The sequence below is a fragment of the Pseudomonas sp. P4_D7 genome (genome assembly GCF_056401755.1).
The window spans coordinates 1-48,982 of the sequence record NZ_JBFUIR010000046.1 but is presented as its reverse complement, the minus strand read 5'-3'; the positions used below and the strand labels follow the sequence as shown (position 1 = coordinate 48,982).

At 61.1% G+C, this 48,982-nt stretch carries 41 protein-coding genes and 1 pseudogene; 20 read left to right on the top strand and 22 right to left on the bottom strand.

Features of this window, described 5'->3' with window-relative positions; translation table 11 throughout:
* Nucleotides 1–200 precede the first annotated feature (200 nt).
* Both AC1DVF_RS23600 and gcbA read right to left on the bottom strand, forming a co-directional pair.
* Complete coding sequence (locus AC1DVF_RS23600; protein ID WP_407047287.1) at nucleotides 201–1,244, bottom strand: methyl-accepting chemotaxis protein; 1,044 nt, start codon at nucleotides 1,242–1,244, stop codon at nucleotides 201–203.
* Nucleotides 1,245–2,198: 954 nt separating this feature from the next.
* Nucleotides 2,199–3,869, bottom strand: coding sequence for a diguanylate cyclase GcbA (gene gcbA / locus AC1DVF_RS23595; RefSeq protein WP_093430251.1), 1,671 nt, complete (start codon nucleotides 3,867–3,869; stop codon nucleotides 2,199–2,201).
* Between the two features lie 425 nt (nucleotides 3,870–4,294).
* Between gcbA and AC1DVF_RS23590 the strand changes: the two genes are divergently transcribed.
* The 7 genes from AC1DVF_RS23590 to AC1DVF_RS23560 all read left to right on the top strand — a co-directional run bounded on the left by AC1DVF_RS23590 (nucleotide 4,295) and on the right by AC1DVF_RS23560 (nucleotide 11,961).
* Nucleotides 4,295–5,362 (top strand): DUF2333 family protein, encoded by a 1,068-nt coding sequence (locus AC1DVF_RS23590; RefSeq protein ID WP_016984927.1) that lies wholly within the window; start codon nucleotides 4,295–4,297, stop codon nucleotides 5,360–5,362.
* A gap of 3 nt (nucleotides 5,363–5,365) precedes the next feature.
* Nucleotides 5,366–5,923, top strand: coding sequence for an NUDIX hydrolase (locus tag AC1DVF_RS23585; RefSeq protein ID WP_093430252.1), 558 nt, complete (start codon nucleotides 5,366–5,368; stop codon nucleotides 5,921–5,923).
* A gap of 284 nt (nucleotides 5,924–6,207) precedes the next feature.
* A complete protein-coding gene (locus AC1DVF_RS23580; protein ID WP_007914613.1) occupies nucleotides 6,208–6,579 on the top strand; it encodes a translation initiation factor Sui1 in 372 nt (123 codons plus the stop codon).
* Between the two features lie 219 nt (nucleotides 6,580–6,798).
* Nucleotides 6,799–8,712 carry an arginine decarboxylase gene (speA, locus tag AC1DVF_RS23575; RefSeq protein WP_093430253.1) on the top strand — a complete coding sequence of 638 codons (1,914 nt, stop codon included), beginning with the start codon at nucleotides 6,799–6,801 and terminating at the stop codon, nucleotides 8,710–8,712.
* Nucleotides 8,713–8,945: 233 nt separating this feature from the next.
* Entirely contained in the window at nucleotides 8,946–10,289 is a 1,344-nt protein-coding gene (locus AC1DVF_RS23570; protein WP_477783222.1) for a type VI secretion system Vgr family protein, read from the top strand.
* On the top strand, nucleotides 10,286–11,080 hold the full coding sequence (locus AC1DVF_RS23565; protein ID WP_093430255.1) for a DUF4123 domain-containing protein: 795 nt from the start codon (nucleotides 10,286–10,288) through the stop codon (nucleotides 11,078–11,080). Before AC1DVF_RS23570 ends, AC1DVF_RS23565 begins: the two co-directional genes overlap by 4 nt.
* 17 nt (nucleotides 11,081–11,097) lie before the next feature.
* Entirely contained in the window at nucleotides 11,098–11,961 is an 864-nt protein-coding gene (locus AC1DVF_RS23560) for an alpha/beta hydrolase (protein ID WP_460089734.1), read from the top strand.
* On the opposite strand, the gene AC1DVF_RS23555 is transcribed toward AC1DVF_RS23560, so the two are convergent.
* Together AC1DVF_RS23555 and AC1DVF_RS23550 are read right to left on the bottom strand one after the other, a co-directional pair.
* Complete coding sequence (locus AC1DVF_RS23555) at nucleotides 11,955–13,304, bottom strand: MATE family efflux transporter (protein ID WP_477783221.1); 1,350 nt, start codon at nucleotides 13,302–13,304, stop codon at nucleotides 11,955–11,957. The two genes, AC1DVF_RS23560 and AC1DVF_RS23555, sit on opposite strands and share 7 nt — an antisense overlap.
* Nucleotides 13,305–13,576: 272 nt before the next feature.
* The gene (locus tag AC1DVF_RS23550) at nucleotides 13,577–13,870 is read right to left on the bottom strand and encodes a hypothetical protein (RefSeq protein WP_007914623.1); all 294 of its coding nucleotides are present in this window, start codon (nucleotides 13,868–13,870) and stop codon (nucleotides 13,577–13,579) included.
* A 245-nt stretch (nucleotides 13,871–14,115) separates the two neighbouring features.
* Here AC1DVF_RS23550 and AC1DVF_RS23545 point away from each other — a divergent pair, with 245 nt between their 5' ends.
* From AC1DVF_RS23545 to AC1DVF_RS23525, 5 genes are all read left to right on the top strand, one after another.
* On the top strand, nucleotides 14,116–14,418 hold the full coding sequence (locus AC1DVF_RS23545) for a MazG-like family protein (RefSeq protein ID WP_460130706.1): 303 nt from the start codon (nucleotides 14,116–14,118) through the stop codon (nucleotides 14,416–14,418).
* On the top strand, nucleotides 14,418–15,167 hold the full coding sequence (locus AC1DVF_RS23540; RefSeq protein ID WP_427120584.1) for a methyltransferase: 750 nt from the start codon (nucleotides 14,418–14,420) through the stop codon (nucleotides 15,165–15,167). The genes AC1DVF_RS23545 and AC1DVF_RS23540 overlap by 1 nt, the downstream gene beginning before the upstream one ends.
* A gap of 12 nt (nucleotides 15,168–15,179) precedes the next feature.
* Nucleotides 15,180–15,794 (top strand): DUF4136 domain-containing protein, encoded by a 615-nt coding sequence (locus tag AC1DVF_RS23535; RefSeq protein ID WP_095047366.1) that lies wholly within the window; start codon nucleotides 15,180–15,182, stop codon nucleotides 15,792–15,794.
* 54 nt (nucleotides 15,795–15,848) lie between these two features.
* Complete coding sequence (locus tag AC1DVF_RS23530) at nucleotides 15,849–16,406, top strand: DUF4136 domain-containing protein (protein WP_477783220.1); 558 nt, start codon at nucleotides 15,849–15,851, stop codon at nucleotides 16,404–16,406.
* 222 nt (nucleotides 16,407–16,628) lie between these two features.
* A complete protein-coding gene (locus AC1DVF_RS23525; RefSeq protein WP_116255835.1) occupies nucleotides 16,629–18,617 on the top strand; it encodes a pilus assembly protein TadG-related protein in 1,989 nt (662 codons plus the stop codon).
* On the opposite strand, the gene AC1DVF_RS23520 is transcribed toward AC1DVF_RS23525, so the two are convergent.
* Nucleotides 18,614–21,367, bottom strand: coding sequence for a PAS domain-containing sensor histidine kinase (locus AC1DVF_RS23520; RefSeq protein WP_477783219.1), 2,754 nt, complete (start codon nucleotides 21,365–21,367; stop codon nucleotides 18,614–18,616). The genes AC1DVF_RS23525 and AC1DVF_RS23520 overlap by 4 nt on opposite strands.
* Entirely contained in the window at nucleotides 21,364–21,807 is a 444-nt protein-coding gene (locus AC1DVF_RS23515) for a TadE/TadG family type IV pilus assembly protein (RefSeq protein ID WP_093430263.1), read from the bottom strand. The genes AC1DVF_RS23520 and AC1DVF_RS23515 overlap by 4 nt, the downstream gene beginning before the upstream one ends.
* A gap of 75 nt (nucleotides 21,808–21,882) precedes the next feature.
* Here AC1DVF_RS23515 and AC1DVF_RS23510 point away from each other — a divergent pair, with 75 nt between their 5' ends.
* From AC1DVF_RS23510 to AC1DVF_RS23500, 3 genes are all read left to right on the top strand, one after another.
* Nucleotides 21,883–22,353 (top strand): prepilin peptidase, encoded by a 471-nt coding sequence (locus AC1DVF_RS23510; protein ID WP_460089747.1) that lies wholly within the window; start codon nucleotides 21,883–21,885, stop codon nucleotides 22,351–22,353.
* Nucleotides 22,354–22,479: 126 nt separating this feature from the next.
* Nucleotides 22,480–23,268 carry a response regulator transcription factor gene (locus AC1DVF_RS23505; RefSeq protein ID WP_320335875.1) on the top strand — a complete coding sequence of 263 codons (789 nt, stop codon included), beginning with the start codon at nucleotides 22,480–22,482 and terminating at the stop codon, nucleotides 23,266–23,268.
* A gap of 817 nt (nucleotides 23,269–24,085) precedes the next feature.
* Nucleotides 24,086–24,448: a DUF6124 family protein gene (locus tag AC1DVF_RS23500; protein WP_477783218.1), complete on the top strand. Its 363-nt coding sequence runs from the start codon at nucleotides 24,086–24,088 to the stop codon at nucleotides 24,446–24,448.
* A gap of 118 nt (nucleotides 24,449–24,566) precedes the next feature.
* Here the strand turns inward: AC1DVF_RS23500 and AC1DVF_RS23495 are convergent, their stop codons facing one another.
* Genes AC1DVF_RS23495 through cpaB form a run of 8 tightly spaced genes read right to left on the bottom strand, consistent with a single transcriptional unit; the run spans nucleotide 24,567 to nucleotide 32,015 of the window.
* Nucleotides 24,567–24,839 (bottom strand): DUF3613 domain-containing protein, encoded by a 273-nt coding sequence (locus AC1DVF_RS23495; protein ID WP_093430268.1) that lies wholly within the window; start codon nucleotides 24,837–24,839, stop codon nucleotides 24,567–24,569.
* Nucleotides 24,840–24,849: 10 nt separating this feature from the next.
* Nucleotides 24,850–25,572, bottom strand: a complete 723-nt coding sequence (locus AC1DVF_RS23490) for a tetratricopeptide repeat protein (RefSeq protein WP_320335873.1) — start codon at nucleotides 25,570–25,572, stop codon at nucleotides 24,850–24,852.
* 22 nt (nucleotides 25,573–25,594) lie between these two features.
* Entirely contained in the window at nucleotides 25,595–26,479 is an 885-nt protein-coding gene (locus AC1DVF_RS23485) for a type II secretion system F family protein (RefSeq protein WP_116256701.1), read from the bottom strand.
* Nucleotide 26,480: 1 nt separating this feature from the next.
* Nucleotides 26,481–27,365, bottom strand: a complete 885-nt coding sequence (locus AC1DVF_RS23480; protein WP_477783217.1) for a type II secretion system F family protein — start codon at nucleotides 27,363–27,365, stop codon at nucleotides 26,481–26,483.
* An 18-nt stretch (nucleotides 27,366–27,383) separates the two neighbouring features.
* Nucleotides 27,384–28,652 (bottom strand): CpaF family protein, encoded by a 1,269-nt coding sequence (locus AC1DVF_RS23475; RefSeq protein WP_477783216.1) that lies wholly within the window; start codon nucleotides 28,650–28,652, stop codon nucleotides 27,384–27,386.
* A complete protein-coding gene (locus AC1DVF_RS23470) occupies nucleotides 28,649–29,839 on the bottom strand; it encodes a CpaE/TadZ family protein (RefSeq protein WP_477783215.1) in 1,191 nt (396 codons plus the stop codon). The genes AC1DVF_RS23475 and AC1DVF_RS23470 overlap by 4 nt, the downstream gene beginning before the upstream one ends.
* Nucleotides 29,836–31,053 carry a type II and III secretion system protein family protein gene (locus AC1DVF_RS23465; protein ID WP_477783214.1) on the bottom strand — a complete coding sequence of 406 codons (1,218 nt, stop codon included), beginning with the start codon at nucleotides 31,051–31,053 and terminating at the stop codon, nucleotides 29,836–29,838. Before AC1DVF_RS23465 ends, AC1DVF_RS23470 begins: the two co-directional genes overlap by 4 nt.
* Nucleotides 31,054–31,073: 20 nt before the next feature.
* The gene (gene cpaB, locus AC1DVF_RS23460) at nucleotides 31,074–32,015 is read right to left on the bottom strand and encodes a Flp pilus assembly protein CpaB (protein ID WP_099757905.1); all 942 of its coding nucleotides are present in this window, start codon (nucleotides 32,013–32,015) and stop codon (nucleotides 31,074–31,076) included.
* A gap of 338 nt (nucleotides 32,016–32,353) precedes the next feature.
* Here cpaB and AC1DVF_RS23455 point away from each other — a divergent pair, with 338 nt between their 5' ends.
* Both AC1DVF_RS23455 and AC1DVF_RS23450 read left to right on the top strand, forming a co-directional pair.
* Nucleotides 32,354–32,560 carry a Flp family type IVb pilin gene (locus AC1DVF_RS23455; RefSeq protein ID WP_095047415.1) on the top strand — a complete coding sequence of 69 codons (207 nt, stop codon included), beginning with the start codon at nucleotides 32,354–32,356 and terminating at the stop codon, nucleotides 32,558–32,560.
* Nucleotides 32,561–32,631: 71 nt separating this feature from the next.
* On the top strand, nucleotides 32,632–33,039 hold the full coding sequence (locus AC1DVF_RS23450; RefSeq protein ID WP_257356945.1) for a response regulator: 408 nt from the start codon (nucleotides 32,632–32,634) through the stop codon (nucleotides 33,037–33,039).
* Between the two features lie 686 nt (nucleotides 33,040–33,725).
* On the opposite strand, the gene AC1DVF_RS23445 is transcribed toward AC1DVF_RS23450, so the two are convergent.
* The 4 genes from AC1DVF_RS23445 to AC1DVF_RS23430 form a co-directional block, all read right to left on the bottom strand.
* Nucleotides 33,726–35,396, bottom strand: coding sequence for a ShlB/FhaC/HecB family hemolysin secretion/activation protein (locus AC1DVF_RS23445; protein WP_093430278.1), 1,671 nt, complete (start codon nucleotides 35,394–35,396; stop codon nucleotides 33,726–33,728).
* Between the two features lie 133 nt (nucleotides 35,397–35,529).
* Nucleotides 35,530–37,068, bottom strand: a complete 1,539-nt coding sequence (locus AC1DVF_RS23440; protein WP_477783213.1) for a collagen-like triple helix repeat-containing protein — start codon at nucleotides 37,066–37,068, stop codon at nucleotides 35,530–35,532.
* A 299-nt stretch (nucleotides 37,069–37,367) separates the two neighbouring features.
* Nucleotides 37,368–38,222 (bottom strand): MaoC family dehydratase, encoded by an 855-nt coding sequence (locus AC1DVF_RS23435; protein WP_093430280.1) that lies wholly within the window; start codon nucleotides 38,220–38,222, stop codon nucleotides 37,368–37,370.
* Between the two features lie 2 nt (nucleotides 38,223–38,224).
* Nucleotides 38,225–39,577 carry a 3-oxoacyl-ACP reductase gene (locus AC1DVF_RS23430; protein ID WP_099757910.1) on the bottom strand — a complete coding sequence of 451 codons (1,353 nt, stop codon included), beginning with the start codon at nucleotides 39,575–39,577 and terminating at the stop codon, nucleotides 38,225–38,227.
* 182 nt (nucleotides 39,578–39,759) lie between these two features.
* Between AC1DVF_RS23430 and AC1DVF_RS23425 the strand changes: the two genes are divergently transcribed.
* Nucleotides 39,760–41,037, top strand: coding sequence for an acetyl-CoA C-acetyltransferase (locus tag AC1DVF_RS23425; protein WP_099757911.1), 1,278 nt, complete (start codon nucleotides 39,760–39,762; stop codon nucleotides 41,035–41,037).
* Between the two features lie 227 nt (nucleotides 41,038–41,264).
* Here the strand turns inward: AC1DVF_RS23425 and AC1DVF_RS23420 are convergent, their stop codons facing one another.
* Nucleotides 41,265–41,993 carry a methyl-accepting chemotaxis protein gene (locus tag AC1DVF_RS23420; RefSeq protein WP_394505892.1) on the bottom strand — a complete coding sequence of 243 codons (729 nt, stop codon included), beginning with the start codon at nucleotides 41,991–41,993 and terminating at the stop codon, nucleotides 41,265–41,267.
* 129 nt (nucleotides 41,994–42,122) lie between these two features.
* Nucleotides 42,123–43,130, bottom strand: a pseudogene (locus AC1DVF_RS23415) (cache domain-containing protein); the annotation flags it as partial.
* A gap of 528 nt (nucleotides 43,131–43,658) precedes the next feature.
* Here AC1DVF_RS23415 and AC1DVF_RS23410 point away from each other — a divergent pair.
* A complete protein-coding gene (locus AC1DVF_RS23410) occupies nucleotides 43,659–44,555 on the top strand; it encodes a PA4780 family RIO1-like protein kinase (RefSeq protein ID WP_007914672.1) in 897 nt (298 codons plus the stop codon).
* A 323-nt stretch (nucleotides 44,556–44,878) separates the two neighbouring features.
* Entirely contained in the window at nucleotides 44,879–46,087 is a 1,209-nt protein-coding gene (locus AC1DVF_RS23405) for an MFS transporter (RefSeq protein WP_320335866.1), read from the top strand.
* Here AC1DVF_RS23405 and cueR read toward each other — a convergent pair.
* Together cueR and AC1DVF_RS23395 are read right to left on the bottom strand one after the other, a co-directional pair.
* Nucleotides 46,041–46,454 carry a Cu(I)-responsive transcriptional regulator gene (gene cueR / locus AC1DVF_RS23400; RefSeq protein ID WP_093430285.1) on the bottom strand — a complete coding sequence of 138 codons (414 nt, stop codon included), beginning with the start codon at nucleotides 46,452–46,454 and terminating at the stop codon, nucleotides 46,041–46,043. The two genes, AC1DVF_RS23405 and cueR, sit on opposite strands and share 47 nt — an antisense overlap.
* Nucleotides 46,451–48,844, bottom strand: coding sequence for a heavy metal translocating P-type ATPase (locus AC1DVF_RS23395; protein ID WP_477783212.1), 2,394 nt, complete (start codon nucleotides 48,842–48,844; stop codon nucleotides 46,451–46,453). Before AC1DVF_RS23395 ends, cueR begins: the two co-directional genes overlap by 4 nt.
* Nucleotides 48,845–48,982 lie beyond the last annotated feature (138 nt).

The window sequence follows — 48,982 nt, the reverse complement described above, 5'->3', positions numbered from 1 at the left end:
CTTGAAGGGCTCACCCAGAGGCGCAGGCTTGTTCCTATCGTCGGTCTAGCCAGATGCATTCTTTATCGGCGCTTGGGTGAAAGGAGGAGGGGCGAAATCTCCCACGGTCTGTACTGCGTCAACAGTCAGAATCGAGCCTTGTCCCTCCTCCTCCCTTCAAGTCCTACCATACAAGCGAGCCTGCTCGCGAAGGCGGTTCATCAGACGCGAAATGCCTGAACGGCCGTATGCAGTTGCCCGCCCAATACCAGCAGATTCTCACCCTGCTCACGCCCGCGGCCGATACGCACCAGATTATCCCCACCCAACTGATGAATCCGCTCACTGTGATCGCGAATCTCGCTGACCGCGCCGCTCTGCTGCGCCGTGACGTCGGCAATGCGGATCGCCGTGTCGGAAATGGTCTGGATCGCGCCGACGATTTTATCCAGCGCACCATCCGCCGCTTGCGCCTGATTGGCCGTGGCTTCGGCGTGCTCGACCTGCGCGCGCATGCCTTCAACCGATTGACGAGCAGCGGTTTGCAGGCCGGCGATCAGGGTTTGAATCTCGGCAGTTGCGCCGGCTGTACGTTGTGCCAGCGAGCGCACTTCTTCAGCCACCACGGCAAATCCTCGACCCATTTCCCCGGCACGCGCCGCTTCGATCGCCGCGTTAAGCGCCAGCAGATTGGTTTGATCGGCAATCGAGCGAATCACCGTCAATACGCCACCAATGGTCGCTGACTCCTCGGCCAGATGCTCGATCATTTGCGCGTTGCCCTGAACCTCACCGACCAGCGCGTGCAGGCCGGTGAGGCTTTGGCCAATCACGGTCTGGCCGTGCTCGACCGCCAATCCGGCGTGACGACTGGCATCCGCTGCCTGCTGTGCATCGCCAGCGACCTGCTGAATCGTCGCCTCCAACTCGCCGAGTGAATCGCGGATCAGCGCGGTGTCACCGGCCTGATGTTCGGCGCCGTTGTGCAAGTCGTTGCTTAGTTCGGCGAGTGTGCGACTGCTGCCTGCGACTTGTTCGGCATTGCCGCGAATTGTCCCGACCAAATCCACCAGGTAGGCACGCAAGCGATTGAGCGAGGCCTCGATGTCGTGCAGTTCACGGTTGGTTTTGCCCAAATGAATGTCGCGGCTGAAATCGCCTTCGGCCCAGTTCGACAGCGCCGGAGCGAGATTGGTCAGCGTGCGGGCCAGCCGCCGCTGCAAGGTGTCGATGAGCAACGCAATCAGCAGAATCAAGCCGATCATCACGCCTTGCATCAGCCGCACTTCGCCTTGAATTTGCCCGTGCTGCGCGCGCACGACCGGCTCAAGTCCGGCGATGGCCTGCTGCACGGCGGCGATTTTCTGGTGGGTGGCGGTGCTGAGGTCGGTGCGTTTCTGGATCTGATCCCGTGTGCGTGCCAGCTCCGCCGGATAGCGTCCGAGCAAGCTGTTGAGCTCACGTTTGAGCCCGACACCGGCGTCTTCGGCAACGGCTTTTTCGCTGCTCTCGATGCCCATCAGCGCGGCGAAATCGTCGCTGCCCGATTCATTGTTGGCGACGACGCCGAGCAAGGGCAGGGCATCAATCACTTGAGCTTGCGAGCGGATATTGGTGACTTCGCGCTCAACATCGGCGGCCAGTTCACTGCGCCCGCTGCTGACCAGTTTGTCCCGCGCCAGTGACAGCTTGCCCAAGTGCTGCGAAGCGACGAGCAACGGCGTCAGATAAGCCGCATTGCCGTTGGCGTAAGTGCTGAGCTGATCGAGGCTGGCGCTCAGTTCGCGCTCTGCCTGCAACAGCAAGGCCTGCGGGTCGCCCGCCAGTTTGCCGGCAGCGAGCAGGTCGGTCTTGCTGAATTCATCAAGGCCCGACAGGCTCGGGCGCAGGGTGTCGGCCAGCGCTGGCGGCAATTCGCCGAGTTCTTTCTGCAAATTGTCGATGGCCTGACTGGCACTGCTCAGGCGCAAGGCRTCGCCGCTGGCGAGGTAATCCTCGACGTTGCGTGCCACCTCGTTCTGAAATTGCTGCGACAGCCCCAGATAACGCTCCATCAACAGATACGGGCGCTCAAGGGCTTTTTGCGACCACCACAGCGTCGCGCCGAGTGCGAGACACACGGCGACCAACAGCAGGGTATTGAGATTGGTGAGCAACTTCAGGCGCATGACGGCTACCAACGGCAGAAATGGTAAGCGCCTGAATTTATTGCGGTTCTGTTACAGGGTTATGACCGAATCAGTGGAATCCGATGAAAAAGTGGCACTTTGCTTTGAGTCGCGCGCGGTCTGCACGCGATTGCGTCCGGCGCCCTTGGCGCGGTACAGCGCCTCATCGGCCTGACTGGCCATCATCAGGCTGTCGCAGTCATCGTGCATTTCCACCACGCCGGCGCTGAAGGTGCACCACAAATCCTGCGGCTGCGCCGGGTAGTGGATTTCAGCGAAGCGCTGGCGGATCTCGTCGAGCACTTTGTGCGCGGCCTCTATATCGGTGTCGGGCATGACGATGGCGAATTCTTCGCCGCCGTATCGGCCAATGAAATCGGTTTTGCGCAAACGCTGCTTGAGAAACAGCGCGAGGCTCTTGATCACCCGGTCGCCCATCGGGTGGCCGTGGCTGTCGTTGACCCGTTTGAAATGGTCGATGTCGAGCATGGCAAAGCTCAATGGCTTGTTCTCGCGGCGCGCGCGGAACGAGCAGTCTTCGAGCAATTGCAGAATGTGCGTGTGGTTATACAGACCGGTGAGGCTGTCGCGGACCATCCGTGCTTTGAGATTGCGCGCGCGGGCGGCGCGGTTGCGCACGGTGGTGATCAGGTGGCGCGGCTTGATCGGTTTGGTCAGGAAGTCATCGCCGCCCTCGCTCATGGCGTCGAGCTGCTTGTCCAGATCGTCCTCGGCCGACAGGTAAATGATCGGCACGCTGACATAGCGATCGTTGTGGCGAATCACTTTGGCCAGTTCGGTGCCAGTGCAGGCTGGCATGTACATGTCGAGGATGATCAGGTCGGGCTGGAAATCGGCCAGTTCCGCCATCGCCTGAATCGGTTCGATCAAGGTCCGCGTGACGATGCCGGCGCTGTTGAGCAGGCGCTCGGTGTGCAAGGCCTGTGCACGCGAGTCGTCGATGATCAGCACTTTATAAGGTTCGTACTGGGCGACGCAGGTGAGGACTTCTATCTTTTCCAGCAGGCTCGACGCTTCGAGGGTGCCGGTGAGGAACTCCTGGCCGCCGGCGCGCACGGCGGCGAGACGGGTTGGCGTGTCGGTTTCGTGCAGGCTGAAGAACAGCAGCGGCAGCGGTTCTTCCAAACCGACCTGGGCCTCCGCGGCGAGTTTCAGGCCGATGCCGGCACCGCTGAAATCGACGTCCATGACGATCGCCGCGGGCAGGCGCTCGACCATCGAGGAGCGAAACGCCGACACACTGTCCAGCGCCTGCGCGCTCAGACCGAAGAATTCCAGTTGTTTGGCCAGGCGTTCGGCGCGGTCGTGATCTTGCAGCATCACATAGATCGGTTTGCGCAGCGGTGGCAGGAAAGTCTGGTCGAGTTGATCGCCATGGCGCAGGCCGGTGCGTGACAAGCGCTGCATCAAGCGATTGAGGTCGGTGATCAAGCCACTGCTCAGGCGACCGCGATTGGCGTCCACCGCTTCCAGCGATTGGCTGATATGGCGCGCAAGCTGCGTGTGTTCGGGCTGTTCGAAGCGCTCGGCAAAACGCAGCAGGCGCAGGTTGGCCTCGCTCAGTTCGGCGAGATCGACATTGGACCACTCAGTGCGTTGCAGGCGCTGCCATATCTCAAGAATCTGACGTGCCTGATGAATTACCCGCTGGGCAAAGTGGTGCTTGAGACGCTCACGGCTGGGGTCTTCTGGCTCGGTCATATCCTGACTACTAGTTAGGCTGCATGCTGAGATCGACTGGTGGCTCTATGCTAGCACCTCTTTTCCCTTACACGAGTGTCGTACGTCAATAATCTGCAGTGCGTCACCATTCAGTTTCTGACCGGGCGGTTTTGTTTTTGACCTGAGTGTCTGACAAGTCCCCGTAGGCCGGGCACTCACTGACTAAGCTGGGTGATCAGGATGACGGCGCAGTCGTGCTTTTATCCGTGCAGTGAATGACCTTTGCGATGGTTTTCAATCCGATGGGCTGAAGCATGGGCATCGGGGATTCCCTTAGTCATCGTCGAAGCGTCATTCGCCCATACGAATTGCGGCTTATCTTTACGCGCGGGTGCCCGGCCCCGGCACGTTGTTGTATGGTTGTGGTCGAACCGTTGAACCCAAGTGATTGAAAGGATATCGCCATGCTGGACTGGAAAAACCGCGCGGGCAGCGCGCCTGAACGTGCCGCCGAACCCAAGTCGGCCACCCGCAGCTATGTTGGCGGATTACTGTTCAGCCGTGCATTGGCCACGCTGATCGGCATCTACCTGCTGGTGACCATTGGCCTTGGCTGGTACTGGAGCCAGGAGCCGGCGCTGTTTCCGGTCGCACAAAACGCGCAAGTGGCGGCCGAGAAAGAAGGCAAGCAGATGGTGATCGGCTACACCACCGTCGAAACCCTGAAGACCGTTGCCGGCACCTTGCTCAACAAGCCGGGCGGCTACATTTCCAACGACCGCTTCCCGCCGGGCCTGTGGATGGACAACACACCAAGCTGGGAATACGGCGTGCTGGTGCAGGTGCGTGACCTGACCCGTGCCCTGCGTAAAGACTTTGCCCGTTCGCAGTCGCAGTCGGCGGAGGATGCCGATCTGGCCAAGGCCGAGCCGCGTTTCAACTTCGACAACAAAAGCTGGATCCTGCCGTCGAGTGAGTCGGAATATCAGGAGGGCATCAACTCGCTGAGTCGTTATCAGGCGCGCCTGTCCGATCCAACCCAGAAAAACGCGCTGTTCTATGCTCGCGCCGACAACCTGAACAACTGGCTGGGCGATGTCGGCACCCGTCTCGGTTCGCTGTCGCAACGCCTGTCGGCCAGCGTTGGCCGGGTCAAACTCAATACTGCGCTGAAAACCGAAGTGCCGGCGATCGGCGAAGTGCCGCAGGTTGACGAAGAAGTCGTCGAGACCCCGTGGATGCAGATCGACAACGTGTTCTACGAAGCGCGCGGTCAGGCCTGGGCGCTGTCGCACCTGCTGCGCGCCATTGAAGTCGATTTCGCCGATGTGCTGGCGAAGAAGAACGCCACGGTCAGCGTGCGTCAGATCATCCGTGAACTGGAAGCCTCGCAGGAGCCGGTCTGGAGTCCTATGATTCTTAACGGCAGCGGCTTCGGCGTGCTGGCCAACCACTCGCTGGTCATGGCCAACTATATTTCCCGGGCCAACGCGGCGGTGATCGATTTGCGTCAACTGCTCAATCAGGGCTGATTCATGAGCCAGAACGCCAAAGAGGCGGCCCATCGCGCCGCCTCGGATGCCGAACAGATCGCCTGGGTCGACGAGCAGGACAACCTGCTCGGCGCGCTCGTGCGCGCCGATTTGCGCGAGCGCGGGTTGATTGGCCGTGGCACCTACATCATGTTGTTCAATTCTGCCGGTGAGCTGTGCGTGCACCGGCGCACCTTGAGCAAGGCGATTTATCCCGGCTACTGGGACGTCGCGGCGGGCGGCATGGTCCAGGCAGACGAGACCTACGCCGAGTCGGCGGCCCGTGAACTGGAAGAAGAATTGGGCGTCAGCGGCGTCGAGCTGACGGCTCATGACCATTTCTATTTTGAGGACACCGGCAATCGCCTGTGGTGTTCGGCGTTTTCTGCCGTGTGGGACGGCCCATTGAAACTGCAACCGGAAGAGGTGCTGGAAGCGCGCTTTATTCCGGTCGAACAGGTGCTGCAGGAAATCCAGCAGAAGCCTTATTGCCCGGACTCTCTGGCCGCATTGAAGCGCTATCTGAAGGCGCAGCAAAGCGACGTCGCAAAGAACACATAAATTGGCGCCGATTGGCACTTAGCAATCGGGATTTTTGCCGTTACACTGCGCGACCTTTTCAAGCTGCACCGCGAGTGCTTTTTGTAGAAGCTGCCGCAGGCTGCGATCTTTTGATTTTTTGTTTTGGCGTCGAAATCAAAAGATCGCAGCCTCGTTTCACTCGACAGCTCCTGCATTTGGCGCTTTATCGGTGCAGTAGCGCTGCCCCTGCCTGAGTGGGGCTTCGCGGTCGATGACCTTGCCCAAGGTCGCGATCAGTCTTTGTCCTCCCGAGAGGATTGCCGGTGGCCAAAAAAGCCGCATCCTTCGCCGCCCTGGGCGGCCTGGTATTTTCCACCGACGCAGGTCGTCATTGCCCGGAATGCAGTAAGCCGGTGGACGCCTGTATCTGCAAACAAACCGTGATCCCGGCTGGCGACGGCATTGCCCGCGTGCGACGCGAGAGCAAGGGCCGTGGCGGCAAAACGGTGACTACCATCACCGGCGTGCCACTGGCCGAAGACGCGCTCAAGGAGCTGGCGACAACGTTGAAGAAACGTTGCGGCACCGGCGGCGCGTTGAAAGACGGAATCATCGAAATCCAGGGCGATCATGTCGAGCTACTCTTGGCTGAGCTGATCAAGCACGGTTTCAAAGCGAAGAAGTCCGGCGGCTAGCAGCCTCTGTGAAAACCACCTGCGGCTTGATCCGGCGCTGAAACACTTCAGATCCGGCGTCGTCTCCATGGTTTTCACAGAGCCTGTTCATGACCGGTTTCTAAACTCCACGCAGTCAGTGCGGTCTACCGCCGCGCTGACAAACCGTCATTTTCATTCTTTAGAATGCGCCGGCCTGAGATCAGGCGACGCACTATGACTTCTTTATAGGGGACTTCGATGTCCGTACGACGCACACGCAAAGACGATGGCAGCCAATGGACAGTTGCGGACAGCCGCAGTGTTTACGGGATTCGCCATTGGGGGGCCGGGTATTTCGCGATCAATGACGCCGGTCGCGTCGAAGTTCGTCCGAACGGTCCGAGCAGCTCGCCTATCGACCTGTTCGAACAAGTCGACCAACTGCGCAAAAGCGGTTTGTCCTTGCCGTTGCTGGTTCGCTTCCCCGACATTCTGCAAGACCGTGTTCGCCAACTGACCGGTGCCTTCGATTCGAACATCGAGCGCCTGGAGTACCAGAGCAAATACACCGCGCTGTACCCGATCAAGGTCAACCAGCAAGAAGCGGTGATCGAGAACATCATCGCCACCCAGGACGTCTCCATCGGTCTGGAAGCCGGCTCCAAGCCTGAGCTGCTGGCCGTGCTGGCGCTGGCGCCGAAGGGCGGCACCATCGTCTGCAACGGTTACAAGGACCGCGAGTTCATCCGTCTGGCGCTGATGGGCCAGAAGCTTGGCCACAACGTCTTCATCGTCATCGAGAAAGAATCCGAAGTCGGTCTGGTGATCGAAGAAGCCGCCTCGCTCAAGGTCAAGCCACAGGTCGGCCTGCGCGTGCGTCTGTCGTCGCTGGCGTCGTCGAAGTGGGCGGACACCGGTGGCGAGAAATCCAAATTCGGTCTGTCGGCAGCACAACTGCTGTCGGTGGTCGAGCGTTTCCGCGCGGCAGGCCTGGATCAGGGCATTCGCCTGCTGCACTTCCACATGGGCTCGCAGATCGCCAACCTCGCTGATTACCAGCACGGCTTCAAGGAAGCGATCCGTTACTACGGCGAGCTGCGCAATCTCGGTCTGCCGGTCGATCACATCGACGTCGGCGGCGGTCTGGGCGTCGACTACGACGGCACGCACTCGCGCAACGCCAGCTCGATCAACTACGACATGGACGATTACGCCGGTGTCGTGGTTGGCATGCTCAAGGAATTCTGCGACGCGCAGAGCCTGCCGCATCCGCACATTTTCTCCGAAAGCGGCCGCTCGCTGACCGCGCACCACGCCATGCTGGTGGTGCAGGTAACCGACGTCGAGAAGCATAACGACGAAATCCCGCTGATCGAAAACAAGGAAAACCTGCCGGAAACCGTGCAGTGGCTGGTTGACCTGCTCGGCCCGACCGACATCGAAATGGTCACAGAAACCTACTGGCGCGCCACCCACTACATGAGCGATGTAGCCGCGCAGTACGCCGACGGCAAACTGACCCTGGCGGAAAAAGCCCTGGCCGAGCAGTGCTACTTCGCCGTGTGCCGTCGCCTGCACAACTCGCTGAAAGCACGTCAGCGTTCGCACCGCCAAGTGCTCGACGAACTCAACGACAAGCTGGCCGACAAGTACATCTGCAACTTCTCGGTATTCCAGAGCCTGCCGGACACCTGGGCAATCGATCAGGTCCTGCCGATCATTCCGCTGCACCGTCTCGATGAAGAGCCGCTGCGTCGCGCGGTGCTGCAAGACCTGACCTGCGACTCCGACGGCAAGATCAATCAGTACGTCGACGAGCAGAGCATCGAAACCAGCCTGCCGGTACACGGTTTGAATGAAGGCGAAGACTACCTGCTGGGCGTGTTCCTGGTTGGCGCCTATCAGGAAATCCTCGGCGACATGCACAACCTGTTCGGTGACACCGACTCGGTGAACATCTACCAGAACGCCGATGGCAGCGTGTACCACGCCGGTATCGAGACCCACGACACCATCGAAGACATGCTGCGTTACGTGCACTTGTCGCCGGAAGAACTGATGACTCACTACCGCGACAAGTGCGCCAGTGCCCGCATCAGTGCCAGCGAGCGCACGCAATTTCTCGATGCCTTGCGTCTGGGCCTGACCCGCTCCTCCTACCTGTCTTCCTGAGGCCAGGTGGCGATCTTGCCGGGTTGTCTGAATTTTTCCTGAGCGTGGCGGAAAATTCGGATGATCCGGTGGGATATCTCCCAAAATCTTCGCGAAATCCATGGCATTCCCGGCCAGCAAAGTCATCCGGTCTGCTTTTCGCGTAGGTCATTTCCTAAGTTGTACTTCAGCTCTCTACTCGGCCATGGCTCTCGGCGAGAATCCCCGACCGCCCCTCCTGTAGAGATCCGCCCATGTTCGAACCAGTCAACGAGTCGTCCTTTCGTCTCGATGTAGCGGGCCTGTCCGACCCTTTCGAAGTCCTGGCCTTTACCGGTAGCGAAGCCCTCAGCGAATCCTTTGCGTTCGAGATCGATGTGTTGATCGACGATCCGCACCTGGATCTCGCCGGCCTGCTATACCGTTCGGCGTTCCTCTGTTTCGGGCTGTCGGGGGAGGGCGTGCACGGGCAATTGCAGAGCCTTGTCCAGCATGAACACGCAGAGGGTTCGAGATTGAGCCGGATCCGTCTGGGGCCGAAACTCGGTTGCCTCGCGCTGCGCTTCAGCCAGCGCATCTTCAGTGGCCGTTCGGTGCCGCAGATCATCGAACAAGTGCTCAGGGAGCACGGGATTGTTGGTGCCCAGCGCCGCTTCGATCTGTCCGGCGGCTACCCGGCCCGGACGTTCTGCACGCAGTACCGCGAGTCCGATTTGCAACTGCTCCAGCGCTTGTGTGCGCAGGCGCGGATTCACTACTACTTTGAACACGATCGCGACCGGCATTGCCTGGTGTTCGCCGATGATCCGGCGCAGTTACCCGTGGCCGGTACCGCGCAGTATCCGCGCGGGGACGACGGGCAAGATAGGTCACCCGCGTTGCGGCAATGGCAATTGCAAAGTGCAATCGGGAGCAGTTTATCGGGTGTGCAACGGGCTGAAGGCCAGAGTGAACTGCCAGCGTTGCGCAGCGGTCACTGGCTGCGGTTGGCCGGTCATCCCTTCGCTGAATGCAATCGGCCGTGGTTGCTCACACGCATTGAACATCGCGCCGATCCATCCCGTGAACCTCCCTACGTCAACCGCCTGTTCGGCACGGTGCAAGTGCCGTACACATCGGCTACAGCGTCATCGCGCCTGCGCATGCACAGCCTGCAACGGGCCTGGGTGGTGGCGGTCGATGAGCCGCAGCCTGACCGGATGCGTCCGGTGGCGGTGCAATTCGACTGGCTCTACCAGGGCGAAGGGGCCGCTCCGAGTCATTGTTGGCTACCGCTTGCGCCGTCCCTGACGCAGGTGTCCATGGCGGCGCTGAGCGAGGGTGTCGAGGTGGTGGTGAGTTTCTTTGAGGGGGATCCGGATCAGCCGATGATCAGCGGCGTGCTGCAGCCGCCATCCGCCGTTGCCGACACCGATGATGACCTGCCGTTGCCTCTGCCCAACAGCCTGGTGAGTGACGGCTTGCAGCAACTGCTGACTTGCGGTGAACCGTTGCTGCTGTTGTGCCTGATCCCCGGCGGCGGCAGTTTCAACCATTGCGCTCAATCGGTGTGCAGTTGCCGACTGGTCACCGCGCTTGAACAGAGCGGCGCAACATGAATGGCGCGGCGCTTGAGCCCATGGCGCAGTGGCTGTTGCTCGATGGCCCGGATGCACCGCAGGCCTTGCTGACCCTGCACCGGGCTTTTGCCGGTGTGCAGTGTTTCAGCCTGTTCGAAGGCACTGAGTTCGAACCGGTCAGCGAGCACGGCCCGGTGTTGATCGAGCTGCGTGACTGCCCGGCATTGGCCGCGTTGTGTCACAGCGACCCGAACACCTGGCGCGGGCTGTTGCTGAGCAGTGAGGTTGCGGCGCAACAACTGCTGAGTCACTTGCAGCGCATGCTCACGGTGTCGTTTGGATTGAACCACCGGGCTTTGCTCAGCTATTACAACCGGCAGACCGCGAGCTATTTTTTCGATGCCTGCGATGCCGCTGAGCTGAGCCGCTGGCTCGGGCCGATTCGTCAGCTGCGCTGGTTCGGTGGCACTTGGGCCGACCGGGCCATTGGCAGTCTGGGCTGGCAGCAGTTGCGCAACCCGGGGCTAGCCGTCGAGCCGCTGAGCATCGAAGAAAGCCTGACCCGGCGCCAGCGCGAACGCCTGCAAACCTGCTTGCTGGAGCAGCATATCTGGCGCTGGTGCCAATCGCTGGGAACCGATTACGCGACGATGGCCTCCCATGTGCATCAAGGCCTGACGCTGGGATTCAGCGACCGCACCGTGCTCGATGGCTGGTTATGGCTACGCTTGCTGCATCCGCGAGCCGTGCTGGTGCCACCGCCGGTGGGGCTGACCCAACAGCAGCGGCTTGACCATGTGCGGCGCCAGTGGCGCAGCGATCAGTCCTGAGGCGAGGTTCGGCGCGTATGGCAGGTTTATTCCGGCAAGGGTTGGGGATCGTGTTGCTGCTGGTGCTGGGCGGTTGTTCGCCGGTGCAGGTGCTCAATGCGTTGACTCCGGACAGCACGTACGCCAAAACCGTGGGCATCGCCTATGGCGACGATCCGCGGCAGAAGCTCGACGTGTATGTGCCGCATCAGCCGATGCCCGGCGCGCCGGTGGTGGTGTTTTTCTATGGCGGCAGCTGGAACAGCGGTTCGCGCGTCGACTACCGCTTTGTCGGCGAAGCGCTGGCGTCCCGAGGGATTGTTGCCGTGGTGGCGGATTACCGTTTGTATCCACAGGTGCGCTATCCGCTGTTCCTGCAAGACGGGGCGCGTGCGGTGGCATGGACCAAAGCGCATATCCACGAGTTTTCCGGCAACCCGCAGCGCTTGTATCTGATGGGCCACAGCTCTGGCGGGTACAACGCGGCGATGCTCGCGCTGGACAGCGAATGGCTCGCGGCGGTGGGCATGTCGCCCAGGGATGTACGAGGCTGGATCGGTCTGGCCGGGCCGTATGATTTTCTGCCGATCAAGAATCCCGAGGTGCGCCCGGTGTTCTTCTGGCCGGATTCACCGCCGCAGTCGCAGCCGATCAACCATGTCAGTCGCGGCGCACCGCCTGCGCTGTTGATTGCGGCAAGCCGGGATGATCTGGTCAACCCGACGCGCAACACCGGTGGCCTTGCGAGCAAGCTGCGCGAGGCCGGTGTGCCGGCGCAGGATTTGTATTACTCGCGGCCCAGCCACATAACCTTGGTGGCGACCCTGTCGCGGCCGTTGCGGCGTCTGGCGCCGGTGCTTGATCAGGTGGTCGGGTTTATCGCCCACACGCCGAGTCAGTGAACGCCGCCACTGAACCAGCCATCGTTGCGCTTGAGCCACCAGGCTTGCGCACCGAGGGTCAGGCTGCGCAACACCATAAACAGCAGAAAAGATATCCACAGCCCGTGATTGCCCAGACTTTGCAGCGCCCAGGCGAACGGCAATAACAGCACCACGGTGATCAGCATGCCGTTGCGCATTTCCCGCGCGCGGGTGGCGCCGATGAACAAACCGTCGAGCAGGTAGCTCCAGACTGCAATCAGCGGCAGCACGGCGAGGTAGGGCAGGTAGACGAACGCGGTGTCGCGCACGCTCTGGATGTCAGTCTGCATCTCGATGAACAAGTGCCCGGCCAGCAGGAACAGCATGGCGAAGCCGAGGCTGGCGATCAGTGACCAGCCGCCTGCCACCACCAGCGAGCGACGCAGGGCCAGACGATCACGGGCGCCGATGGCGTGTCCGCACAAGGCTTCGACGGCGTGGGCCAGACCATCCAGCGCATGCGCCGTCAGCAGCAAGCCATTGAGCAGCAGCGCGTTGGCGGCCACCGTCGAATCACCCAGTCGCGCGCCTTGTACGGTGATCAGGAAAAACACCGATTGCAGCGCCAGGCTGCGGATGAAGATATCGCGGTTGACCGCCAGCAACGGACGCCAGCTCTGCCAGACTTTCAGCGCCGCCCAGGCGATGTGCCCCGGGTACGCGCGCAGCGCCTTGCGGGTCAGCAGCAGGCCGAGCAGGGCGCCGCTCCATTCGGCGATCACCGAGGCCCGCGCCGAACCGACCACGCCCCAATCCAGGCCGATGACGAACCACAGATTGAGGACGATGTTGATCAGGTTGGTGGTCAGCAGAATCGCCAGTGGCGCCCGGGCATTTTGCGTACCGAGGAACCAGCCGACCAGCGCATAACTGGCCAGCGCCGCTGGCAGGCCGAACAGCCGCGTGTGGAAGAAGTCCCGAGTGAGCTGATCCAGCTCCGCCGACGGTTGCATGAAGTGCAACGCAACACTACTCAGCGGCACACCCAAAGTGCCAAGCACCAGTGCCAGTCCCATCGCCAGCAGCAAGCCCTGCAACAGAATCTGCCGCAACGCGGCACCGTCGCTGCGCCCGGCGGCTTGAGCGGCAAACCCGGTGGTGCCCATGCGCAGAAAGCCCATGGCCCAGGCGAGAAAGGTGTACAGGCTGGCACCGACCGCCACCGCGCCTAATTGATGGGCGTGGGGCAAGTGGCCGATAACGGTGCTGTCGACCAGCGCCACCAACGGTACGGAAATATTGGACAGAATCATGGGCGCGGCGAGTGCCCAGACCTTGCGGTGCGTCGGGCGGTCGCGCCAGTCGGCGATCAGAGTAGACATGCGGGCTCCTTGGGGGAGCGGGGATTGTAACGATTCATGGAGGATTTGCTGTGTCTGACAGAAACAACCCCCTCACCCCAGCCCTCTCCCAGAGGGAGAGGGGGCCGACCGAGGTGTCTGGCGTCATCCATCGACCTGAGAGAATGTGCCGATTATGGATTCGCTGAAGCTCGCTCAAGTCGGTGTAGCTCTTGAATATCCCCCATTCAGTCCCCTCTCCCTCCGGGAGAGGGCTAGGCGGGCGGCGTTCCGATGAGGGGCTCTTCAAGCGGTTAATGAATAATCCAGCTAAGCAGCCACAACCCCAGCAACAACCAGATGATCCCGGCAATAATCGACGCATTCATGAACGCCCGAATCGCCGACCACAACAGCATCAACCCGACGATCAGGGCGATGATGCTGATGATCGAGGTGTCCATGCCCAGGGTTTTGGCCAGGCCGTCGACAAAGTTGCCACCGGCATTGCTCAGAATGTTGAACAAACCACTGAGGCCATCGACGATAAAGCGGATGACTGAACCGAGCGCCTGCCCGAGCCATTCGAAAAAGCTTTCTACCTGCATGTGTGCATCCTGATGAAAGAGCTGAGCCTTGGGCCACAACGCGGGTGGCCGAGTTCCCTGCATGATAGAAGGTTTGCACCCATTCTGTGTGGGAGCGAGCCTGCTCGCGAATACGGTGGATCAGTTAACTGATGGGTTGAATGACACAGCGCTTTCGCGAGCAGGCTCGCTCCCACATTAGATCACCTGCGCCGCTTGCCTTTGGTGGGTATCCCCCCGAAGCTATACGCCTTCAGGAGAACCCGATGAACCTTGTTGAACTGACCGAACGCCTGCACGCCATTCGCGACCGTAATGACTGGCGGCAATTTCACAGCCCGAAAAACCTCGCCATGGCAGCCAGTGTCGAAATGTCTGAACTGGTGGAAATCTTCCAGTGGCTGACGGAAGACCAGTCGCGCCAGTTGCCCGCCGACAAACTCGCCCACGCCGGGCAGGAAGTCGGCGATATCGTGTTGTACCTGTTGCTGCTGTGCAGCGAGTTGGGCCTGGACATGAATGAAGTGGTGCGCGTCAAGCTTGCCGACAGCGAACGGCGGTTCAGCTGATGAGCGACCGGCATTTCGATCAGTTGGCGACGCGGTTCGCCGAAAAAATCTATGGCGGCGCGAAAGGCGCGATTCGCCTCGCGGTGTTGCAGGCCGACCTAATCGAGGCACTGCCGGATCATCCGTTGCGCGTTCTCGACATCGGTGGTGGTCTTGGCCACATGTCGCTGTGGCTGGCCGAGCGCGGCCATGACGTAACCTTCACCGAGCCCGCCGCACCGATGCTCGAAGGCGCGCGCCAGCGTTTTGCTGAAGCCGGGCAAACCGCAACATTCATTCAGGCGCCGTGGCAGGAACTGCTCGGCCAACTCACTGAACCGTACGATCTGGTGATCTGCCACGCCGTGCTCGAATGGCTCGCCGAACCCCACGCGATCCTGCCGGTGCTGCACCAACTCACCAAGCCCGGCGGCTGGTTGTCGCTGGCGTTCTACAACCGCGATGCGCTGATCTACCGCAACCTGCTCAAAGGCCATTTCAAGAAAATGCGCAAGAACAGCATGGCTGGGGAAAAGCAGAGCCTGACCCCGCAACAGCCTCTCGACCCACGGGAATTGGCAACGCAACTCGAAGGCCTGTGGCAGGTCGAAACCCAGAGCGGGATCCGGGTTTTCCACGACTACATGCCGGTGGAATTCCAGGCCCGCGCCGAACTCGCGGATTTGCTCGAGATGGAGCTCGCTCACCGCCGTCACCCAAGCTTCGCCGGGCTTGGGCGCTACTTGCACTGGATCTGCCGGCCGATCTGATCGGAGCGCGACATGAAAGCTCAATCCGGGTTATTGCTGATCTGTCTGGGGTTGGCTGCCTGCCAGGGCAGCAACCCGTACGTGGCGCAGTCGCGGCCCTTGCCGCCGGCGCCGGCGCAAGCCGCCACCACCTTCGACCGTAGCGCTTACCCGGCGCCGCCGCGTGACTACGGACGCTATCGCAGTTGGGCCTGGCTCAACGGGCAGTTGCCGCCGGGTACGGCGTGGGCGGACTCGGCGCAAGTGGCCGAAGCGGTGAGCAATGCCCTCGATCAGCGCGGTTTGCGCCCGTTGCACGACAACCGCCCGGCCGACCTGTTGGTCAGCGCCGATCTGCGGCTGGAAACCCGTTTGCGGCAGGTCCAGGACGACTACGGCTACTACGGCGGCGGATACGGCGGCTACGATCGATATGGTCGCGGTTATGGCATGTACAACACGGTGCCGATCGTGCGCACGTATTCGGAGCAGGTCGTGGTGGTGCAGGTCAATCTGTTCGACGCCGGCAGCGGGCAACCGGTCTGGAGCGCCAGTGCCGAAACCGCGAACAAGGGCAGCGAAATCGATCGCACCGATTCGATCCGCGAAGCTGTGGAAAAGGCCATGTCGGCGTATCCTCCGAGTTAGCTTTCTGCCAACGGGAAGCTGCCGCAGGTTCATGTCTTCAATCGGAGAAAAACCATGTTCCGCCGTCTCGCTCTACTGGCCATGGCCACGCTGCTCAGCGCCTGCGCCGCCAACCAGGTCAACCACGACTTCGATGCCAGCCGCGACTTTGCCGCCTATCGCAGCTGGAGCTGGAAAGACCCCGCCCTGCAATATCGCCCCGATGATCCACGAATCAAAAGCGACCTGACCGAACAGCGCATCCGCCAGGCCGTCGCTGATCAGCTCGACCAGCGCGGTTTGCGTCCTGCGGCGGCGGGGGGCAAGGGTGACCTGAATGTACAGACCTACCTGATCGTCGAGGATCGTCAGCAGCAAGTGACGACCAATTACGGTGGCGGTTGGGGTGGCCCGTGGAACGGCTACTGGGGCGCGCCGATGTACAACGAAACGCGCAACATCATTTACAAGGTCGCGACCATCCAGATCGACCTGCTCGACGGCAAAGACGGCAAACTGGTGTGGCGCGGCAGCGATGAGCAGATGCTCGCCAGCAGGCCGAATCCCGAAGATCGCAGCAATGCCATTCGCGAGACTGTCGGGCGGATTCTGGCCAACTATCCACCGCGCTGAATCCGTTAAAAAGTGGGAGCTGTTGAGCTCCCATTTTTTGTTCCACCCTAAATTCTGATGTGGGAGCGAGCCTGCTCGCGAAAGCCGGGTGTCATTCAACTGTTATTTATCCGACACGACGCCTTCGCGAGCAGGGATGTTTGTCTGTTCGAAATGGCGCGTTGCCATTAGGCGCGTCTACACTCAGTTGCACCAATGGAGCTTGCGGCAAAGGAGTGCGCCATGTCGCCTCGTTCGCGATTCACCAGCCCGGCCCGGCAGCGCGGGGCGATTGGCTTGATGGCGGCGGCCACCCTCAGTCTGGCGGTGGTGATGCTGCTGTTGGTGGTCGACACCGGCCGCTTGTACATGGAGCAACGCAAATTGCAGCGGGTGGTGGACAACGCCGCCCTCGAAGCCGTCAGTCGTGGCGGCAATTGCCTGCCGGGGCTGAGCGCTGCCAGTTACGCCGGGCAAAGCGCCGTGCGCAACGGCTACGTTGTCGACGCCAGCAACACCCTCGCCACCACGTGCGGCACCCTGGTGACTGCCGCCAGCGGTTTACGCACGTTCGCCGTGGATGCCACGCAAATGGCTGCGGTCAAAGTCGTCGCCAGTCGCACGGTGATCACCAGTTTTGCCGGCGGCGTACAAGCCTTGTTCAGCGGTACACCGGTCAGTCTCAATACCACGCTGAATGCCTCGGCGGTGGCCGCCAAACCGCAGCCAACGGTCGCCCAGCTGAATATTCGCAGCACGCTGGCGAGCATCGATACGGCCCAGTCGAACATCCTCAATCCGCTGTTTTCCGGGTTGCTCGGCGGTAACGTCAATCTTACCGCGCTAGGCTGGGACGGTTTGCTGAACACTGATATCAACTTGCTGAAATACCTTGATCAGCTGGCGATCAATCTCAATGTCGCGGCCGGCAATTACACGCAATTACTCAACACTCAGGCCACGGTGACGCAACTGATTCAGGCCGCCGCGACGGTGGTGCAACTCAATGGTGCGACCGCCCAAGTGATCACTGCGCTGGGCCAATTGCAGGTGGCGGCGGTCAACGCGGCGCCGGTCAAACTGGGTGACATTCTGCAATTGCAGACCGGGACCACGGCAGCAGGGCTGGACGCCAATCTGCAACTGCTGCAACTGATTCAAGGCGTGGTGCAACTGGCCAACAGCAAGAGTGCGGTGGCGGCGACGTTGCCGATCAGCGTGCTCGGGCTGGCGAATGTCACGGTGCGGGTGAAAGTGATCGAGCCGCCGCAGTTTTCCGCCATTGGCGATCCGGCGCGGGCCAAGGTCAATCCGACCGGGCCGGACCGGATTTATGTGCGTACGGCGCAGGTGCGCACGCTGGTCTCAGTGAATCTGCCGGTGCTGTCCGGGGTCACGGGACTGACCAACGCGGTGTTGGGATTGGTCGCGGGACTGACGCCGACGCTCAATGCAGTCCTGAGTCTGAATCTGGTAGCAGTCCTGAGTTCGGTCGCCTGCGCCGGTTGCCAGCAACTTGACCCACTCCTTTTGCCATCCCCCGAAATTGACATCAGCCTGGATGCTGGTGGCGCGAAAAGCTATGTCACCGATTACAGCTGCCCAACCGGGACAACAGGCACGAAAAGCCTGACTGCCCACACCATCACATCCATTGCCGACCTCAAACTCGGCAAGATCGACCCTGCCAACGCCTTTTCCTCGGCCGCCGAACCGACTGTCACGCCATTACCGTTGGTTGATCTGGGAATCGTCACCTGCCACAAGATTCTGGGCATCGGGACTTGCGACCCCTCCACCCATATTCAATACGGCGCTGGCGGCATTGCGATCATGCTCGACACCAGCGTTGCGCAAAACACTCAGGATCTGGTGTTCTCCAGCGCTACGCCATTCGCCACCCCGGCCAACCTCAAATTACCCCCAAGCATTCAGTCAGCCGCACCCACCAGTAACATCGTCGGCAGCCTGTCGAACACCCTCGCGGGGATCAACCTGATCGTCTACAAACCCCAGGGCAGCAATCCATTGGGTGCCGTTGTTACCGGCGTTGCCTCGTTGATCAGTGATGTCACCAGCAAACTGCTGCCGGTGGTGACCAACCTGGTCAGCCCGTTGCTCGACCCGCTGCTGAACAACCTGCTCAAAGGCCTGGGCATTAACCTGATGGATGTCGACGTCGGTGCCAACATGACCTGCGGCCAGACCGGCAAGGCCTATCTGGTGATCTAGGCGTCCACGGCAACTGGCAACTCAATGCAGAACCGCGCGCCCTCCACCGAGTTGCGCACGCTCAACTCGCCGCCCATGTTGTCGATGATGCCGTAGCTCACCGACAGCCCCAGCCCGGTGCCGACGCCGATGGGTTTGGTGGTGAAAAACGGCTCGAAAATCCGCTCCAGCAAACGCGGATCGATGCCGCCCCCGTTGTCCTCGACCCACAGTCGCACATGCTGCTCGTCACGTTCAGCGTAGATTGAGATCCACGGTTTGAAGCTTGAGTCCTTCTCGCGTTTGCTCAGTAACGCATCCCGCGCGTTGACCATCAGATTGATCAACACCTGTTCAAGCTGATCGACGTAGCCGCGCACTCGCACCTCGAACCCGGTCTCGCTGATGCGCAAATCCACGCCTTTGCCGCGCATGCCCTCGGCCAGCAGCGACAGCGTGCCTTCAATGGCCGAGGCCGGGTTGAACAGTTGCTGCTCGATCTCCGAACGTCGACCGAATACGCGCATGTGATCGACGACTTTCGCTGCACGCTGCACCTGCGCATCGATGCGATTGAGCTTGTCGGTCAGGTAATCGACCTGCACATCGCCGTTGCCCAGGCGCTTGAGCACGTTGACGATGGCCATGCGCATCACGTTCAGCGGCTGATTGATTTCATGGGCGAGGCCGGTGGCCATTTCGCCAAGGGTGGCCATTTTCGCGCTTTGTGTGAGTTGCTGCTGCGAGCGGCGCACCTCGGTGTTGTCTCGGCCCACCGCTTGCACTTCGATCAACTGGCCGTGCTCATCGAACACGCCGCGATCGGACCACACCCACCAGGCATGTTCTCTGCCGGGCAGTTGCAGGCTGATTTCCGCGGTGCTCACCGGTTGCTCCACAGTCAGTGCAGCGAGACGCTGGACGAACGCAGTACGTTGTTCCTCGGACATCCATCTGCCCAGATCGACCCCTGGCAGTTCCTCCGGCGTGCATTCCAGATACTTCGCCAGCGGCCGGTTGCCAAAGGTCAGAATCAGATCCGGGCGATAGCGACAGATCATTGCCGGCGAGTCTTCCACCAGAATCCGATAGCGCTCTTCACTTTTTTTCACCTGTTCGGCTGCCAGGGTCGCCTCGGTGACGTCCAGCCACAAACCGACCGCTTCGACTGGCAGGCCGAGGTCATTGCGCAGCAGACGGGCTTCATCGAGCAACCAGTGATACTCGCCGCGACGGTCGCGCAGTCGATAACGGCTGCGCACCGAACCTTCGCGCAGCAACTGGCGGCTGCGGGCGAAATACACCTCGCGATCCTCGGGATGGATCATCTCGACCAGAGCACCGTCGCTGCAGTCCTCAAGGTTCCAGCCCAGCAAGGGTTGCAGGCTGGCACTGAAGAACGCCGGTATCAGCGCGCCTTCCTGGTAGTGCTGGACGTAAATCACCGCGGGCGAGCTGGCAATCAGGTTGTCCAGCCGCGCATGCGCAGCGGCGGCCCGTTGTTGCTGGTTCTGGATGTCGCTGATGTCGAGCATGAAACCGACCAGCCGGCGGTGCTCGCCGCTGCCAATCAGTTGGCCCTGTACGCGATACCACGTGGGCGCTTGCGCGGGATTGCCGTCGTGCAGACGCACCGAGAGCGTCAGGGCTTCACCGTGTTGTTGCAAAGCGTGCAGACGGCTGCGCAACTCGTCGCGGTCGGCGGGATGGATTTGCATCAGCCAGTCTTCCAGCGGTAATCCGCCAGGGTTCACGTTCAAGACCGCCGCCAGCGCGGGTGCCAGTTGAATGTGCTTGTCGCCTGCCAAAATCTCCCACCAGCCTGCACCCAACAGGGTTTGCAGCGCTTCGATGCGCTCCAGTTGCAAGTGATGCTGCTGTTCGCGCAGGCGCCCCAGCAACGGCCCGGCCAGCGCGCCGAGCAGTGCCATCCAGTCACGCTCGGTCAGGTATGGTGCGGCGCTGTCCACGGGATAAAACCCACAGAGCAGCCAGGCCACCACACCGTGTTCATCGCTATACGGCACCGCGAAACCTTCGGCACTGCCGAACAGAACCTGCACTCGCGAATGTTCATCCAGGCCCTGATGCGCGCCGACACGTTGCGGCGCGGCACCGTTCAGGCTGTCCAGCGGCGTGCCCAGACGTTGCTGGTCGTGCCACAGGTTCGGCGCATCGTGGGCGCGATGCTGACGATAGATCTGCCAGCCCTGCTGCTCATCATCGAGCAAGGCCAGCGCCAGACAAGGGATGTGCCAGCGCTGGGCGATCATTTGCAATTGTTCGCTGACGATCGTCGGCAACCGCGCCTGGCTGCATGCGCGCAACTGTTCGCTGATCTGCCCGGCGAGCAATTGGCAGGCATCACGCTGGCGCGATTGTTGGCGTTCGAGCAACAAGTCGGCGATATCGATCAACTGCATCAGCCAGCCCTCGCCCAGCGGTTGAACCCAGCCACGCACGTGCACGGTCTGCTCGCCCAGACCGAAGAAGTCGAGATCAAGCAAAAGCCCCTGCCACTCCCTTGGCCGACCTTCGATGGTCAGTGTGCTGTGCGGCAGTAGATAGGCGCTCAGCGGTAAGGGTCGATCGTGAGTCTTGAACTGCGCCAGCAGATGCCGCAGCGGCCCGGCCATTTGCAGCACGTCACCGTCGTCGTTCAGGTACAGGTGCAAGCCTGTTGCGGGTGAACCGAGTGGGTCGGGCAACTCATGGGCGGCGGGCGGTGTGCGTTTGAGCAAACGCCCGAAAAGTTTGTCTCCCGACGTCAAAATTGCAGACTCGACTTGGCGGTCAGGTAGGTGGGCAGGCTGGGTACCGTGCCGATGCCCGGCAGAACCAGAAACGGCATGACCTGATTGAGCTTGCTGACCGGGTAATTCACTTGCACTGTCAGCAGGCCCGTCGCGCTGTATTCGACACTGGTGTCAACGCCGACCACCAGGTTGAAGATCGGACGGATCCAGGACAATTGCTGGGTCAGCGTGGCATTCGCGGTGTTGATCACCACGGTTGAATAGTTGGGTGTGTTGGGATCGACCGCGACACTGCGGCGCACGGCTTCGGACGTGGCCTGATTGAACGATTGCATCATCACCAAGGGCAGGCTGTAACTGACCAGGCCGTAAAACACGGCGAAAAAGATGATGAACACCAAGGCGAACTCAATCGCCACCGCACCTTTTTGCGACTTGCGAAAGCCGGTTTTCATGAGTGCGTCTACCCTGACTGTCACTGCGTAGTCTCAGCATAGAATCATTCCGCAAAAATGGACGGTTTTTACCGGATGTACAGTTTTCTCCTTCTGATCTGGCTGGGCCTGTGCGCGGCGCAAGATGCCCGCCAGCGACGCATTGCCAATGGGCTGACGCTCGGTGCGGCGGCGCTGGCGCTGATCTGGCTGTTGTGGACCGGCAGCACTTGGCTGGGCGCTGAGGCGGGGCAGGGCGGTTGGGCCTGCCTGATCGCGCTGGCGCTGACCCTGCCGGGTTTTTTCATGGGGCGCATGGGCGCCGGCGATGTGAAATTAATGACAGCCCTCGGTCTTGCGACGGACGGTCTGTTTATTCTTGGCGTATTTATAGGGGCGGGCGTCGCCAGCCTGATCTGGATGCTGCTGGCGCCAAGAGTCTGGCTCCATATGAGTCAAGGGCTTAGAGAACGTCTGCGATATCTGGCCCCGAGCATGTCAAAAAAGCTGCCATTTGCACCGTTCGTGCTGGTCGGTGCAGTGCTCGTTATGCTTTGGATCCACTAGTCGCCAAGCGCCACTAGTTCTATGTACATAGTCGGAAAGTACGTCTACTTTCAAATGAACTGGTTATACAGCCAAAGGCTGGCAGTACAGGAGTGGTCAGCTTTGGCCTGGGACATGGAGTAGCACGTGAACAAGCTTACGTCTGCGGTAAAAGTCCTCGTGGTCGACGATCAGCCGTTGATCGTGGAGGAGTTGTGCGAGTTTCTTGAAAGCAATGGTTATCGCTGTGTGCCGTGCGAATCCAGTCTGCAGGCGATCGAGTGTTTCAGTGAGGACGCGGAAATCGGTCTGGTGCTGAGTGATCTGCACATGCCGGACATGGATGGCATTCAACTGATTCAGGCGTTGCAGCGTTTGGCGGGCAAGCGTCGGGTGTTTGAGGCGATCATGCTCACTGGGCGTGCCGACAAGCAGGATGTGATCAAGGCATTGCGTGCCGGGATTGCCGATTATTATCAGAAGCCGATTGATCTGGATGAGTTGCTCGACGGGGTGCGGCGTCAGGAGGCGGCGCTGCAGGAGCGGCAGAAGAATCTGCAATTGGGGCATTTGAATCAGAAGTTGCAGTATCTGTCTGAGTCGATTGATGACCTTTATCAGGATCTGGACAAGGTGCGTCGTAGTCCTTCGGCGGTGGTTCGTGATGTGTTGGGCGGTGAGCCTGCCGAGGCGGAGGCTCAGGAGATGCCGGAGATTTTCAATCAGTTGTCGCCGCGGCAATTGGATGTGGCGCGGTTGGTGGGCAAGGGGCAGACCAATTATCAGATTGCCTGTGAGTTGGGGATTACCGAGAACACGGTGAAGCTTTATGTTTCGCAGGTGTTGCGGTTGACGCATATGCATAATCGGACGCAGTTGGCTTTGGCCTTGTCGCCTAGTGCTTCTGCTTTGCGGCAGCGGGTTACGGCGCATTGACTTGGCGGCCTGTGGGCCGACCAGGTTCTTGGGGTTTTGGGTGAATATCCGTTGCTGCGGGTGTTGCTGCTGGCGGTTCCGCTCTTACAGCGGGTCACTTTTTCAGACGCCAAAAAGTAACCAAAAGGCTGGGCCCCGGCGTTCGGCCCCTCGCTAGGGCTCGGGGTTCCTTCGTTCCGGGATCTATCCGGGGGCATCGTCTACGGTTTGCTTCGCTGCACCTCCTCTCGATGTGTTTGGCTTCGCCAAACGGTCGCTGCGCTCCCACCCCCGGATAAATCCCTCCACTCAGCCTGCCGAAGGGGCCAGCAGATCAAAAGCTGCAGCCGAGCTAACGCTCATCCTGTTGAGTGGTTAGGAGCGGGTGAGGGGCTTTTGATCTGTTTCAGAGTCTGAATTCGACTCGGTCTTTCACGTCGGCGTAGCTCCCCCAGCCAACTCGGTCAGTCCCCTCTCCCTCCGGGAGAGGGCTAGAGTGAGGGTTGGCTTTTGGCTGTTTAAATTTGTGGGAGATAACCGGAACCTTCCCACACGGTTTTCAGGTTGTCCGTCAGACGTGCGCTCTCTAGTCTCTGACTGTCGCTGAACACTCAGCGATCGGGTGTGAGAACCCGGCAATTTATGGTCATCCAGTTTCTGTGCACGCATAATCGCCGCCAGCTTGTCTGCTGTCTGCAATGTGTCATGGCGGCTGTGTGCGGGCAGACTTCGGTCTGGCCGGGTGTCCATAACCGGTATTCTCACCCCGCATACGGCTGCCACCTTTTGCCCCGTGAGAATGGCAGTGGGTGGCGGCAAAGACTTTGGAATTGTTTCAATGGACAAACTGATCCCCGACCCACCCCACGAACCCATCACCCCACTCGAAGAAGCCATCCGCGCCGACGACCTCGTCAAAAACCGCGAGGCCATCAAACGCACCCTCGATTTCTACCTCTGCCCCGAACCGGCGAAACCCCACCAACCCACCACGATGTTCCTCATCCACCCGAAAATCGATACCGAAAGCCTGCTCGCCCATGCCTGCGAATCCCTGGCTTCGGCCAACACACTGGCCGGTAACTTTGCCGATCAGTTGGCCCGGCCGGAGCGCAATACCGCGCTGGCGATTCAGCAGATCATCATGCTGGCCGAGCTGGCGGTAAACCGGGCACTGGATCGGGTGGATCCGCAGGCCTGATCCGCCAGGCACACCGCGTCATCGTTATTCGCGAGCAGGCTCGCTCCCACAGGTGGAGTGCATTTCAAAAGGTGGGAGCGAGCCTGCTCGCGAAAGCGCTCGCAAGGTCACCCCATCACTAATTCTTGCTCTCGATCTTCCCACCCGCATCCGGATCATAAAAATCCGGAATCTCGTATTTGTACTTCTTCAGCCAGCGCTGCATCGCCAGATCCCGTTCGGTCGCAGTCGCCGTTTGGGGTTTGGGGGAGGCGGCTTTGTTGCGGCTTTGCAGGACCAGCCAGCCTTCGGTTTCCTGTTGTTGCGCCGAGGCGGGGCCGGCGTCGATGGCGGCGGCGCTGAGGGGCAGGCTGAGCAGGGTCAGGTAGCACAGGCCTTTGAAGGGGTTCATGGCTGTCTCCTTATTTGAGCGATGACGGCAACGGGTCAGCGACGGCGGCCACTTGATTGCTCGTGGCCGGTTTGGCCTTGACCGGGGCTTTGAGTTTTTCTGCGCGTTCCTGGGCTTCGGTGAATTGTTGCGGGGTCAGTTTGGCGCGGCTGACGATTTCGGCGGCCTGTGGCCAATCGTTCTGGTACAGCAGCAGGGTGACCATATTCAGGGTTGCCAGTTGGTTGTTCTGCTTGAGTTCGATGGCGGTGAGGAACTCGAAACGGGCGTCGTTGAGGCGCAGTTGGTTGAGGTAGACCACGCCCAGGTCGTTGCGGATTTTTTCGTCGGTGGGGGCCAGGCGCGCGGCGCGTTGCAGGTGGGCCTGGGCTTGGCCGTTGTCGCCGCGAGCAGCGTAGAGCTGACCGAGGCCGTGTTCGGCTTCGGCGGTCAGGCAGCCGCCGAGCAGGCCGCGGTACAGCGGCTCGGCTTCGCTACGGCCGAGCAGACGATAGACCTTGGCTTTGCGCAGGCGCACTTCGCTGATGTTGTCCGGCAGGCTTTGCAGGTTAGCCAGGCTGGCGTGCAGTTTGCCGTCGTTGGCCAGATCGTCCGCGAGGTTCAGGGCCAGCTCTTGCTCCTGGGTCATCTTGCTGCAACTGCTCGGTGCCAGCAGCGCTGTCCAGGGTGCCTGGCCGTCGGTGGCGCAACCGCCGAGCATCAACAGACTTGCCATGACTATCAGTACTTTCATCAAACGCTCTCCATGAGCAAGGTCAGTTTGCGAACGCCCGGGCTATCGCGGTGAAGCCGGGGCCAGCGAGGACGATCAGCAGTGCCGGAAACAGAAACAGCATCATCACTACAGACATCTTCGCCGACATTTTCGAGATGTACTCCTGCAAGCGCGTCAGGCGCCGGTCATCCAGCAGTTGCTTGAGCGCCAGCAGCGATTTCATCGCGCCGCCGCCCTGTTGAATCAGTTGCTGGAGGATTACGCAGGTGTCGCTGAATTCGTCCACGGCGAGCATCACCGCGGCTTTGTTCAACTCCTGGCCAAGTTCCAGACCGGAGTCGACACGGGTCAGGATCAGGCGCAGTTCGCTGGTCAGTTCCGGCAACAGTTTTTGCGCTTCGATGCTGAGTACACGCAGGGCTTGTTCCACTGCCATGCCGGATTCGAACAGGATGCGCAGCAGCGGAATAAACGTCGAAACCTCCACTGAGATGGTTTTCTGCCGCCGTGCTGCGGCGTAGGCCAGCAGGCGTTTGGGCAGCAGGTAACCGCCACCGGTGGCGAGCATTGGCACCAGCCAGCGGTTGTCGGCCTGGGGGAAGAACACTTCTTGCAGAAAGATCGCCAGGCCCAGCGTCAATAACGGCGTACCCACCTGGCATGCCGCATACAGCGCCCGTTCGTTGGCCCGGCGCCAGCCGATGCGGTTGAGCAGGGTCTGGGTTTCGCTGTCGATGCTCACCGAGCGTTGCCCGAACTTACTGCTGCCCAATGCGCGCAACCAGTTGCCGAAGCGATTCTCGCGCACCAGTTGTCCTTGCAGGCGCTGATTGATCTGACGCACCCGGCGCCGCTCTATCAGCAGGTGATTGATCACCAGCATCAAGGCGCCGAGCAGCAACATCAGTGCCGCGAGCCAGACCATGTCAGACGCTCCTCAACATGCGCCACAGCGCCAGGCTGCCGACCACTTGCAGCACGGCGGCGCTGATCAACATGTGCTGACCACTGGCGTCGTTCCACATCCCCAGCATGTAGCCGGGGTTGGTCAGCATGAAGTAACTCACCAGCAGCAGCGGCAATGAGCCGAGCACCCACGCGGTCATGCGCGTTTCGCCGGTGAGGGCGCGCAGTTGGCGGGCGCCCTGGTCGCGTTCGCGGATCAGTTTGATCAGGTTCTCCAGCAGCTCGCTGGCGTTGCCGCCGTAGCGATGATTGACCTTCAGGCCGAGGGCGAACATGCGCAGTTCATCCTGTTCATACAGCTCGGCAAAATCACTGACCGCATCGGGCAGGTTCACCCCCAGTTGCACGTTGCGCTGGACCCGGCCCATGGCTTTTTTCAGCGGATCTTCGCTGGCTTCAATGCCGCCCATGACCGCGTCACTCAGGGTGCGCCCGGACTTCAGGCTACGCACGGTGTGATCAAGCAACTGCGGCAGTTGCTCGATCATGCGTTTGATCCGGCGTTGGTAAAGAATGGCGATGTATAGCCGCAACAGCAGTGGCGGTATGACGATCATCAGTAGCAGGCCGATCCAGTCAGCAAGAAAATACCCCAGCGCTATCGCCAGCGCCCACAGACTCAGCCACAGGCCGAAACGCTCGGTCGGGCGGCCCAGTCCGGCACGCAGAAACATACGCTCCAGTCCGACCCACACAGGTTTTTCCGGCGCCGGTTGCGGTTGTCCGGCGGCGAGACGGTTGAGCACTTTTTCCGTGGCGGTCTTGCGCAGACCCTGCAAAAACAGGCGAATCGACAGCCCCAGCAGCGTCAGGCAGATAACGATGAGAATGATCGGTCCCAGCATGCTTGATGCTCCTTGCCGTCAGCCCTGATGTGTCTCGTGGCGCAGCTTGTCGCCGGCCGGATTGACGGCTTCGCGCAGGAAACCGAAACCGCTGCGGCGGTCGAGGCGGAACAGCGTGTTGGTGACGTAAACGTCTTCGCGAATGCCGACCACTTCCACGACCTCGCTGACGCAACGGCGCCCGTCGGGCATGCGCGTCAGCTGGATGATCACGTCGAGGGCCGCGCAGATCATCTGGCGCAGGGTGCGTTCGGCGATGGAACGGCCCGTCAGACCGACCAGCGTTTCCAGGCGCAGCAGGGCATCCTGGGCGTTGTTGGCGTGCACGGTGCTCATCGAACCGTCGTGGCCGGTGTTCATCGCCGTGAGTACATCGACCACTTCGACGCCACGAATCTCGCCGAGGATGATCCGGTCGGGGCGCATCCGCAGGGCATTGCGGATCAGGTCGCTGGCCTTCACTTCACCGTGGCCTTCGGCATTCGGCGGACGGGTTTCCAGGCGCACCACGTGGGGGTGGCCGAGCTGCAATTCGGCGACGTCTTCGATGGTCACCAGACGTTCGTGCGGGTTGATCAACTGGCTGAGAATGTTCAGCAGCGTGGTCTTGCCGGTGCCGGTGCCGCCGCTGATCAGGATGTTGCAGCGCTTGCCGACGGCATCCTGGAAAAACTCGAAGATCGACAGGTCGACGGTTTGCATGGCGATCAGGTCGCTGCTTTTAAGCATGTCCTTGCGGAATTTGCGAATCGACAGGCAGGGGCCGTCGAGGGCAATCGGCGGAATGATCGCATTGACCCGACTGCCATCGGGCAGGCGTGCGTCGACCATCGGTGAGGACTCGTCGAGGCGTCGTCCGAGTGGTGCAAGGATGCGTTGCATCACGCGTTCGACGTGATGGGCATCGATAAACCGCAGGTCACTCTGGTGCAGCACACCGTCGCGTTCGATGAATACCCGGTGCGGGCCGTTGACCAGAATCTCCGTCACCGAGTGATCGCGCAGCAACACCTCCAGCGGACCGAAACCGGTGAGTTCGTCGACGATCTCCTCGGCCAGGCGCTCCATTTCGTAGCGGGAAATCGCCAAGTGCAAACGGGCGATGTACTCGGCGACCTTGTCGGTGACGAACTGTGCGAGTTGCTGACGAGAACCTTCCAGCAGGTTTTTTCCCGACTCTTCGAGGGCGTCGATGATGTACCGATGCAGGACCAGTTTCAGGCCTTCGTGATCGCTGTTGCCGCCGCTGCTGCGGGGCGCAGCGCCGAAGAGTTTTTCTGCGCTCATGAGGTGCCTCGCAAGCGGTCGAACCAGGTGACTTTGGGCTTGGCCAGACCCTCGGAACGTTTGGCCAGGCGCTCACCGAGGGTGCGCAGGCTCTGGGTAAGTTTTTCGCGCGGGGCCAGTTCGAACAGGCTGACGCCCTGGTTTTTCGCGTTCAGGCGCACTTCTGGAGTGAGGGCCAGCGTGGCGATCACTTCCAGATTGAAGGTCTTGCCGAGGGTTTCCGAATTGGGCGCGACGCTGCTCAGGTAGCGGTCGATCAGCAGCCGCCCGTGGTCGAGCTTCATGCCTTTTTCCCGCCACAGATTGAGCACGGCGAGGTTGCGCCGGCAGTTGAGCACGTTCTGGTCGGTGTACCAGAGCAACTTGTCGCAGTGGCTGACAAAGGTGCGCAAGGCTTCACTGTCGGTCTGCCCGGTGAGGTTCACGACGATGTGCTGGAAGTGCTGGCGCAAGGCGCTGAGCAACATGTACAGCTCGGCGGCGCTGGTGTTTTCCAACGGCTCATCGTTGCTGGCGTAGGCGAGAATGCGCAGGCCGGCTTCGGCGCTGGTGAAGGCGCTGTCGATCAGCGTGGCGTCGAGCCGGCGCAAGTGACGCAGGGCATCGCCAAAGTGAAACGAACTTTCCAGCCCGAGCAGGGCGAGGCTGTCACCGCGCGGCAGACCGAGATCGAGCAGCAAGGTTTGCTGACCGCTCTTTTGCACCACCAGCGCCATGTGGTTGGCCAACAGCGCGCCATCGGAACTGCTCTGCACGCCATACATGACCGTAAGGCCGCCCAGTTGCGTATTCGGTGCCACGGGCGGCAGGCGTTTACTCAAGCGCCGCACCAGCCCGGCGACTTCACTGGAGCGCGAACCGTAGGCGACAAAATCCCTGGCCCCGGCACGCATCGCATTGAGCACCAGCTGATTGTCCATGCCGTCGCCGAGGGCCACGATTGCCAGCATCGGTTTGGCCTCCAGCGCGCCTTCGATCAACGCGCTCTGGGCGACCACGTGCTCGCGATCCAGGCCGACGAACACCAGACTGGCAAAGGTGACGTCGACCAACGCCAGCAGCTCATCCAGGCTGCCGCCACCGGCGCTGACCACTTGGCCGAGCGGCGCGAGCGCGCCCTGCAGCCACTCCAGATCGGTGCTGTTGCGGGTGATGGCGAGAAAGGTCTGGCTCAGGTTCTGGCTCATTGCGATAACCCGCTGCGCTTGTCGAAATTGCCGTTTTCCAAGAAGAACATGCGGTAGAAATTCGGGTCGTAATTGCGCAGTTTTTCCCCGGGTAACGACGGCAACTGGGCATCGGCGGCCAATGGCTGCACCAGATGCGGCGTCACGATCATCAACAGTTCGCGCTCTTCGCGCTTGATCTGCGAGCCTTTGAAAAATGCGCCGAGTACCGGGATGTCACCGAGGCCGGGAAACTTGTTCACCTGCGAGCTGTTGGTGGTGCTGATCAAGCCACTGATGACGAAACTCTCGCCGTCGCCAAGCGACACGCTGGTGTCGGTGCGGCGGATAGTCAGCGCCGGCACAGTGGTGCCGGCGATCTGTACGGCGTTACTGAAGTCCAGTTCGCTGACTTCCGGGGCGACCTTCAACGCGATGCGGTCGCGACCGATGATGGTCGGCGTCAGGGTCAGGCGGATGCCGAATTCCTTGTACTCGATCGACACGCTGTCGCTGCCGGAACTGGGCACCGGAATCGGAATTTCACCGCCGGCCAGAAAGCTTGCGCTTTGCCCGTTCAGCGCGACCAGGCTCGGCCGCGCGAGGGTGTAGGCGAAGCCGCTGGTTTCCAGGGCATTGATGATTGCCATGGTCTTGCCACCGATCCACGAGAAGTTGAACAGCGAGTTGTCCACCGGCAGGCGGGGCTGCGGCACCCCGTCAATCGGCGGCAGGGTGCCGGGCGAACCGAAGAGGAAATTGCCGCGCGTACCGATCAGTGAGGCGGTGGCTTCCTTGAGTTTGGTGCGGCTGACTTCGACGAAACGAATGTCGGTCTGCACTTGCGACGGCAGGTTCGGATCATCCGACGGCAGACTGCTGTACAGCGCGGCAGTGGCGGCGCCCTGAACAAAGACCATGCTCTGGCGCGGCTCGCTCGAACACGACGTCCAGACCATCAGGCTGGTGGCGCCGGGTGCAACGCCGGTGAGCAGAAAGGACGAACTGCCGTTGGCGTGGACGTCGGCGATTTTCGGGTCGCCGATGGCCAGACGCGTGATCGCCACGGGGGACTGCACGTCCTGCTGAAACCCTTCGCCGATTTCGATCACTGGCGGCATGCGCCCCAGTGCCGAACAATTGCCGACTGCCGCGAACGCAGCGTCCATCGACAGGCCCATCAGTAACAGGGCGCGCAGCATGGGTTTGAATGTCGGCCTGAAACGACTCTGCATGCCCTTGGATCCTTGCGCAGTCATGGGTTTTGTTGGGTGATCTGGTTGCCGCGAATGATTTCCACGGCAGGCCGTGCGGCGCCACCGGAACCACCACTGGACGGTGCTTTCGGTGCGGTGCCCATGGCCAGTTGGTTGAACTGGAAGAGTTGTCGGTTGGCGGTGTCGAGATGGGCCGTGGACTGGTTTTCGCCGGCCCAGTATTTGGCCAGGCGCTGCTCTTCACTGCTGCGTACGGCCAGGCGCAAGGTGCCGGCCTGGGTGGCGAGCATCAGGCGACTGAGCAGTTGTTCCGGCACCGCCAGCACCACGGTGCGCGCGGCGACGCGGCGTTGATCCTGTTTGAGTTTTTCGTCTGCACTCAGGGCCGGCGAGGCCGGTTGGCCGTCGTTGGTCAGGCCGTATTGATCGCCGACACCCAGCACACGCATGGCCGGTAAAACGATCTGTGCCGACTGTTCGAGGTTGCTGGAATCCTGGCGCAAGTAGAGCAAGACATCGACGTAATCGCCGGGAATCAGTTGCCCGGCGGCACCGATCACTTCGTCAACAGCCACGGTGAGCGCGCGTTCGTCACTGTGAATCATGCGTGCCAGTGAACCGCCGGCGGTGAAGCTTTCATCGTTCAGCCAGGTGCCGGCGCTGAGGTGCCGCCAAGGTGTGCGGCCAATGGCCTGATCGACAGTGCTCAAGCTGCCCGCCGGTGCACTGCGCAGTTTTTCCACCGCTACATCGGCGGCGGTCAGCGCAGTGAAGGGTGGCACATCGTGCAGCAGCACCACCACAGGTTGGCGGGTCTGGTCTTCGGCGATCGCGACAGTTTTTTCAACAGTGACAGTTGGGGCGACGGGGGCGACGGCGACGGGCGCTGGTTGACGACTGAGTACCAGTCCCCAGTAACCGACAAAAATGGCTCCCAATAACAGGATGGCTGCAAGGCCCATGGTGACGCGACTGTTCATGACGGCTCTCCCTTTCCTGCTGCACTACCCACTGCTATTGCTAACGAGAGAAGTTCCCAATCCGGCAGCTATGAACATGCAACTATTTCGCTATTTCCACGCTAGCTGATCCAAGCCAAAACGCCATTACTGACAGGAAAATAACTCACGAAAGTATGAGTCTTGGCCAATTAACAGCAGCCGATGGCAAAAACACGATTGGATTAATACTTTCCGGTTAATTCGTTCTTACAGTTGTTGGGTGGGGGTTTGTTGACAATGCTCAAATGGCACGGTGGGTCTTTGCCGTTGTAGTGACATCAGCGCCAGAGGCGCAAAGGAGCAGTCCTATGTTTCGCATGACTTTCGACTATCTAATGTCCAGAGCCCGGGTGTTCATCAAGAATGAAGAAGGGGCTTCGGCGATCGAGTACGCCATTGTGGTGGCGATGGTCGCCGTCGTGGTTGTGGCATTCGTAACCCCTCTTGGCGATAGGGTGCTGGCGATCTTCAATAATATTTTGACGTCTCTTGATGGTACGGCTGTGACACGGCCGACGCCTTGAGTCATGGGAACGCTGCACCTGGCTGATATCGCACTACAATGGATTTTCCATTCAGCTTTCAGGTATTGCCTATGAACGCGTCTTCGCCGCACCGCCAACAGTTGCTTTTGGTTGACGATGAAGAGGACGCGTTGCTGGAGCTGGCGGAGTTGCTCGAGGGGGAGGGGTTTGTCTGTCATACGGCGACGTCGGTGAAGCTGGCGTTGCATCATCTGACTCGCCATCCCGATATCGCGTTGGTGATCACTGATTTACGCATGCCGGAGGAGTCCGGCATGTCGTTGATCAAGCGCTTGCGTGAGCATACTTCTCGGCAGCATTTGCCGGTGATTGTGATGTCGGGGCATGCGGATATGGAAGATGTCAGTGATTTGTTGCGGTTGCAGGTGGTGGATCTGTTTCGCAAGCCGATTTATTACGTCAGGTTGTTGGAGACTTTGGATAATTTGTTTCCCAAGCCTAAGGTTCAGGTTGGCTGAGGTTGAACTCGGCGGCCTCTGGGCCGACCGTGCTTTGGGTGTTTTGGGTGAATATCCGTTTTTTTGGGTGTTGCAGCTGGCGGTTTCGCCCTTACGGCGAGGCACTTTTTCCAGACGCCGAAAAAGTACCCAAAAAGGCTTGCCGCAACGTTCGGCCCACTCGCTGAGGCTCGGGGTTCCTTCGCTCCGGGATCGATCCGGGGGCAGCGCCTACGGTTTGCTTCGCTGCACCTCCTCTCGCTGTGTTTGGCTTCGCCAAACGGTCGCTACGCTCCCACCCCCGGATCAATCCCTCCACTCAGCCTGCCGACGCGGCCGGTGAATCAAGATCAAGAGCTGCAGCCGAGCTAACGCTCATCCTGTTGAGTGGTGAGGAGCGGTAGCGGTGCGCGGTGCGCGCGGTGTGCGCTGTTTTGCTTTGGCTTTTCTGTGGGGGCGAGTTTGCTGCGGACGGCGTTCCTGCGAAAGCGGCCTGACAGCCGGCCAGTTTCTAACTGAATGCACTCAATCCAACTGTAGGAATGAGCCTGCTCGCGATGGCGGCCTGACAGCCGGCCAATTTCTAACTGAATGCACTCAATCCAATTGTAGGAGTGAGCCTGCTCGCGAAGGCTGCCTGCAATCCGACCCAGTTCTGCCGTTTGTACACTCCACCCGCCGCTGCCGAAGCCTCTTGGTGTTTCAGCTTACAACTGGTAACTGAAACTGATGCTGTACCTGGGCTTGCGATTGAACGTGTCCAGCGCTTCATCCGACATTGCCTTCGCCGCTTCCAGCGCAATGTTGTAGTACTTGGCATCGCCAAACCGTAGCCCGATCGCCGCCGATGACAGATTGTTGGCCCGCACCGGCAATTCATTGAACCAACTGCGCGAGCGATCGAGTACGACATACGGTTGCAGGATGCGCACCCAGTTGCCGTCGCGGTTGAAGCTGTAGTTGACCTCGTACGCCACGCCCCAGCCCTTGTCGCCGGACGCTTGATCGTCGGGATAACCACGACCGAAGTTCTGCCCGCCGAACACCGCGCGCTCGCTGTCGGGCAGGGTATCGTCGCTCCAGTACAGCGCGGCCGACAGCACCCCTTGCCAATTGTCGAGGAACTTGTCGCTCTGTACGCCAGACAGGCGCAGGCGAAAGAAGTCGAGGTCGATGGCGTTGTTGTTGGTTTTCGCGCCCATGCTGTCGAGGCCCTGGTACACGCCGCCGCTGAGGATCCGCAACTGGCGGGCATCGGCCTTGCGCCAGTCGCTCTCGAAGGCGAGGGCGCGGATGTCGGTGCGTTCTTCGACACTCAGCGGGAAGCCGATCACCTTGTAGCGGGTCTTGTCGTTGACCGCGTAAAGCCTTGAACCGGCCGTCAGCAGTTCGTTGGAAGCGGCAATCAGCGGCAGGGTGAAACCGATCGAGTAGCGGTCGTTTTCGCGGTGCGGTTTGAGTTGCAGGCCATTGTCGAGCAGGACATTGGTGCCGGGGTCAGCACGGTAGCGTGAAGCCGACAGCGCCAGTTGTGCGCCCTCGTCATTGAGGAACTGGTTGTAGTCGAGCCGGTAGTAATGTTCGTGATCGTCACCCGGTGGAAACAGGCCGCTGAGGGTCAGTTGCTCGCCCATCGCGGTTTGCGAATTGCTGCTGACACCGAGCAGGGCCTGGGTGCCGTTGCGGTTGTCTTCGGTGGTGCTCAGCGTGCTGGTGAAGGGTTTTCGACTGGCCTGGGCCACCAGCGTTGTGGCGCCGTCGGTGGTGCCGGGCGGTGGCACCTGGGCCTGGATCGTCACCCCGGGAATGCGCGTCATCAGCGTGGTGTAGCGCTCGAACGTCTTGCGGGTCAGCGGCCGCTCGGTCTGAATCTTCGCCGCCAGTTTGTCCAGTAGCGCTTTGACCCGGCCGACATCGCCCTGGATCTGGATATCGCGGACGTAGCCTTCCACCAGCACCACGCGCGCTACGCCGTCATTGAAATTTTGCTGCGGCAAGAACGCGTAGGACAGCAGGTAACCGTCCTGCTGATAGCGTCGGGTGATGTTGCGCGTGGCTTCGATCAGCTCGGCGAGCGTGGCTTGCCGGCCGATCAGGGGCTTATAGATTTCGGCGAGTTCGTTGAGCGGGTAGAGGGTGCCGCCTTCGATCTGCACGGTTTGCAGTTTGATCTTGGTGTCCATCAACAGCGGTTGCGCAGCGGCGGCACCAGCGTCCGGCACTTGCACCGGCGTGGCGCTTGGGCGATAGGCATCGGCCGGCAGGTTCGGCACCGGCAGATTGCGGATGGTTTCGTTGCTGTTGAGAAAGCTGGGCAGGGTGTCGGCGAGGGCGGCGGAACTGAGACTGAGGAACAGCAGGGATGCCATTACGCGCATAGGACACTCCATGGTCAGATCACGGCACTGGGCTGAATTTTCCTAAGAAAAAAGCGGAAGACTCGTGGGAATCTTCCGCCCTCAACCAAGCGTAGGCGCTGTAGGTGAGGCCGTCGAATCGGCCAGGTGCAATTTAGCGTGTGTTGCCTCCCAGAGTGCCAGTCAGACCACCGAGTACACCGCCCAGACCGCCACTGGTGGTACCCCCGCTGGTACCGCCGTTGACCAGGCCACCGACGGCGGCGACGGTGCCGCCGACGTTGCTGACCAGACCACCGACTGCGGTGGTGACCGGGTTGTTGGTCGCAGCAATGCTGCCGCCGATACTGCTGACCGCGCCGCCCACCTGGCCGGTAAGACCTGCAACAGGTGAGCCGATACCGGTAGCGGCGCCGAGTTGCTGAGTCACGTTGGTAACGCCACTGGTGACCGGGTTCAGGCCTGCGCCCAAGGTTCCGCCAACCGTGGCCAGAGGTGAGGTGGTTGCGGTGATCGGGGTGCCCGAACCGCCGAGTACGGTGTTGAGCGAAGCCACTGTGTTGCCGGCCGCTGCCAGGACGTTGCCAGGCGCTGCGAGAGTGCCGTTGCCTGCCGCCAGACCTGAGCCGACATTGACCACCGCGCCGCCAACGGTTTGCAGCAGGCCAGTACCACCGAGGCCACCGCCCACTCCACCAGTACCCGAACCAGTGCCGTTGGACACCAGACCACCGGCCTTGGCGACTGCGGTGCCGGTATCGCTCAACGCGCCGCCGAGTGTGTTGGTCAAGGCGTTGCCGTTACCCGCATCGGTAACATTGCCGCCCAGTGTGTTCACCGCACCACCGACTTGCGCAACCACGCCTTTGAGTGGATCGCCAAGACCTGTGGTCGCGCCGAGTTTGTCCGTGGTGCTTTCAACCATCGCAATCACTGGCACCAGACTACCGCCGAGTTTGTTCGTCAGTTGGCTGGTTGGGCCGCTGGTCAGCGTGGTGTCGAGGGTATTGCCGAGCATGGTGACTTTCTCGCCGACACCATCAAGCAGCGGCGCGACTTTGGTCACCACACCGCCCACCACCGGTACGCTGCCCGTCGCAGTGGACAGCTTGGCGCTGAGGTCGGAGACGCCGTTGCCAACATCCGTCACTACACCGCCAACCGAAGCAACGGTGGTGGTCAGGCCATTAGGGTCGGTGGCCAGTTTGCCTACGCCATTGGCGACGCCATCACCCAAGGTGCTGACAACATTGCCTGCGGTGTTGGCCGCACTCTGCACCACACCACCGACCACCGGTACGGTACCCAGCGAGTCGCCGATCTGGCCAACGCCATCGCCGACGCCAGCGACGGTCTTACCGACATCCTGCACCAGGGTGGTGGTCACCAGCGGTGTGGTGGTCGGATTGGTCGGGTTGGTCGGATCCGTTGGGTCTGTCGGGTTGGTTGGATTGGTCGGATCGGTGCCACCGGTTCCGCCAGTACCACCTGTGTTCCCGGTCCCGCCAGTTCCGCCTGTGCCTGCAGTATCACCGCTGCCGCCCGTACCGCCAGTACCCGAGGTGCCGTCCGCCGCAGAACTGCCGGAGCTGCTGTGATGGCCGCCACCGCCGCTGCTGCAGCCGGCGAGGCCGAGGGAGAGAATCAATGCCAGAGCGATTGCCGATTTGCACCACACATCTTGAGTTTTCATGATTGAGATTCCTTGCACCTGTCACAACGTTCGTTGTCTTCGATGGCTCGCCGATCTGTTGTCGGTGATGCCTTCGCCCGTTGTGCTCAATCTCAGTCCAGGGGCAGGTTTCAGGCCATTCTCAAGTTGGTATTAACGCCTTTATATATAAGGTGAAGTTCAGCGCCTAAGGACTAATACCCAGGATATAGCCGGACAAAAAAAGGCCTTGATAATCAAGGCCCTGGTTTTTTCAGCGGAAGGCGGAAGGACGGCGAAAACTTAAGTTATATACACACAATTAACGGTATCCCGCGTGCTCAGGCAATCGGTTGCCACTGCCCGACCATATGCTCCAGGTCTTGCGCACCGATCAGCCGCAACTCACCACTGGACCCCGCCGCACTCGCCAGCAGGGTCACCTCACTGGGCAGGCGCACCGGTTTGCGAAAGTGCACGGCGATCTCAAGGTTGGCCTTGGGCAAATGATCGTTCAGCGCCGCGAGGGTCCGCGCCTTGTTCCACAAACCATGGGCGATCGCTGTTGGAAAGCCAAACAGCCTGGCACTGGCCGCACTCAGGTGAATCGGGTTGTAGTCGCCGGACACTTTGGCGTATTGCCGACCGATATCGACCGGGGCTTTCCAGCGCGCCACCTCCACCAGCGATTGCGACGGCTCCCAGGTCTGCTCGGCCGGCTCGCCCTCAAGTTTCACACCGCGACAGAGCATCTGGCTTTCCGCTTCCCACAGCGGCCCGAGCTGATCATCCAGGGTGGTCAGCAGATCGAACGTCGCACCTTTGGGATGCGCTTGCAGATTCGTCACGCGCACGCTGACCTGCGCCCGACCGATCCCGCCCATCGGGCGCAACACGCGAATGCGGTTGCTCAGATGAATCAGCCCCAGCAGCGGGAACGGAAAGGCTTTGGCGGTGAGCAATTGCATCTGCAATGCAAAGGCGAGGATGTGCGGATAGGTCGGCGGCAACAGACCGTCATCGACGAATCCGCAGACCTTGCGATAGCCCGCCAGGCGTTGGCCATCGACATCGACCCAACAGCGCAGGCCGCTGTCGGGTAATTGGGTGCCGGTGATTTTTCGTCGCGTCGCCGCTCGTGCGTAGAGCCCAGGCAGGCTCGGTTCGCGATCCAGCGTATGCCATTCGATGCTCATGCCTAAGCCCCCAGAACGCTTTGTCCGCAGACCCGCAGCGCCTGCCCGGTGAATGCTCCGGTGCCCGGTTGCGCCAGCCACGCGACGGCTTCGGCGACGTCTTGCGGTAAACCGCCCTGACCGAGCGAACTCATGCGCCGGCCCGCCTCACGCAGGCCAAACGGAATGTGTGCAGTCATTTGCGTCTCGATAAAACCGGGGGCGACGGCATTGATGCTGATCCCACGTTCCAGCAGCGTAGGCGCCCAGGCCTGCGCAAGACCAATCAGCCCGGCCTTGCTCGCGGCGTAGTTGGTTTGCCCGCGATTGCCGGCAATGCCGCTGATCGAGGCCAGCAGAATCACCCGCGCGTTGTCGCGCAGCGTGCCGCTGTCGAGCAGGGCCTGGGTCAGCACTTGCGGTGCGTTGAGGTTGACCGCCAGCACCGCGTCCCAGAATTCCGGGGTCATATTGGCCAGGGTTTTGTCGCGGGTGATGCCGGCGTTGTGCACCAGAATATCGAGGCCGTCAGGCAGTTGTTCGATCAATTGCGTGGCGGCGTCGGCGGCGCAGATATCCAGGGTAATCGCGCGGCCGCCGAGGCGGGCGGCAAGGGCTTCCAGATCGGTCTTCGCCGGCGGCACGTCGAGCAGGATCACCTCGGCGCCGTCGCGCGCCAGGGTTTCGGCAATCGATGCGCCGATACCGCGAGCCGCACCAGTGACCAGCGCCTTGCGTCCGGCCAGCGGCCGGGTCCAGTCAGTCACTGGCGTCGCACAAGCTGTCAGGCGAATCACCTGCCCGGACACGAACGCACTTTTCGGCGAGAGGAAAAACCGCAGCGGGCCTTCCAGTTGATCTTCGGCGCCCTCACCGACGTAGATCAGTTGCAGCGTGCCGCCGCTGCGAAGTTCCTTGGCCAGCGAACGGGAAAACCCTTCCAGCGCTCGTTGCGCACTGGCAGCAAACGGATCACTGAGGGTTTCCGGGGCACGGCCAAGGATCACCAGATGGGCGCTGTGCTCAAGATTCTTCATCAACGGCTGGAAGAATTCGCGCAGTTGCTTGAGCTGGTCGGTATGCAGCAACTCGCTGGCGTCGAACACCACGGCTTTGAGTTTCGGGCCGTGGCCGGGAATCCATTCGGTAGCGGTTGCCGGTTGTTCGCCGTAACGGTAGATGCCGTCGGTCAAACGGTTGGCGAAGGCACTGACGCGCTCCGCCAGTGGCCCGCCGCCGATCAGCAGCGCCCCTTCCACCGGCCGCAGGCGCCCGGCCTGCCAGCGTTCCAGCCGCACCGGCGACGGCAGGCCCAGCGCCCCGACCAGGCGATGGCCGATGGACGAGTTGGCGAAGTCGATATAGCGGTCAGACATGGAACGCTCTCCAGAAGTTGGGGTTCAAAGTGTGGACTACCGATGGCAATCAATCGTTCGATCCACGCAATAAGGCGCGGTGTATCAGTCAAGAAATGTTTATCTGACCCACCGCTATCGCGAGCAGGCTCACTCCTACAGGGGATCGGCGTGAATTCAAACCTTCGGAAAAGGAGTTATTCATGAGTCAGCTGCGCCGCGTCGCGATCATCGGCGGTAACCGCATTCCCTTCGCCCGTTCCAACGGGCCGTACGCCACGGCGAGTAATCAGGCGATGCTCACCGCCGCCCTCGAAGGCCTGATCGAACGCTACAACCTGCACGGCCAGCGCATTGGCGAAGTGGTGGCGGGCGCAGTGCTGAAATTGTCACGAGATATGAATCTGACCCGTGAATGTGTGCTCGGCTCGCGTCTGTCCCCGGCGACGCCCGCCTACGACATTCAGCAAGCCTGCGGCACTGGCCTGGAAGCGGCGATCCTGGTGGCGAACAAGATCGCCCTCGGCCAGATCGAGAGCGGCATCGCCGGTGGCGTCGACACCACCTCGGACGCGCCGATCAGTGTCAGCGAAGGCCTGCGCAGAATCCTCTTGCAAGCCAACCGCGCCAAGACCACCGGCGACAAGCTGAAAACCTTACTGCAGTTGCGGCCGCAACACCTGATCCCGGAATTTCCGCGTAACGGTGAACCGCGCACCGGCCTGTCGATGGGGCAGCACTGCGAACTGATGGCGCAGACCTGGAACATCCCGCGTGAAGATCAGGATCAACTGGCCCTCGAAAGCCACCACAAACTCGCTGCGTCCTATAGCGAGGGTTGGCACAACGACCTGATGACACCGTTCCTTGGTCTGACCCGCGACAACAATCTGCGCCCGGACCTGACCCTGGAAAAACTCGCGACGCTGAAACCCGCCTTCGAAAAAAGCGCGAAAGGCACGTTGACGGCAGGCAACTCCACGCCGCTGACCGATGGCGCGTCTGTGGTGCTGCTCGGCAGTGAAGAGTGGGCGAAGGAACGCGGCTTGCCGATCCTCGCGTACCTGCGCGATGGCGAAGCGGCGGCAGTGGATTTCGTCAACGGCGCCGAAGGGCTGCTGATGGCGCCGGTGTATGCCGTGCCACGGTTGCTGGCACGCAACGGGCTGACCTTGCAGGATTTTGACTACTACGAAATTCATGAAGCGTTCGCGGCGCAAGTGCTGTGCACGCTGAAGGCCTGGGAGGATCCCGAATACTGCAAAACCCGTTTGGGCCTTGATGCGCCGTTGGGTTCGATTGATCGTAGCCGGCTGAACGTGAAGGGCAGTTCGCTGGCGGCCGGGCATCCGTTTGCGGCGACCGGTGGGCGCATCGTCGCGAACCTGGCGAAGTTGCTGGACGCAGCGGGGAAGGGCAGGGGGTTGATATCGATTTGCGCGGCGGGTGGGCAGGGCGTCACCGCCATCATCGAACGCTGACGCTGAAAGAGCCCCTCGCCCTAGCCCTCCCGAAACGTCGGACCGCCCAGAGGGAGAGGGGACCGATTGGGGGATGCTTCAGAGGTGCGCCGACCTGATCTTGCTTTATAGAATCCATAATCGACGCGGTATTTCAGGTCGATGCATAATGCCAGACACCTCGGTCAGCCCCCTCTCCCTCAGGGAGAGGGCTGGGCGGGCGGCGTTCCGATGAGGGGCTTTTGGGTTCAGGTACGAAACCGTCTGACCAACCCATCCAACTCATTCGACAACCCCGCCAGACTCTGCGAATCCAGACGCGCCGAGTTGGCCAGTTCTGCCACCAACTGCGCATCCCCGTGAATCTGGCTGATGTGCCGGTTGATGTCCTCAGCCACCTGATGCTGTTCTTCAGCAGCGGTAGCGATTTGCGTGTTCATGTCACGAATCACGTCCACCGATTCGCGGATCTGCCCGAAGCTTTCGCGCGCCTCGCCGATACGCGTCACCGACTGCTGCGAGACCTGCAGGCTGGCGTGCATCTGTTGTGTGACCTGACTGGTGCGCTTGGCCAGATTGCCGAGCAGACCATCGATCTCTGCCGTCGAATCCGCCGTGCGTTTGGCCAGTGCGCGCACCTCATCCGCCACCACGGCAAAACCGCGCCCCTGTTCACCGGCGCGGGCTGCTTCGATGGCGGCGTTGAGCGCCAGCAGGTTGGTCTGTTCGGCGATGGAGCGGATGGTGCCGAGGATCGACTGGATATCGTTGCTGTCGCGCTCCAGTTGTTGCATTGACTGCGCCGATTGCTCCAGCTCCTGGCTCAGTTGATCGACGCTGTGCACCGCCGCATCAATCTGTTGCTGGCCTTGGCGGGCCTGACGCTGGCCGCTGTCGGCGGAGTCCGCTGCCTGACTGCACGAGCGCGCGACTTCGTTAGCGGTGGCGACCATTTCGTGGAACGCGGTCGAGACCATGTCGACCGCTTCACGCTGACGCCCGGCGGCTTCGGCCATGTCGCTTGAGACGCGGGTCGAACTCTGCGAGGTCGCGAGGATTTTCCCGGCGGCGCCGCCGATGTGCTGGATCAGGCTGCGGATCGCGGTGAGGAACTGATTGAACCAGTTGGCCAGTTGCGCGGTTTCGTCGTTGCCCCGGATGTCGAGGTTTTTGGTCAGGTCGCCTTCGCCCTGCGCAATGCCTTCCAGGCCACTGGCGACGCTGCGGATCGGCCGCACGATGAGGGTGGCGAAACTGGCGCCAACCACGGCGAACAGCACGGCCAGCACGGCGGCGATGATCGCGATCAGCCAGGTCAGTTGCGTGGCTGAGCTCATCACATCGCTCTGCTTGATCAGGCCGACGAAGGTCCAGCCCAATTGCTCCGACGGCCAGACGTTGGCCATGTAGCGCTCACCGTTAAGCTCGACTTCGACCAGGCCTTTGCCGGCCTTGGCCAGCTGCGCATAGCCTTCGCCGAGGCTGTCCAGCGGCTTGAAGTTGTGTTCCGGCTGTTTCGGATCGACCAGCACCGTGCCGCTGTTTTCCAGGAGCATCAGGTAGCCGGTTTCGCCCAGCTTGATCTGTTTGACGATCTCGGTGAGCTGCTTGAGCGTCACGTCGATGCTGACCACGCCGCCGTTGCTGCCGAGTTTGTTGTCGATGGTGCGCACGGTGCTGACGTAGGTCGCATCGTCCTGCGCCCAGTAGTAAGCGGCGGTCCGCAACGGTTTGCCCGGTTTGGCCTGGGCAGCCTTGTACCACGGCCGCTGACGCGGGTCGTAATTGTTGAGTTTGGGATCGTCCGGCCATGACACATAACCACCGGCGGCGGTGCCAACGATGGCGTAGGCGTAAGCCGGGTGGGCGTTGCCCAGGTCCTGGAGGAACGCGAAGACCTTTTTGTCCATCTCGCCCTGCGGGATGGATTCGGCGTTGGCGCTCATGTAGGTCTTGAGGCTGTCGTCGGTGTTTTTGATCAGCGGCTGCGACGCCAGGTAATCGACGTTCTGGCTGATGCCATCAAAAAACAGCTGCATGGCATTGCTGACCTGACGGATTTCGCGACCGCTGCTGTCGACAAAACTGTCCCGGGCATCGCTGCGCAAGTTCATCACCACCAGCGTTGCGACCAGCACCACCGGCAAGCAGGCGATGATTGCAAACGCCCACGTCAATTTCTGTTTGATGTTCATCCGCGCTCCAGATTTTCTTGTAGGCCCACGCAGTGCAGATGACTTGTGGTTTATTGGCAGCCGAAAACGTTGTGGATCACTCGTATCCCCGAGCGCGGCATCGCTGATTGTTGTGGAACGATTGCCGGACAAATCCCTCTGTCATTGAGGGCTTCGGCTGCAAAACAGGGAAATTGAGGCGACTTTGCAAAAATCTGCCGAAGGGGCATCAGCCGGATGTCAGATTCTGTCGCAAATGCCCTTGAAGACATGTACCAACAAGTACAACAGCCTCGGCTATGATTCCCCACGGTCGATGCGCGAGCGCAGAGTTGGCCCTGTTTAATCCGGCACAGTGTGTGCATTCTCAACGTTCACAGGTCGGCAACCCCTCCCCGTGATGCGAGGATTGCCGTATAACGAGTGACATTCGCGTGTTTGGTAATAAAGGACCCACAATAAAAGCTGATGAAGACTCCAAAACGCATTGAACCCCTGATCGAGGACGGTCTGGTCGACGAGGTGCTGCGCCCACTGATGAGTGGCAAAGAAGCAGCTGTTTATGTGGTGCGCTGCGGCAATCAGTTACGTTGCGCAAAGGTCTACAAGGAGGCGAACAAACGCAGTTTCCGCCAGGCGGCCGAGTATCAGGAAGGCCGCAAGGTGCGCAACAGCCGACAGGCTCGCGCAATGGCAAAAGGCTCCAAGTTCGGTCGCAAAGAGACCGAAGATGCCTGGCAGAACGCCGAAGTGGCGGCGCTGTTCCGTCTGGCCGGCGCCGGTGTGCGGGTGCCCAAACCCTACGACTTCCTCGACGGCGTGCTGTTGATGGAACTGGTGGCCGACGAGTTCGGCGATGCCGCGCCGCGTCTCAATGACGTGGTGCTGGAGCCGGATCAGGCGCGCGAGTATCACGCGTTCCTGATTTCGCAGATCGTGCTGATGTTGTGTACCGGTCTGGTGCACGGTGACCTCTCGGAGTTCAACGTGCTGCTGACGCCGACCGGCCCGGTCATCATCGACCTGCCGCAAGCCGTGGACGCTGCCGGCAACAACCACGCGTTCAGCATGCTGGAGCGCGACGTTGGCAACATGGCTTCCTACTTCGGACGCTTTGCCCCGGAGTTGAAGCTGACCAAATACGCCAAGGAAATGTGGGCGTTGTACGAAGCCGGCACCCTGCACCCGAACAGTGTGCTGACCGGTGAGTTCGATGATCCGGAAGACCTGGCCGACGTCGGCGGGGTGTTGCGCGAGATCGAAGCGGCGCGCCTCGACGAGGAACGCAAGCAGGCCATCCGTGCTGCGGACGACGAGCCGAAAGGCAAGTCCGACGAACCACCGCCACCACCGTGGATGCAGTGATTGCTTGATGAGAAACCCGGCTTCGGCCGGGTTTTTTGTTTGAATCAGAAGCCTTGGAACCCAGAAGCCCCTCATCGGAACGCCGCCCGCCCAGCCCTCTCCCAGAGGGAGAGGGGGCCGACCGAGGTGTCTTGCGTCATACATCGACCTGAAAAAACGAGTCGATTATGGATTCAACGAAAAACGTTCAGGTCGGTGTACCTCCCAAATATCCCCCAATCAGTCCCCTCTCCCCATGGGAGAGGGTTAGGGTGAGGGCTCTTTCGGATCCCCGCAAATTCAAGTCTACTGTCCACCGCGCCAACCACACTCAAGGACTGAATGTGACCACCCCGAGCAACACCCACCTGATCGTCACCGCTCGACTGATCTCCGATTTCGGCGCCTTCCTCAACATGGTCGCGCTGGCCACCTACGTCTACCTGCTGAGCAACAGCGCAATAAGCGTCGGGATCTTTCTCGCCAGTCGCGTCGGCGGGGGGATTTTTGCCAGTCTGATCGGCACCGCGTTTTACCGTCGTTGCAGCGGACGCGCACCGCTGATCGCCTTCGACCTGCTGCGCGCCAGCGTGCTCGGTCTGTTGTTGATCGTGCCCGTCAGCCAACAGGCCTTGCTGTTGCCGGTGATCGCCTTCGGTCTGGGCCTGGGCAATTCGATGTTTGCCATCGGCCTCAACAGCCAGTTGCCGCGTCTGGTCCCCGCTGATCAACTGCTCAAGGCCAACGCCTGGATCACTTCGGCCTCATCCGCTGCGATGGTCGGCGGCAGCCTGGTTTCAGGTTTGCTGGTCGCGGGGTTTGGTTTTGAAACGGTGTTCGCACTGAATGCGCTGACCTATTTGCTGGCCGCGTTATTGATTGTGCCGCTGCGGTTCGCACCCGCAACCGTCAACGACGCACCGGAACGCGGCGAATGGACAGCGCTCAAGCAAGGCCTGCGTTCTGCGCCGGTGATTGCCGCGATGCTCGCGGTCACCATGGCCGACACTTTGGGCAGCGCCGCGCACAACGTCGGCTTTCCGATCATCTCCAGACTGCTCACGCCGGAGTCGGCGAGTACCACGCTGGGGCTGATGCTCGCAGTTTGGGCCAGCGGCAAGCTCCTCGGTGCGCGAATCGCCAGCCGTCTCAAAGGCTCGGACAACATCCATCTGGAACGGCGGTTTTTCTTTGGCGTGGCGCTGATGTCCTGCGGCTTTATCCTGATGTTCCAGCAACACAGCCTCTATGCCCTGTTGCTGTTTTCCTTGCCGGCAGGGTTGGGTGACGGTTTTTCCGAGGTCGGGCTGATGTCGCGTCTGCAACGTGAACCCGAGCAATTGCGCCTGCCGATCTTTAGCGTACTGACTTTGCTGCAAATGACCGGGTTCGGTATCGGCATGCTGATCGCCGCGCCGTTCTACGCCTGGTGGACGCCGGGTGCCGTGGTCATGCTGTTCCACGGCATTCCGCTCAGTACGTTGCTGCTGGTGAAAGTTCTGGCGCTCAAGCGCGGGCGGATTGTGCGCAGCAGCCCGACGCCAGTTCCTTGAGGATCGGGCAATCGGGGCGGTGGTCGCCGTTGCAGTGCTCGACGAGGTCTTGCAGGGTGTCGCGTAATTCGCCGAGCTCGCGAATCTTCTGGTTCAACTCGTCGATGTGCTGGCGCGCCAATGCTTTCACATCGGCGCTGGCCCGTTGGCGATCCTGCCAAAGGGTCAGCAGTTTGCCGACTTCCTCCAGCGAAAAGCCCAGATCCCGCGAGCGCTTGATAAACGCCAGCGTGTGCAGATCATCGTCGCCATAGACCCGGTAACCGCTGTCGGTGCGATGCGCCGCTTTGAGCAGGCCGATCGACTCGTAATAGCGGATCATTTTCGCGCTCAGGCCACTGTGTCTGGCCGCTTGGCCGATGTTCATCGGTGTTCCTCCAGGTCCTTGGGTTTCCAGGTTTTCAACAGTAGCGCATTGCTCACCACGCTGACGCTCGACAGCGCCATCGCCGCGCCGGCCAGCACCGGATTGAGGAAGCCGAACGCCGCCAGCGGAATGCCGATCAGGTTATAGACGAAGGCCCAGAACAGGTTCTGGCGGATCTTCGCGTAGGTCTTGCGACTGATCTCCAGCGCCGCCGGCACCAACCGTGGATCGCCGCGCATCAGGGTAATGCCCGCCGCGTGCATGGCGACGTCGGTGCCGCCACCCATGGCGATACCGATGTCGGCAGCGGCGAGGGCCGGGGCGTCGTTGATGCCGTCACCGACCATGGCGACCACGCCGGTTTTTTTCAGCTCGCTGACGGTGGCGGCTTTGTCCGCCGGCAGCACTTCGGCGTGGACATTGCTGATGCCCAGAGCCTCGGCGACCACGCGAGCGCTGCCGCGATTGTCGCCGGTCAGCAGATGGCTGTGGATACCGCGGGCGGCGAGCTGCTGCACGGCTTCCAGTGCACCGGGTTTCAGGGTGTCACCGAAGGCGAACAAGCCGAGCACTTTCGGTTCCGGGCTTTGCTCGATTAACCACGACAGGGTGCGGCCCTCGGCTTCCCAAGTCTGGGCAGATTCGCTCAGGTTGCCCGCGTTCAAAGCACTTTCTTCGAGCATCCGCCGATTGCCCAGCGCCAGACGCCGGCCTTCAAGATTGCCGGCAATGCCGCGACCGGTCAGCGATTGACTGTCGCTGACATCCGGCACGTTCAGGCCTCGTTCCGCTGCGGCATCGAGTACCGCTTTGGCCAACGGATGTTCACTGCCGCGTTGCAGCGCACCGGCCAGTTTCAGCAGCGTGTCTTCATCACCATCCACTGCACTGAAATGGGCAATGCGCGGCGTGCCGGAGGTCAGCGTGCCGGTTTTGTCGAACACCACACTGCTGACTTCATGGGCGCGTTCCAGCGCTTCGGCGTCCTTGATCAGAATGCCGTGACGCGCGGCCACGCCGGTGCCGGCCATGATCGCCGTCGGCGTGGCAAGGCCCAGCGCACAAGGGCAGGCGATGACCAGCACCGCGACGGCGTTGATCAACGCGGTCTCCATGGGGGCGCCGTAGAGCCGCCAGCCGATCAGTGTCACCAACGCGATCAGCAACACCGTTGGCACGAAGATCTGGCTGACTTTATCCACCAGTTTCTGGATCGGTGCTTTCGCGGCTTGAGCGTCCTCAACCAGACGAATGATCCGCGCCAGCACGGTTTCTGCGCCGAGCGCCAGGGTGCGCACCAGCAAGCGGCCTTCACCGTTGATCGCGCCGCCGGTGACTTTGTCTCCGGGTTGTTTCGGTACCGGCAGGCTTTCGCCGCTGATCAGTGCTTCATCGGCGTGGCTCTGGCCTTCGATGACTTCGCCGTCGACCGGGAATCGCTCGCCGGGTTTGACCAGCACCAGATCGTTCAGGCGCAAGGCGCTGATGGCGACATCCTGCTCGCGACCGTCGATGACTTGAATCGCCCGTTCCGGACGCAATGCTTCCAGCGCGCGGATGGCGCTGGCGGTCTGGCGTTTGGCGCGGCTCTCCAGGTATTTGCCGAGCAGCACCAAGGCAATGACCACCGCCGACGCTTCGAAATACAGATGCGGCATGCGCCCGGCGGCGGTCGCCCACTCGTAAAGACTCAAGCCGTAGCCGGCGCTGGTGCCGAGGGCCACCAGCAAGTCCATGTTGCCCGCTCCGGCACGCACGGCTTTCCACGCGGCGACATAAAAACGTGCACCGAAAATGAACTGCACCGGCGTGGCGAGGGCGAATTGCGCCCAGGCCGGGAGCATCCAGTGGATGCCGAACGGTTGCAGCAACATCGGCGCCACCAGCGGCAGGGCGAGGGCAATCGTGCAGATCAGCGCCCAGCGTTCATGCTTGAGGCGCTGTTGCTGGTTATCGGTTTGCGGGTGTTCGGCTTGCCAGACGCTGGCCGAATAACCGGCCTTGCTCACGGCCTCAAGCAGCGTTTGCGGGGCGACCTGACCGAGCAATTCGAGGTGTGCGCGTTCGTTGGCCAGGTTGACGCTGACGCTTTTGACGCCCGGCACTTTGTTCAGCGCTCGCTCGACGCGGCCGACGCAGGAGGCGCAGGTCATGCCTTCGATATTCAATTCGATAGCCTGCTGCGGCACGCTGTAACCGGCGCGCTCAACTGCTGCCATCAAGGCCGGCAGACTGTCGCCGGGCGCCTGTAAGCGGGCCTGCTCGGTGGCGAGGTTGACGCTGACGGCACTGGCACCGCTGACTTTGCTCAAGGCCCGCTCGACACGCCCGGCACAACTGGCGCAGGTCATGCCGGCAATCGGCAGATCGAACGTGATGGAATCGGACATCGGTCGTACTCCCTGTAGTAGATGCCTACAAGGATCAACCTTGCCATGCGGGCAAGGTCAAGCGCCAATCTTTGACGCGCCGCAAAACAAGCTGTGGGAGCGAGCCTGCTCGCGAAAGCGGCGGGTCAGTCAACAACA

Bases quoted from the DNA above. Each gene is read 5' to 3' on its own strand.
- gcbA (WP_093430251.1), bottom strand. From the start codon at position 3,869: ATGACCGAGCCAGAAGACCCCAGCCGTGAGCGTCTCAAGCACCACTTT.
- AC1DVF_RS23510 (WP_460089747.1), top strand. From the start codon at position 21,883: ATGTACAGTTTTCTCCTTCTGATCTGGCTGGGCCTGTGCGCGGCGCAA.
- AC1DVF_RS23445 (WP_093430278.1), bottom strand. From the start codon at position 35,396: ATGCGCGTAATGGCATCCCTGCTGTTCCTCAGTCTCAGTTCCGCCGCC.
- AC1DVF_RS23435 (WP_093430280.1), bottom strand. From the start codon at position 38,222: ATGAGCATCGAATGGCATACGCTGGATCGCGAACCGAGCCTGCCTGGG.
- AC1DVF_RS23565 (WP_093430255.1), top strand. From the start codon at position 10,286: ATGAATGGCGCGGCGCTTGAGCCCATGGCGCAGTGGCTGTTGCTCGAT.
- AC1DVF_RS23485 (WP_116256701.1), bottom strand. From the start codon at position 26,479: ATGGTCTGGCTCGCGGCACTGATGTTGCTGCTCGGCGCCTTGATGCTG.
- AC1DVF_RS23455 (WP_095047415.1), top strand. From the start codon at position 32,354: ATGACTTTCGACTATCTAATGTCCAGAGCCCGGGTGTTCATCAAGAAT.
- AC1DVF_RS23555 (WP_477783221.1), bottom strand. From the start codon at position 13,304: ATGTCTACTCTGATCGCCGACTGGCGCGACCGCCCGACGCACCGCAAG.
- AC1DVF_RS23430 (WP_099757910.1), bottom strand. From the start codon at position 39,577: ATGTCTGACCGCTATATCGACTTCGCCAACTCGTCCATCGGCCATCGC.
- AC1DVF_RS23420 (WP_394505892.1), bottom strand. From the start codon at position 41,993: ATGGTCTCGACCGCGTTCCACGAAATGGTCGCCACCGCTAACGAAGTC.
- AC1DVF_RS23535 (WP_095047366.1), top strand. From the start codon at position 15,180: ATGAAAGCTCAATCCGGGTTATTGCTGATCTGTCTGGGGTTGGCTGCC.
- AC1DVF_RS23440 (WP_477783213.1), bottom strand. From the start codon at position 37,068: ATGAAAACTCAAGATGTGTGGTGCAAATCGGCAATCGCTCTGGCATTG.
- AC1DVF_RS23465 (WP_477783214.1), bottom strand. From the start codon at position 31,053: ATGCAGAGTCGTTTCAGGCCGACATTCAAACCCATGCTGCGCGCCCTG.
- AC1DVF_RS23480 (WP_477783217.1), bottom strand. From the start codon at position 27,365: ATGCTGGGACCGATCATTCTCATCGTTATCTGCCTGACGCTGCTGGGG.
- AC1DVF_RS23530 (WP_477783220.1), top strand. From the start codon at position 15,849: ATGTTCCGCCGTCTCGCTCTACTGGCCATGGCCACGCTGCTCAGCGCC.
- AC1DVF_RS23450 (WP_257356945.1), top strand. From the start codon at position 32,632: ATGAACGCGTCTTCGCCGCACCGCCAACAGTTGCTTTTGGTTGACGAT.
- AC1DVF_RS23550 (WP_007914623.1), bottom strand. From the start codon at position 13,870: ATGCAGGTAGAAAGCTTTTTCGAATGGCTCGGGCAGGCGCTCGGTTCA.
- AC1DVF_RS23585 (WP_093430252.1), top strand. From the start codon at position 5,366: ATGAGCCAGAACGCCAAAGAGGCGGCCCATCGCGCCGCCTCGGATGCC.
- AC1DVF_RS23545 (WP_460130706.1), top strand. From the start codon at position 14,116: ATGAACCTTGTTGAACTGACCGAACGCCTGCACGCCATTCGCGACCGT.
- AC1DVF_RS23525 (WP_116255835.1), top strand. From the start codon at position 16,629: ATGTCGCCTCGTTCGCGATTCACCAGCCCGGCCCGGCAGCGCGGGGCG.
- AC1DVF_RS23540 (WP_427120584.1), top strand. From the start codon at position 14,418: ATGAGCGACCGGCATTTCGATCAGTTGGCGACGCGGTTCGCCGAAAAA.
- AC1DVF_RS23570 (WP_477783222.1), top strand. From the start codon at position 8,946: ATGTTCGAACCAGTCAACGAGTCGTCCTTTCGTCTCGATGTAGCGGGC.
- cueR (WP_093430285.1), bottom strand. From the start codon at position 46,454: ATGAACATCGGCCAAGCGGCCAGACACAGTGGCCTGAGCGCGAAAATG.
- AC1DVF_RS23500 (WP_477783218.1), top strand. From the start codon at position 24,086: ATGGACAAACTGATCCCCGACCCACCCCACGAACCCATCACCCCACTC.
- AC1DVF_RS23590 (WP_016984927.1), top strand. From the start codon at position 4,295: ATGCTGGACTGGAAAAACCGCGCGGGCAGCGCGCCTGAACGTGCCGCC.
- speA (WP_093430253.1), top strand. From the start codon at position 6,799: ATGTCCGTACGACGCACACGCAAAGACGATGGCAGCCAATGGACAGTT.
- AC1DVF_RS23495 (WP_093430268.1), bottom strand. From the start codon at position 24,839: ATGAACCCCTTCAAAGGCCTGTGCTACCTGACCCTGCTCAGCCTGCCC.
- AC1DVF_RS23475 (WP_477783216.1), bottom strand. From the start codon at position 28,652: ATGAGCGCAGAAAAACTCTTCGGCGCTGCGCCCCGCAGCAGCGGCGGC.
- AC1DVF_RS23600 (WP_407047287.1), bottom strand. From the start codon at position 1,244: ATGATCGGCTTGATTCTGCTGATTGCGTTGCTCATCGACACCTTGCAG.
- AC1DVF_RS23425 (WP_099757911.1), top strand. From the start codon at position 39,760: ATGAGTCAGCTGCGCCGCGTCGCGATCATCGGCGGTAACCGCATTCCC.
- AC1DVF_RS23490 (WP_320335873.1), bottom strand. From the start codon at position 25,572: ATGAAAGTACTGATAGTCATGGCAAGTCTGTTGATGCTCGGCGGTTGC.
- AC1DVF_RS23515 (WP_093430263.1), bottom strand. From the start codon at position 21,807: ATGAAAACCGGCTTTCGCAAGTCGCAAAAAGGTGCGGTGGCGATTGAG.
- AC1DVF_RS23560 (WP_460089734.1), top strand. From the start codon at position 11,098: ATGGCAGGTTTATTCCGGCAAGGGTTGGGGATCGTGTTGCTGCTGGTG.
- cpaB (WP_099757905.1), bottom strand. From the start codon at position 32,015: ATGAACAGTCGCGTCACCATGGGCCTTGCAGCCATCCTGTTATTGGGA.
- AC1DVF_RS23410 (WP_007914672.1), top strand. From the start codon at position 43,659: ATGAAGACTCCAAAACGCATTGAACCCCTGATCGAGGACGGTCTGGTC.
- AC1DVF_RS23395 (WP_477783212.1), bottom strand. From the start codon at position 48,844: ATGTCCGATTCCATCACGTTCGATCTGCCGATTGCCGGCATGACCTGC.
- AC1DVF_RS23470 (WP_477783215.1), bottom strand. From the start codon at position 29,839: ATGAGCCAGAACCTGAGCCAGACCTTTCTCGCCATCACCCGCAACAGC.